The organism is Flavobacterium degerlachei (assembly GCF_900106645.1).
In the GTDB taxonomy this organism is placed as follows: domain Bacteria; phylum Bacteroidota; class Bacteroidia; order Flavobacteriales; family Flavobacteriaceae; genus Flavobacterium; species Flavobacterium degerlachei.
The window spans coordinates 57,672-110,212 of the sequence record NZ_FNMV01000015.1 but is presented as its reverse complement, the minus strand read 5'-3'; the positions used below and the strand labels follow the sequence as shown (position 1 = coordinate 110,212).

35 protein-coding genes (1 of these 35 only partly in view) are annotated in these 52,541 nt (G+C 34.3%); 30 read left to right on the top strand and 5 right to left on the bottom strand.

The genetic code is table 11. The features are described from left to right. Nucleotides 1-123 precede the first annotated feature (123 nt). On the bottom strand, nt 124-948 hold the full coding sequence (locus BLV91_RS14495; RefSeq protein WP_091434537.1) for a universal stress protein: 825 nt from the start codon (nt 946-948) through the stop codon (nt 124-126). Nucleotides 949-1,122: 174 nt separating this feature from the next. Here BLV91_RS14495 and rimP point away from each other — a divergent pair, with 174 nt between their 5' ends. The 4 genes from rimP to BLV91_RS14475 all read left to right on the top strand — a co-directional run bounded on the left by rimP (nt 1,123) and on the right by BLV91_RS14475 (nt 6,928). Further along, entirely contained in the window at nt 1,123-1,587 is a 465-nt protein-coding gene (gene rimP, locus BLV91_RS14490; RefSeq protein ID WP_175514019.1) for a ribosome assembly cofactor RimP, read from the top strand. Nucleotides 1,588-1,600: 13 nt separating this feature from the next. Continuing rightward, complete coding sequence (nusA, locus tag BLV91_RS14485) at nt 1,601-2,854, top strand: transcription termination factor NusA (protein ID WP_091434532.1); 1,254 nt, start codon at nt 1,601-1,603, stop codon at nt 2,852-2,854. A 108-nt stretch (nt 2,855-2,962) separates the two neighbouring features. Then, entirely contained in the window at nt 2,963-5,851 is a 2,889-nt protein-coding gene (infB, locus tag BLV91_RS14480) for a translation initiation factor IF-2 (protein ID WP_091434531.1), read from the top strand. 534 nt (nt 5,852-6,385) lie between these two features. Continuing rightward, complete coding sequence (locus tag BLV91_RS14475) at nt 6,386-6,928, top strand: hypothetical protein (protein ID WP_091434529.1); 543 nt, start codon at nt 6,386-6,388, stop codon at nt 6,926-6,928. Nucleotides 6,929-7,096: 168 nt separating this feature from the next. On the opposite strand, the gene BLV91_RS14470 is transcribed toward BLV91_RS14475, so the two are convergent. Further along, complete coding sequence (locus BLV91_RS14470) at nt 7,097-7,486, bottom strand: SPOR domain-containing protein (RefSeq protein WP_091434527.1); 390 nt, start codon at nt 7,484-7,486, stop codon at nt 7,097-7,099. A 217-nt stretch (nt 7,487-7,703) separates the two neighbouring features. On the opposite strand from BLV91_RS14470, the gene BLV91_RS14465 reads away from it, so the two are divergent. From BLV91_RS14465 to queG, 10 genes are all read left to right on the top strand, one after another. After that, nucleotides 7,704-9,023, top strand: a complete 1,320-nt coding sequence (locus BLV91_RS14465) for a c-type cytochrome (RefSeq protein ID WP_091434525.1) — start codon at nt 7,704-7,706, stop codon at nt 9,021-9,023. Between the two features lie 32 nt (nt 9,024-9,055). Then, nucleotides 9,056-12,106, top strand: a complete 3,051-nt coding sequence (locus BLV91_RS14460; protein WP_091434523.1) for a TAT-variant-translocated molybdopterin oxidoreductase — start codon at nt 9,056-9,058, stop codon at nt 12,104-12,106. Between the two features lie 26 nt (nt 12,107-12,132). Next, nucleotides 12,133-13,536: an NrfD/PsrC family molybdoenzyme membrane anchor subunit gene (gene nrfD / locus BLV91_RS14455; protein ID WP_007137467.1), complete on the top strand. Its 1,404-nt coding sequence runs from the start codon at nt 12,133-12,135 to the stop codon at nt 13,534-13,536. Then, a complete protein-coding gene (locus tag BLV91_RS14450; protein ID WP_091434521.1) occupies nt 13,529-14,053 on the top strand; it encodes a DUF3341 domain-containing protein in 525 nt (174 codons plus the stop codon). The genes nrfD and BLV91_RS14450 overlap by 8 nt, the downstream gene beginning before the upstream one ends. A gap of 7 nt (nt 14,054-14,060) precedes the next feature. After that, nucleotides 14,061-14,606, top strand: a complete 546-nt coding sequence (locus BLV91_RS14445) for a c-type cytochrome (RefSeq protein ID WP_091434519.1) — start codon at nt 14,061-14,063, stop codon at nt 14,604-14,606. Nucleotides 14,607-14,633: 27 nt separating this feature from the next. Beyond that, nucleotides 14,634-16,103 carry a cation-translocating P-type ATPase gene (locus BLV91_RS14440; RefSeq protein ID WP_091434558.1) on the top strand — a complete coding sequence of 490 codons (1,470 nt, stop codon included), beginning with the start codon at nt 14,634-14,636 and terminating at the stop codon, nt 16,101-16,103. 19 nt (nt 16,104-16,122) lie between these two features. Further along, nucleotides 16,123-17,271, top strand: a complete 1,149-nt coding sequence (locus tag BLV91_RS14435) for a cytochrome c oxidase subunit II (RefSeq protein ID WP_091434517.1) — start codon at nt 16,123-16,125, stop codon at nt 17,269-17,271. A 28-nt stretch (nt 17,272-17,299) separates the two neighbouring features. After that, nucleotides 17,300-19,096, top strand: a complete 1,797-nt coding sequence (locus BLV91_RS14430) for a cytochrome c oxidase subunit I (RefSeq protein ID WP_091434515.1) — start codon at nt 17,300-17,302, stop codon at nt 19,094-19,096. 132 nt (nt 19,097-19,228) lie between these two features. Then, the gene (ruvB, locus tag BLV91_RS14425; protein WP_091434513.1) at nt 19,229-20,251 is read left to right on the top strand and encodes a Holliday junction branch migration DNA helicase RuvB; all 1,023 of its coding nucleotides are present in this window, start codon (nt 19,229-19,231) and stop codon (nt 20,249-20,251) included. A 111-nt stretch (nt 20,252-20,362) separates the two neighbouring features. Beyond that, on the top strand, nt 20,363-21,280 hold the full coding sequence (queG, locus tag BLV91_RS14420; protein WP_091434556.1) for a tRNA epoxyqueuosine(34) reductase QueG: 918 nt from the start codon (nt 20,363-20,365) through the stop codon (nt 21,278-21,280). A 41-nt stretch (nt 21,281-21,321) separates the two neighbouring features. Here queG and BLV91_RS14415 read toward each other — a convergent pair whose 3' ends face one another. From BLV91_RS14415 to BLV91_RS14405, 3 genes are all read right to left on the bottom strand, one after another. Then, nucleotides 21,322-22,350 carry a LacI family DNA-binding transcriptional regulator gene (locus BLV91_RS14415; RefSeq protein ID WP_091434511.1) on the bottom strand — a complete coding sequence of 343 codons (1,029 nt, stop codon included), beginning with the start codon at nt 22,348-22,350 and terminating at the stop codon, nt 21,322-21,324. Between the two features lie 286 nt (nt 22,351-22,636). Continuing rightward, entirely contained in the window at nt 22,637-23,656 is a 1,020-nt protein-coding gene (locus BLV91_RS14410; protein WP_091434509.1) for a LacI family DNA-binding transcriptional regulator, read from the bottom strand. Nucleotides 23,657-23,810: 154 nt separating this feature from the next. After that, a complete protein-coding gene (locus BLV91_RS14405) occupies nt 23,811-25,487 on the bottom strand; it encodes a glycoside hydrolase family 13 protein (RefSeq protein WP_091434507.1) in 1,677 nt (558 codons plus the stop codon). A 218-nt stretch (nt 25,488-25,705) separates the two neighbouring features. On the opposite strand from BLV91_RS14405, the gene BLV91_RS14400 reads away from it, so the two are divergent. From BLV91_RS14400 to sov, 16 genes are all read left to right on the top strand, one after another. Then, nucleotides 25,706-27,724, top strand: a complete 2,019-nt coding sequence (locus tag BLV91_RS14400; RefSeq protein WP_245709716.1) for a kojibiose hydrolase — start codon at nt 25,706-25,708, stop codon at nt 27,722-27,724. 495 nt (nt 27,725-28,219) lie between these two features. Beyond that, a complete protein-coding gene (locus tag BLV91_RS14395) occupies nt 28,220-31,228 on the top strand; it encodes a SusC/RagA family TonB-linked outer membrane protein (RefSeq protein WP_245709715.1) in 3,009 nt (1,002 codons plus the stop codon). A gap of 11 nt (nt 31,229-31,239) precedes the next feature. Continuing rightward, a complete protein-coding gene (locus tag BLV91_RS14390) occupies nt 31,240-32,781 on the top strand; it encodes a RagB/SusD family nutrient uptake outer membrane protein (RefSeq protein WP_091434502.1) in 1,542 nt (513 codons plus the stop codon). A 156-nt stretch (nt 32,782-32,937) separates the two neighbouring features. Then, entirely contained in the window at nt 32,938-36,255 is a 3,318-nt protein-coding gene (locus BLV91_RS14385) for a VCBS repeat-containing protein (RefSeq protein ID WP_091434500.1), read from the top strand. Next, nucleotides 36,248-39,505, top strand: coding sequence for a VCBS repeat-containing protein (locus BLV91_RS14380; RefSeq protein ID WP_091434552.1), 3,258 nt, complete (start codon nt 36,248-36,250; stop codon nt 39,503-39,505). Before BLV91_RS14385 ends, BLV91_RS14380 begins: the two co-directional genes overlap by 8 nt. 51 nt (nt 39,506-39,556) lie before the next feature. Then, nucleotides 39,557-40,882, top strand: a complete 1,326-nt coding sequence (locus tag BLV91_RS14375) for a vanadium-dependent haloperoxidase (protein ID WP_091434498.1) — start codon at nt 39,557-39,559, stop codon at nt 40,880-40,882. Beyond that, nucleotides 40,883-41,794, top strand: coding sequence for a GyrI-like domain-containing protein (locus tag BLV91_RS14370; RefSeq protein WP_091434496.1), 912 nt, complete (start codon nt 40,883-40,885; stop codon nt 41,792-41,794). It begins immediately after the preceding gene. Nucleotides 41,795-41,957: 163 nt separating this feature from the next. Continuing rightward, nucleotides 41,958-43,262 (top strand): MFS transporter, encoded by a 1,305-nt coding sequence (locus BLV91_RS14365; RefSeq protein WP_091434494.1) that lies wholly within the window; start codon nt 41,958-41,960, stop codon nt 43,260-43,262. Then, nucleotides 43,255-44,430 (top strand): glycoside hydrolase 100 family protein, encoded by a 1,176-nt coding sequence (locus tag BLV91_RS14360; protein ID WP_091434493.1) that lies wholly within the window; start codon nt 43,255-43,257, stop codon nt 44,428-44,430. Before BLV91_RS14365 ends, BLV91_RS14360 begins: the two co-directional genes overlap by 8 nt. A gap of 1 nt (nt 44,431) precedes the next feature. Then, on the top strand, nt 44,432-45,367 hold the full coding sequence (locus BLV91_RS14355) for a carbohydrate kinase family protein (RefSeq protein WP_091434491.1): 936 nt from the start codon (nt 44,432-44,434) through the stop codon (nt 45,365-45,367). 30 nt (nt 45,368-45,397) lie between these two features. Next, a complete protein-coding gene (locus BLV91_RS14350) occupies nt 45,398-46,609 on the top strand; it encodes an MFS transporter (protein ID WP_091434489.1) in 1,212 nt (403 codons plus the stop codon). After that, on the top strand, nt 46,609-48,474 hold the full coding sequence (locus BLV91_RS14345) for a trehalase family glycosidase (RefSeq protein ID WP_091434488.1): 1,866 nt from the start codon (nt 46,609-46,611) through the stop codon (nt 48,472-48,474). The genes BLV91_RS14350 and BLV91_RS14345 overlap by 1 nt, the downstream gene beginning before the upstream one ends. Before the next feature lie 75 nt (nt 48,475-48,549). After that, the gene (locus BLV91_RS14340; RefSeq protein WP_091434486.1) at nt 48,550-48,984 is read left to right on the top strand and encodes a CBS domain-containing protein; all 435 of its coding nucleotides are present in this window, start codon (nt 48,550-48,552) and stop codon (nt 48,982-48,984) included. A gap of 146 nt (nt 48,985-49,130) precedes the next feature. Next, entirely contained in the window at nt 49,131-51,410 is a 2,280-nt protein-coding gene (locus BLV91_RS14335) for an NADP-dependent malic enzyme (RefSeq protein WP_091434482.1), read from the top strand. A gap of 80 nt (nt 51,411-51,490) precedes the next feature. Continuing rightward, nucleotides 51,491-52,072, top strand: a complete 582-nt coding sequence (gene ruvA, locus BLV91_RS14330) for a Holliday junction branch migration protein RuvA (RefSeq protein WP_091434481.1) — start codon at nt 51,491-51,493, stop codon at nt 52,070-52,072. Nucleotides 52,073-52,096: 24 nt separating this feature from the next. Further along, nucleotides 52,097-52,541: the 5' portion of a T9SS outer membrane translocon Sov/SprA gene (sov, locus tag BLV91_RS14325; protein ID WP_091434479.1), read on the top strand. Its footprint extends 6,713 nt past the window's final position; only the first 445 of its 7,158 coding nucleotides appear in the window; its start codon is at nt 52,097-52,099; its stop codon lies off the right edge, out of view.

Sequence of the window (52,541 nt, the reverse complement as noted above, 5' to 3'; positions counted from 1 at the left end):
TTAGAAAATCAGGAAGCACAAATTTTAAAAGCTCGAATGAATCCATTTATTATTGTTTTGCTCTGCAAATATCTATATTTTTATTAAATCCTCCCGAGGTTTTGTTCCTGATCCAGGTTCTGGTTAAATTTTAAAAGTGATTACCGGTTTAACGGTATGATTTACCAAGTCTTCGCTAATGCTTCCGGTGAAAAAATGTGCTAAACCTGTTCTTCCATGAGTGCATAATCCTATTAGGTCGGCATTAATTGAATTAGAGAAGTTGCGAATTCCTTGCTCAATGTTTACATCATTGTAAATATGGGTGCTGTAGTTTTTAATCTCGAAACTTGCCATGAAGTCGTTTATGATTTGTTCTGAAAGCGCTGTGGGTTTAAAACTATTTGGCGTGCATATCATAACTAAACTAAGTTTAGCGTTAAAAAGTGAGGCGAATTTGATCATCTTTTTAAATGGTTTTTTTATTTCTTTTGAGAAATCTGAAGCGAAAACAAAGTTGGTGGGCTTAAATTCAGTGGTATTTTTTTTAATAACTAGTACTGGAACCTCAGATAAACGCACTATTTTTTCAGTATTTGAGCCAATTAGGACTTCTTCGATACCAGAAACACCATGAGATCCCATAACAATTAAATCTATTTTATTTTTATTGGTAAATTTTAATATTCCTGTAGACGCTTTTTCAAATTCTACAGACTCCGTGACTTGGATCCCGTTTAAAAAGGTTTGGCTTTTTAGTTTAGAAAGGGTTTCTTTAGTTTTCTCTATGAATAAAATAATGTCGGGAAATCCAGTTGCGCCAGTGATAGCGTCGTTCATTTGGTGTGGAATTTCTATCATATGGAGTAAGAATATTTCGCCATTCGTTTTATTTGCAATTTGCGCGGCTACTCTTAATGCATTTTCTGCATGTGCTGAAAAATCTGTTGGAACTAGAATTCGTTTCATAATTTTAAGGATTTAATTATGGTAAAAACCTTTATTTTAATGCTTCAATAAAGATAAGAAATATTTTAACAGCAATCTATCAATTCAATTTATAAAAAAAACACTATATTTGCACCGTTATTTATTAAAATCTAAGTAATGAGGGGACTAAATGTCCCCTCTTTTTATAAAAATATGACATTTAAAGAAAAAGTAAATCTATTGTTGACAGAGGCGCTCTCAGAAAAGGAATCACTTTTTTTGATTGACCTAACGATCACGGACGCTTTTAAAGTTATTATAACTTTAGATGATGACAATGGTGTGGTTTTGCAGGATTGCATTGATATCAGTCGTGAAATTGAAAACAATTTAGACAGAGAAGAACAAGATTTTTCTTTGGAGGTGGCTTCAGCGGGGGTTTCTTCTCCATTAAAGCACATCAGACAATACAAGAAAAACGTAGGTAGGACCTTGATTGTGAAAACTAATACAGAAAATATAGAGGCAGAATTAGTGGAAGCTAATGATGATTTTGTAATTTTGTCGTGGAAAGCAAGAGAGCCCAAAAAGATAGGAAAAGGTAAAGAAACGGTTCAAAAGACCCTTGAAATACCTTATGGAGACATAAAAGAAGCAATTGTTACAGTAACATTTTAATTAAAGAATTCGCATGGAAAACTTAGCATTAATCGATTCATTCTCAGAGTTTAAAGATGATAAACTTATTGATCGTGTAACGCTTATGGCAATTTTGGAAGATGTATTTAGAAATGCATTGAAAAAAAAATACGGTTCAGACGATAATTTCGATATTATCATAAATCCTGATAAAGGAGATATGGAAATCTGGAGAAGAAGAGTAATCGTTGCTGACGAAGACCTAGATTTTGAAAACGAAGAAATTACGTTGACAGAAGCTAGAAAAATCGAACCTGACTTTGAAATTGGGGAAGATGTTTCTGAGGAAGTGAAGTTAATTGATTTGGGAAGAAGAGCGATTTTGGCTTTGCGTCAAAATTTAATTTCTAAAATTCACGAACATGACAACACCAATCTTTACAAGCAATTTAAAGATTTAATTGGTGAAATATACACTGCTGAAGTTCACCATGTGAGACCTAGAGTAGTTATTTTGGTTGATGATGAAGGAAACGAAATCATTTTGCCAAAAGAAAAACAAATACCATCTGATTTCTTCCGTAAAGGAGATAACGTTCGTGGTATTATTGAAAGTGTTGAGCTAAAAGGAAATAAACCTCAAATTATTATGTCTAGAACTTCTGAGAAGTTTTTAGAGAAATTATTTGAACAAGAAATTCCTGAAGTTTTTGACGGATTGATATTGGTTAAAAATGTTGTAAGAATTCCAGGTGAAAAAGCGAAAGTAGCTGTAGATTCTTATGATGACAGAATTGATCCAGTTGGAGCCTGTGTTGGAATGAAAGGATCGCGTATTCACGGAATTGTACGTGAATTAGGAAATGAAAATATCGATGTTATTAATTATACTAGTAACATTCAATTATATATAACAAGAGCATTAAGTCCTGCGAAAATATCTTCTATTAAAATTAATGAAGAGACTAAAAGAGCCGAAGTGTTTTTGAAACTAGAAGAGGTTTCGAAAGCGATTGGTAGAGGTGGTCATAATATTAAATTAGCAGGGTTACTTACTGGTTATGAGTTAGACGTTATTCGCGAAGGTGATGTTGCTGGCGCAACTGCTGATGATGATGATGTTGAGTTAACTGAGTTTTCAGATGAAATTGAAGACTGGGTTATTGAAGAATTTGCTAAAATTGGATTGGATACAGCAAAAAGTATTCTAAAACAAGAAGTAGAGGATTTAGTAAGAAGAACAGACCTAGAAGAGGAAACGATTCTAGATGTAATGAGAATATTGAAAGAAGAATTTGACAGTTAGTCAATGGTTCTTCAACGATAAACATGCCACTTTATAATTTTCTAGGTCGTAAGATTGAGTAATGATTAAAGTGAGGAATAACAAAAAAGGTAATAATAAAAAGGTTTTATGTCTGAAGAGAGAATTATTAGAATAAACAAAGTTTTAAGGGAATTGAATATTTCTTTGGAAAGAGCTGTGGATTATCTAAAAGATAAAGGAATTGCTATTGAAGCAAATCCAAACACAAAAATTTCTGATGATGTATACAATGTCTTGTGCGGTCAGTTTGCAGGTGACAGAGGGAAAAAAGAGGCTTCGAAAGAAGTAGGCGAAGAGAAGAGAAAAGAGAAAGAGGCTTTGCGTGTTGAGAGAGAAAAGGAAATTGAAGATAAGCGCAAGCATGACGAAGAGATCCTTAAGCAACAACAAGAAGTTATAAAAGCGAGAGCTGTTATTGCTGGACCTGTTCAGGTTGGTAAAATAGATCTTGGTCCTAAGAAAACTCCCGCAGCTCCGGCTAAAGCTCCTGTTGAAAAAGCAGAGGCTCCTAAAGCTGAAGCCCCTAAAGCGGAAGTTGTAGCTGAAAAACCAGTTGTTAAAGAAACTGTACAAGATAAAGTTGATTCAGACAAAAAAGAGATAAAACCTATTGTTGGAATTAAGTCTCCTAAAAAGGAGGAGAAAGCTGAAGTTGTTGCTGAAGTAGCTAAAGAGGTAACTCCAGAAGCTAAAGCAGCTCCTAAAACAGGAGAAGCTCCTATTGAAGAGGCTATAACAACTCAATATCAAAAGCTTTCTGGTACTAAGTTAACAGGACAAACTATTGACTTGTCTCAATTTAATAAACCGAAAAAGAAAAAAGAAGAGCCTAAAATTACTCCAAACAAACCGGGAGCACCTGGTAGTGCGGCAAGTAATGCTAATAAAAATAAACGCAAAAGAATAGCGCCAAAACCTGGTACGCCTAGACCTCCTGGAGTTCCTGGTGCACCAAACCCTAACAAAATCACACCAAATGTTGGTGGGGGTGGTTATAACGCCAATAGAAGTGCTAGACCTGGATTCGTAAAAGGAAACAGACCAGCAATTGTTGCGAAAGTAGAGCCAACGGAAGAGGAAGTTAAAAACCAAATTCGTGAGACTTTAGAGAAACTACAAGGTAAAAAAGGTGGTAAATCAAAAGCGGCTAAATACAGAAGAGACAAAAGAGATACGCACCGTCAAAAATCTGATGAAGAGCAAAGAGCAATAGACGAAGGAAGTAAAACTATTAAGGTTACTGAATTTGTTACTGTTGGTGAAATTGCAATAATGATGGATGTGCCAATTACTAAGGTTATTGGAACATGTATGTCTCTTGGAATCATGGTTACCATGAATCAACGTCTTGATGCAGAAACATTGACAATCGTAGCTGATGAATTTGGTTATGAAGTTGAATTTATTACTGTTGATATTGAAGAGAATGTAGAAGTTATAGAAGATAAGGAAGAAGATTTAGTTTTCAGAGCTCCTATCGTAACTGTAATGGGTCACGTCGATCACGGTAAAACATCTTTACTGGATTATGTTCGTAAAGAAAATGTTATTGCAGGGGAATCTGGAGGAATTACACAACATATTGGTGCCTACGGAGTAACTTTGGATAACGGTCAAAAAATAGCTTTCCTTGATACACCAGGTCACGAGGCGTTTACTGCAATGCGTGCACGTGGAGCTCAAGTTACAGATATTGCTATTATTGTGATTGCTGCGGATGATGATATCATGCCACAAACTAAAGAAGCTATTAGCCATGCTCAAGCAGCAGGTGTTCCAATTATATTTGCAATTAATAAAGTGGATAAGCCAAATGCTAATCCGGAGAAAATTAAAGAGAAATTAGCAGGTATGAATTTACTTGTTGAAGACTGGGGTGGAAAATACCAATCTCAAGACATCTCTGCAAAAGTAGGAACTGGAGTAAAAGAATTATTAGAAAAAGTTTTATTGGAAGCGGAAGTTTTAGATTTAAAAGCGAATCCAAACAAAGCGGCTCAAGGAACTGTAGTTGAAGCCTTCCTAGATAAAGGGAAAGGATATGTATCTACAATATTAGTACAACATGGTACACTTAAAGTAGGTGACTATATGTTGGCTGGAAAGCATCATGGTAAGATCAAAGCGATGCATGATGAAAGAGGAAATGTTGTTACTATAGCAGGGCCTTCTACTCCAGTATCTGTTCTAGGTTTAGATGGAGCAGCAACAGCTGGTGATAAGTTCAATATTTTTGAAGACGAAAAAGAAGCAAAACAAATTGCATCAAAACGTTCTCAATTAATGCGTGAACAATCAGTTCGTACACAACGTCATATTACGTTAGATGAAATTGGACGTAGAATTGCATTAGGTCAATTTAAAGAATTGAACGTGATCCTTAAGGGAGATGTTGATGGTTCTGTTGAAGCATTATCTGATTCGTTCTCTAAATTATCTACTGAAGAAATTCAAATTAATATCATACATAAAGGTGTTGGAGCAATTACTGAAACTGACGTTATGTTAGCTTCTGCTTCTGATGCAATCATTATCGGATTTAATGTTCGTCCTGCAGGAAATGCAAGACAGTTAGCAGACAAAGAAGAAATTGATATCCGTTACTATTCTATTATCTACGCAGCTATTGATGACTTGAAAGATGCAATGGAAGGAATGTTAGCTCCTGAAATGAAAGAAGAAATTCTAGGTACTGCTGAAATTAGAGAGATATTCAAAATCTCTAAAGTGGGGTCAATCGCAGGTTGTATGGTTATGGACGGTAAAATCGCCAGAAACTCTAAAATCAGAATTATCCGTGACGGAGTTGTGGTTCATGCAGGTGAGCTAATTGCACTGAAACGTTTCAAAGATGATGTGAAAGAAGTAGCCAAAGGTTATGACTGTGGTATCCAAATTAAAGGTTACAATGATATCGAAGAAAGAGATGTTATTGAAGCGTACCATGAAGTAGCAATCAAAAAGAAATTGAAATAGAATTCAATTACATATATTTTAAAAATCCCGATTCGTCGGGATTTTTTTGTTTATAGTAAATAATGAATTGGAGGGCGTCAAATATTTTCAGTAGCTATTTCCCGCTATTCGTTACAATCTTATTGTTTTTGAAAGAAAACAATAAGGATTTCCACTTCTATCGGGGCTAGGGTTCCTGCAGTGCTAGAAGCTTTGTTTTCATTTGAAGTTAACATTGAATTGGATATTTTCATATTAGATTTGTTTTAAGTAATTACACAGCTAGACTTTTCAGCTAAGGATTGTAACAAGTTGCTATCGCAATAGAATGGAAGTGACAATAAGAATGAGGTATATAGTTAAATAATTGATTACAACACAAATTATAGGTACTGTATTGATTAATTATAATTTATACCTATTGTTGTAAAGCTTATTGATGATATTATAAAAGCTTTTAAAAAATAGTTTATGAATAAATTCAAGTTGTGCTTAATATTATTTGCTTGCATTTTTGTTTTATCCTGCCAAGATAAGTCTGTTAAAGGGTCTAAAATGAAATTTAGCTATTTACAATTCTTAGAAAAATACCCAAAAGGGTTGACGAAACATTTCCCAGAAGAAAAGGAATTGAAATCTGATTATGTGAGTCAATATACTTATTTGTCAAAATATTCAGCTTCGCAATTAATTGTAAAACAGAAAGAATCCAAGGCGAAAATTGACTCGTTGATTTCTGTTTCTAGAAAAATAATATACTCAGATACGTCATATTATATTGTAAATAAATACCTGAGAGATTCCAATATACTAAGCATAACTAATAATTATAAGCAATTTAAAACACAAATAGAGCACCAAGGTGCAGTTCCACTACCTAATTTCTATGACGTAAGTGATTTTGATGAGAATAGCTATAATTTGTTAAATAGATCTTATGTAATATATTTAATTGAAGCGGAGCCTAAACATTGTTGTTCTGAAAAATTTCATCAAGGTGCTTGGCATATGCCTAACGGATGGAAGGATGGATTTAGTAGAGGCTATGCAATCAATTTAAAAGACGATTCGGTTATTTATTGGTTAGTTATTTGGTAATAGCGGAAAATAATTATGAAGCATCTCTACGAAATTTTGATACTTGCTTGCAGCGTGTTTCTATTTAAATTAAAAGGTAGTATTTGCAACGCTGTTAAAAACAGAAAGCCACTTCGTAACGAAGTGGCTTTTTTGCTATGACTATTTAGTGGTTTTATTTCTGTCAGATTATTTCTGCGGTTTTATGATATAAGCAGTCTCATACTTTTTCTTGATTTCAATCAAATTGCGTTCTGCCTCTATTCGAGTTCTGAAATTTCCAATCCAAACCTTGTAATTTGGGGTGTTGAAAACGATGGTTCCGTCAAGGTCAGTGAAATTTTGTTTGCAGTCATTCAATGTCTTTTTGGATTTTTCGGCATCTCCACTAAAGATCTGAATTTTATATCGCTCATTTACAGCTATTGAGGTGTTAATTTTTCTTTTTTCATTCAGCAATTGTTCAAACTTTGAATCTTGAGTTAGGGTGACTTTTCGATCTTGAGCTCTAGAATTGAGGGTGATAATACATAATGCAAAGGAGTAGAAAAGGGCTTTCTGTATGGGTGAAATTCTCATAACGTAATGGTTTTTAGGCAAAAATAGTATTTAAAGGAAGATTGTAAAGCAAATTTATTATTTAGAATAAATATAAATTGAAATTAAGATTATTTTAAGGTTTTGTGAATAGTTCATAAATCGTATTTTTGTCGAAGTTTAAAATAAAGGAACAGTTTTACTATAAGAGTTTATAGAGAAAACTGTGCCAATTTTTAGTAGATAATCATTATACTTTATGAAAAAGGTGGGTAACCATAATTCGACCTCAAGGAAAATGTTTTTCAGTTTAGCTTTAATGCTGACTTTTTCCTTAACTTCAATTGCGCAAGTTGCTGTTCCAGCGCCCGCAGCTGAAGTTCCAGTAGCCACACAAGGTGGTGACCCAGTAAAGGGTAAAGAACTTTTTAATTCAAATTGCGCTGCGTGTCACAAACTTGACGCTAAGTCAACAGGTCCTGCGTTAAGGGGGATTTCTGGAAAACATGACATGCCGTGGCTTTACAAATGGATTCATAATAGCGCAGATTTGATAAAATCTGGAGATGCTGCAGCTGTAAAAGTGTTTGAAGCCAATAACAAGGTTCCAATGACTGCTTTTCCTGCTTTGTCAGAAGGGGATATTGATAATATTATTGCGTATACTTCAGAGCCAAAAGCTGAAGCTCCTGCTGCTGCCGTTGGTGGTACAGTAGCCGGTGCTCCGCAAGAGGGTGGTATTTCTAACGCTGTTATTTTAGGTGCTCTTGCGCTTGTTATGGCGATGTTAGTTGTTATGTTGTTTTTAGTTAATAATGTTTTAAGAAAAGTTGCTAAAGCAAACGGAATTGAAGTTGCTCCGAAAGAGCCAACTATGCCAATATGGAAAGCTTTTGCTAAAAATCAATTTTTGGTTTTGGTGACTACAATATTTTTAATGTTAGCTGGTGCTTATTTTGTGTATGGCTTTTTAATGCAAGTAGGTGTTGATCAAGACTATGAGCCAATACAGCCAATTCATTATTCTCACAAGATTCATGCTGGTGATAATGAGATTAACTGTAAGTATTGTCACTCTGCTGCTAGGGTTAGTAAAAATGCAGGAATTCCTTCTTTGAATGTTTGTATGAACTGTCATAAGAATATTGCTGAAGTTGCTGAGTCAACTGCTACTCCTGAGTACAGCAAAGCATTCTACGATGAGCAAATTCAAAAATTATATACTGCAGTTGGATGGGATAAGTCTACTCAGTCTTATACTGGAAAATCTCAGCCAGTTAAATGGGTACGTATTCATAATTTACCTGATTTCGTTTACTTTAATCACTCTCAACACGTTACTGTTGCTGGAATAGAATGTCAGACTTGTCATGGTCCTGTAGAGACTTATGAAATTCAAAAACAATTTGCTCCTTTAACAATGGGTTGGTGTATTAACTGTCACAGAAAGACCGAAGTTAAAATGAAAGGGAATGAATATTATGATAAAATTCATGAAGAGCTTTCTAAAAAATACGGTGTAGATAAGTTGACTGCTGCTCAAATGGGTGGATTGGAATGCGGAAAATGCCACTATTAATCAAATTATTAAGATTTTAATATTTATATACAATGTCATCAAACAAAAAATACTGGAAAAGTGTTGAAGAACTTGAAAATGGTTCTATTGTTGAGGCGCTTAGAAATAACGAATTTGTTGAAGCAATTCCTACTGAAGAATTCTTGGGAAATAATGACGCAATGTCATCTTCAACATCACGTCGTGATTTTTTAAAGTACGTAGGATTTAGTACTGCAGCAGCAACGCTTGCGGCATGCGAAGGTCCTGTGAACAAGTCGATACCTTATGTATTACAACCAGAACAAATCATTCCTGGAGTTGCAGATTATTATGCTACTTCTGTTTTTGATGGTTTTGATTTCGCGAATCTTCTTGTGAAAACACGTGAAGGGCGTCCTATTAAAATAGATAACAATACTATTGAAGGGGCGAAATTTTCAGCTAATGCTAGAATTCATGCTTCTATATTGTCATTATATGATAATATGCGTTTGAAAGAGCCTAAAGTTGAAGGTAAAGATTCAACATGGTCTGCGGTAGATGCAAAAATTAAATCAAGTCTTTCAGATGCTAAGGCTAATGGAGGTCAAGTAGTTTTATTAACTAATACTTTAGCAAGTCCGTCAACTGAAAAGTTGATAGCTGAATTTATTGCTTTAAATTCAAATGCTAAGCATGTGATTTATGATGCAGTATCTTCTTCTGAGGCATTAGATGCTTTTGAAACTGTATACGGTGAAAGAGCTTTAGTTGATTATGATTTTTCAAAAGCTTCTCTAATTGTATCTGTTGGAGCTGATTTCCTTGGGGATTGGCAAGGTGGTGGATACGATTCAGGGTATACGCAAGGAAGAATTCCTAAAAACGGAAAAATGTCACGTCACATCCAAATGGAAGCGAACATGACTTTATCTGGTGCTGCTGCTGATAAGCGTTTGGCTATGTCAACTGCAAATCAAAAACAAGCATTAGTACATTTATATAATGTTGTGACAGGTTCATCTGTTGCTGTGAATTTGGATGCTAAATTTAAATCTGAAGTAACAAAAGCTGCTCAACAATTAAAAGCTGCTGGATCAAAAGGGCTTTTAGTTTCTGGTATCCAAGATAAAAACGCTCAATTATTAGTTTTGGCTATTAATCAAGTATTGGCTAGTGAAGCTTTTACTACTTCTGGTGCAAGACAAATAAGAAAAGGTTCAAACGAAAAAGTGGCGCAGTTGGTTAAGGATATGAAAGCGGGAAGCGTTCATACTTTAATAATGAGTGGTGTTAACCCAGTTTATACTTTAGCTGATTCTGCAACATTTGTTGAAGGGCTTAAAAAGGTTAAAACTTCTGTTTCTTTAACTTTGAAGGAAGATGAAACTGCATTAGTTAGTACTATTGCTGCTCCAGTTCCTCATTATTTAGAAGCTTGGGGAGATTTAAGTCTTACCAAAGGAACTTATAGTTTGACTCAGCCGACGATTCGTCCTTTATTCGATACAAAACAACTTCAAGATGTTTTAATGTCGTTGAACGGAATGTCTGGTGCTTATTATGACTATTTAAAAGCAAGTTCGTCAGCGTTTGTTTCTGGTACTTCTTGGAATAAAGTATTGCATGATGGTGTTACCGTTGGAGTTTCTCAATCACTATTTGGTGGTTCAGCTGATTATACTTCTGCTGCAAATGCATTAGCACAATCAAAAGCTGCCGCTGGTTTTGAATTAGTATTATATACTAAAACAGGAATGGGTGACGGACAACAAGCTAATAACCCTTGGTTGCAAGAGTTTCCAGACCCTATCACTAGAGTGTCTTGGGATAATTATGTTACCGTTTCGAATGCTGATGCTAAACAATTATCATTATCTAACGAAATCGTTGCTAACGGTGGATTGAATGGAAGTTATGCTACCATTACTACTGCTGACGGTGTGAAATTAGAGAATGTACCAGTTATCGTTCAACCAGGTCAAGCTGTTGGAACAATTGGATTGGCTTTAGGTTATGGTCGTAAAGCGGCTTTAAAAGAAGAAATGCAGGTAGGTTTAAACGCTTATCCTTTATATAAAGGTTTTAATGATGTGCAATCTGTGACATTTGAGAAAGCTGCCGGAGAGCATGAGTTTGCTTGTGTTCAAGGTCAAAAAACATTGATGGGTAGAGGGGATATTATCAAAGAAACTACTTTGGAGATATTCAATACTAAAGATGCTGAAATTTGGAATGAAGTTCCAATGGTATCTTTGAACCATGAAGAAGTAAAAGCAACTTCAGTAGATTTATGGGATTCATTTGATCGTTCAGTAGGACATCATTTCAATCTTTCTATTGATTTGAACGCTTGTACCGGTTGTGGTGCTTGTGTAATTGCTTGTCATGCAGAAAACAATGTTCCTGTAGTAGGTAAATCAGAAGTTAGGAGAAGTCGTGATATGCACTGGTTGCGTATTGATAGATATTATTCTTCTGAAGATACTTTTGAAGGGGATAATGAAAGAAAAGAAAATATAGCTGGTTTGTCTGACTCATTGTCTACGTTTAATGAAATGGAAAAAGCGGGAGATAATCCTCAAGTTTCTTTTCAACCTGTAATGTGTCAACATTGTAATCATGCACCATGTGAAACAGTTTGTCCAGTTGCGGCAACTTCTCATAGCCGTCAAGGTCAAAATCATATGGCATACAACAGATGTGTTGGTACTCGTTATTGTGCAAACAACTGTCCGTATAAAGTGCGTCGTTTTAACTGGTTCTTGTATAACAAAAACAGTGAGTTTGATTACCATATGAATGATGATTTAGGTCGTATGGTCTTGAATCCAGATGTTAATGTTCGTTCTCGTGGAGTTATGGAAAAATGTTCTATGTGTATTCAAATGACACAAGCAACTATTTTAAATGCAAAAAGAGAAGGAAGACTTGTTGTTGATGGAGAATTTCAAACAGCGTGTTCAAATGCTTGTTCTAATGGAGCAATGAAATTTGGGGATGTAAATGATAAAGAATCTGAAGTTACTAAATTGTCAGAGGATGAGAGAATGTATCATCTTTTAGAGCATGTCGGAACAAAACCAAATGTGATTTATCACGTTAAAGTTAGAAATACTTAATAAATATAAAATCAATTTAAAGGATTATGTCTCATATATACGACGCTCCCATTAGAAAACCTTTAGTTATAGGTGATAAAACTTATCACGACGTAACAGTAGATGTAGCTGCGCCTGTTGAAGGTAAAGCAAACAAACATTGGTGGATTGTATTTTCAATCGCATTAGCCGCTTTCCTTTGGGGAATAGGTTGTATCATATACACCGTATCTACAGGAATTGGAACATGGGGATTAAATAAAACAGTTGGTTGGGCATGGGATATCACAAACTTCGTTTGGTGGGTTGGTATTGGTCATGCAGGAACATTAATTTCGGCAGTATTGTTATTATTCCGTCAGAGATGGAGAATGGCAATTAACCGATCTGCAGAAGCAATGACAATTTTCTCAGTTGTGCAAGCAGGTTTGTTCCCAATTATTCACATGGGTCGTCCATGGTTAGCATTTTGGGTACTTCCAATTCCGAATCAATTCGGATCTTTATGGGTGAATTTTAACTCGCCTTTATTATGGGATGTATTTGCAATTTCTACTTATTTGTCAGTTTCATTAGTTTTCTGGTGGACTGGTTTATTACCTGATTTTGCCATGCTAAGAGATAGAGCGATTACTCCTTTTAATAAAAGAGTTTATTCTATATTAAGTTTTGGATGGAGCGGTAGAGCTAAGGATTGGCAACGTTTTGAAGAAGTATCTTTGGTACTTGCAGGATTAGCTACGCCACTTGTACTATCTGTACATACGATTGTATCGATGGATTTTGCTACATCTGTAATACCTGGATGGCATACTACCATTTTCCCTCCATACTTTGTTGCGGGTGCGGTTTTCTCAGGATTTGCTATGGTAAACACATTGCTTATTATCATGAGAAAAGTTTCTAACCTAGAGGCGTACATTACTATCCAGCATATCGAATTAATGAATATTGTAATCATGATTACAGGTTCTATAGTCGGGGTTGCTTATATTACTGAGCTTTTTATGGCTTGGTATTCTGGAGTAGAATATGAACAATACGCTTTCTTAAATAGAGCAACTGGGCCTTACTGGTGGGCATATTGGTCAATGATGACTTGTAATGTATTTTCGCCTCAGTTTATGTGGTTTAAAAAATTAAGAACAAGTATTATGTTTTCTTTTATCATGTCGATCGTTGTAAACATCGGTATGTGGTTTGAAAGATTTGTAATTATTGTTACTTCATTGCACAGAGATTATTTACCATCATCATGGACAATGTTTTCACCTACATTTGTTGATATTGGAATATTCATAGGAACAATAGGGTTCTTCTTTGTTTTGTTTTTATTGTATGCAAGAACTTTCCCAGTGATAGCACAAGCAGAGGTTAAAACAATATTAAAAGCAACAGGAGATAATTATATTAGAGAAAGAGCAGCTAATAAAGATTTACATCATGAGTAATAAAGTAATTTACGCCATTTATAATGACGATGATATATTGATGGATGCGGTTAAAAAAACCAGAGCAGCCCATCATCATATTGAAGAGGTTTTTTCTCCATTCCCGGTACACGGTTTGGATAAAGCGATGGGACTTGCGCCTACTAGATTAGCTATATGTGCATTCTTATACGGTTGTGTAGGGATATCAGTTGCAACAGCTATGATGAATTTTATAATGATCCAGGATTGGCCACAAGATATTGGTGGTAAACCAAGTTTCAGTTATATTGAAAACATGCCTGCATTTGTGCCAATTATGTTTGAAATGACCGTGTTTTTTGCAGCGCATTTAATGGTCGTAACTTTTTACATGAGAAGTAAATTGTGGCCTTTTAAAGAAGCAGAAAATCCCGATGTTAGAACAACAGATGATCATTTCCTTATGGAAGTATCTGTTAACAATAATGAAGAAGAATTAGTTTCTTTTTTAAATACTACGGGAGCTGTAGAAGTTAAAGTAATAGAAAAGCATTAATTTAGATATGAAAAGGGTATATAAAATAACACTATTATTTGGCATCACTATTTTGGTAGCATCTTGTCATAATAATTCAGCACCGAACTACCAGTACTTTCCTAATATGTATGAGTCAGTAGGCTATGAAACATATTCAGAATCTAGTGCTTTTGCCAATGGAAAAGAAGGTCAGCTTCCTGCACATGGAACAATAAATAGAGGTTTTGAACCTTATGATTATGAAAATACGCCAGAAGGATATGAGTTGGCTAAAGCAAACCTTAAATCGCCGCTTGACTCTTTAGATAGAGGTTCTGATAAAGGAAAGGCGCTTTTTGATATTTATTGCATTAGTTGTCACGGTTCGGCTGGAGACGGAAAAGGAAAATTAGTCGAAAGAGAAAAATTCCTTGGTGTCCCTAGTTATAAGGACAGAGTCATCACTGAAGGAAGTGTTTTTCACGTTGTGACTTATGGTTTAAATGCAATGGGCTCTCATGCTAATCAATTAAGTGTCCACGAACGTTGGTTAGTTGCCGACTATGTTCTAAAACTAAAAAGCCAATTATAATTGTTGAACAAACTGATCGTAAAAGATATGTATACATTTTCAAGTAAATTAAAGACTTTCTCAATGATCTTAATGGCCTTAGGTCTATTAGGAATTGGATATGGTTTTTTAACTGCACCAAAAGATATTCACGAAGTCGAGCTTATGCTCGCTTCTGAAAGCCATGGAGGACATGGAGAGGTTAAACATGATGCTTCTGAAGTTGCTGGCGAAAGTCATGCTGCTGCAGAGAGTCATGAAGAAGTAAAACATGAGGTTGCTGAAACTGCTGGCGAAAGTCACGCGGCTATGGAAAGTCATGAAGAAGTTAAACATGAGGTTACTGAAACTGCTGGCGAAAGTCATGTGGCAAAAGAAGGTCATGCTGACGCAAAAGAGGCTTCGGAACATAATGAGCATTTAACGCATGTATTACACCAATTGCAAAACAAGCCTTGGGCTGCATTGTATGTTGCTTGTATTTTCTTTTTGCTTGTTACAATGGGAGTTCTTGCTTTTTATGCAATTCAACAAGTTGCATCAGCAGGTTGGTCTCCAGTATTGTTTAGAGTGATGCAAGGAATTACCGCTTATTTACCATGGGGTTCTGTAATATTTTTCGTTATTTTAGTATTATGTGGATTGCATTTTAACCATCTGTTTATTTGGTTAGATCCTGAAGTAGTTGCTCATGATAAGCTTATTGCTGGTAAGTCAGGTTACTTAAACTTTCCTTTTTGGATCGTTAGAGCTGGTATATTTTTAATAGGATGGAATGTCTACAGATACTATGCTGCTAAAAACTGTTTAGCACAGGATGAATCTAATGACGATAGTTTCTACAAAAAGAATTTCAACATATCAGCAATGTTTTTGGTTTTCTTTATCGTTTCAGAGTCTATTATGTCTTGGGATTGGATTTTATCTATTGACCCACACTGGTTTAGTACTTTATTTGGATGGTATGTATTTGCAAGTTTCTTTGTAAGTGGTATTACAACAATATGTATGGTTACTTTGTATTTGAAATCAAAAGGATACCTAGAATATGTTAATACAAGTCATATACACGATTTAGCCAAATTCATGTTCGGATTTAGTGTTTTCTGGACTTACCTTTGGTTCTCACAGTTCATGTTAGTTTGGTATGCAAATATTCCTGAAGAGATCACGTATTTCATTACAAGAATTCAGTTGTATAACTTACCGTTCTTTGGAGCAGTTGTTATGAACTTCCTTTTCCCAATTTTGATATTAATCAATACAGATTTCAAAAGAATCTCTTGGGTACTTGTTATGGCAGGTACAGTAATATTAGCTGGTCATTATATTGATTTCTTCAATATGATTATGCCGGGAACAGTTGGAGACAGATGGTTTATCGGAGTTTCAGAAATTGCATCAGTTCTTTTCTTTCTAGGATTATTTATTTTTACTGTGTTCACAGCATTAACTAAAGCTCCTTTGTTACCAAAAAGAAATCCTTTTATAGAAGAGAGTAAACATTTTCATTATTAATATTTAAAGAAGTAAACAGATGACAAGTTTGTTGGTAATTATAGTTTTAGTTTTATTAGCTGTTGCTTTATGGCAATTGACTAAAATATTCGACCTTACTCAGGTAGGTTCAGATACGGATAGTTCGCAGATAGCTTCCGATAATGATAATAATGTACAAGGATATTTAATGTTTGGCTTTTTAGCCTTTATCTATATTTTTACAATTTATGGATTATTTAAATGGGGACCTTTAGTTCTTCATACGCCAGCTTCAGCTCATGGAGGTCAGGTAGATAATCTAATGAATATTACTTGGATTCTTATTTTTATTGTTCAAGCGATTACTCAAGTGTTATTGCATTATTTTGCTTTCAAATACAGAGGTAAAAAAGATCAAAAAGCATTATATTTTGCTGATAACAATAAGTTAGAGGCAATTTGGAGTGTGATTCCAGCAGTAGTTTTGGCAGGTTTGATACTATATGGTTTGTATGCTTGGACAAATATCATGTTTATTGATGATGAAGAGGATACAGTAGTTGTAGAGCTTTATGCTCAACAATTTAAATGGACCGCTAGGGTTGCTGGAGCTGACAATGTTCTTGGAAAAGCAAACGTTAGATATATTGAGGGTGTTAATACACTTGGTGTAGATATGGGAGATGCATATGCACAAGATGATATCGTTGTTTCTGAATTGCATATTCCAAAAGGTAAAAAGATTCACTTTAAAATGAGATCGCAAGATGTTTTGCACTCAGCTTACATGCCTTATTTTAGAGCGCAAATGAACTGTGTTCCTGGAATGGTTACTGAATTTGCTTTCGAGCCAATTTATACTACAGCAGAATATAGAGAGTTGCCTTATATGATTGAAAAAGTTGCTAATATCAATTCGTTAAGATCTAAGAAAAGTTTAGCTTTAGTAGCTAAAGGAGATGTGGCTCTTGATCCATACGCATTTGATTATTTACTTCTTTGTAATAAAATTTGTGGTTCTTCTCATTATAACATGCAAATGAAAATTGTAGTGGATACACCAGAAGATTATAAGAAATGGTTGTCTGAGCAAGTAAGCTTAGCGCAACAACTGAAAGAAGCAAGTGCTCCTGCAGCTGTTGAAGGAGCTGAGACTCCTTTAAAATCAAATGATACGGTAGCTGTTTCTAAAATAGCGATGAAATAATTATTAAGAAAATTTAAAGTAAACATATATGTCAGCAGAAGGTCACGATCACGGACACGATCACGAACACGAACACCATCATAAAGATACTTTCATTACTAAATATATCTTTAGTATTGATCATAAAATGATTGCTAAGCAATATCTTCTTACGGGTATTGTAATGGGGATTATTGGTGTTGGAATGTCTATGCTTTTTAGAATGCAATTGGCATGGCCAGAAGAGTCTTTTAGGATATTTAATATTTTATTAGGAGACAAATGGGCACCTAATGGTGTTATGAGTAATGATATATACTTGTCGTTAGTTACAATTCACGGTACTATTATGGTATTTTTTGTACTTACCGCGGCATTGAGTGGAACTTTTAGTAATTTATTGATTCCACTTCAAATTGGAGCGCGAGATATGGCCTCCGGATTCATGAATATGATTTCCTATTGGTTATTCTTTTTATCAAGTGTAATCATGATATGCTCTTTATTTGTTGAATCAGGACCAGCAAATTCAGGTTGGACTATATATCCTCCTTTAAGTGCATTGCCACAAGCAATTTCTGGTTCAGGAATGGGTATGACTTTGTGGCTGACTTCTATGGCAATCTTTATTGCATCATCTTTGATGGGTTCATTGAATTATATTGTTACGGTAATTAATCTAAGAACAAAAGGAATGTCTATGACTAGATTGCCTCTAACAATTTGGGCTTTCTTTGTAACTGCTATTATTGGGGTCGTTTCGTTTCCAGTTCTTTTATCAGCATGTTTATTATTAATTTTTGATAGAAGTTTTGGTACTTCTTTCTTTTTGTCTGATATTTATATTGCGGGAGAAGTTTTGCATTACCAAGGTGGTTCTCCAGTTCTTTTTGAACACTTATTCTGGTTCTTAGGTCACCCTGAAGTTTACATTGTAATCTTACCAGCATTAGGAATAACTTCTGAAATTATTGCAACTAACTCACGTAAGCCAATTTTTGGATACAGAGCGATGATCATGTCAATTATAGCAATTGCGTTTTTATCAACGATTGTTTGGGGTCACCATATGTTTATCTCAGGGATGAATCCATTCCTAGGTTCTGTGTTTACCTTTACGACATTATTGATTGCGATTCCTTCAGCAGTAAAAGCATTTAATTATATTACAACTCTTTGGAAAGGTAATTTGCAATTAAATCCAGCGATGTTGTTTTCAATTGGATTAGTTTCTACCTTTATTACAGGCGGTTTAACTGGAATTATTCTTGGAGATAGTACATTAGATATAAATGTTCACGATACTTATTTTGTTGTAGCTCACTTTCACTTGGTAATGGGTATATCTGCTCTTTACGGAATGTTTGCTGGTATCTACCACTGGTTTCCAAAAATGTTCGGTAGAATGCTTAATAAAAATTTAGGATATGTTCATTTTTGGGTAACTGCAATCTGTGCTTATGGAGTATTTTTCCCAATGCACTTTATTGGATTAGCTGGATTACCAAGACGTTATTACACAAACACGAACTTTCCATTATTTGATGATTTACAAAATGTAAATGTTTTGATAACGACTTTCGCCTTAATTGGTGGTGTTTTTCAATTAGTGTTTTTATATAACTTCTTTAGTAGTATTTTCTACGGTAAGAAAGCAGTACAAAATCCTTGGAAATCAAATACATTAGAGTGGACTACTCCAGTAGAACATATTCATGGTAACTGGCCAGGTGAAATTCCAGAAGTACACAGATGGCCTTATGATTATAGTAATCCAGGTCATGATGAAGATTTCGTTCCTCAAACAGTACCTATGAAACCCGGTGAAGAAGTTTTACACCATTAAAAAAAATATAAAGCCTCTACGTAAGTAGGGGCTTTTTTTTCGCTATACTATTTATAGTAGTTCCCACTTTTAATTTTCTTGTAATTATAATTTATAAATTATAATTCAAAATTCCTTTGCTATCTTTGTTACATGAATGAAAATCTAGATCCAACAACAAACGGTTATAATTCGGAAGAATTTGATCTTGAAAAAAAATTAAGACCATTATCATTTGATGATTTTGCGGGTCAAGATCAGATATTAGAGAACCTGAAAGTTTTTGTTGAAGCAGCGAATCAAAGGAATGAAGCCTTAGATCATACTCTTTTTCATGGCCCTCCAGGTTTGGGAAAAACTACTTTGGCAAACATTTTGGCTAATGAGTTACAAGTTGGGATTAAAATCACTTCAGGTCCCGTTTTAGACAAGCCTGGTGATTTAGCAGGTCTTCTGACTAATCTTGAGGAAAGAGACGTATTATTTATAGATGAAATCCATCGTTTAAGTCCAATTGTTGAAGAGTATCTGTATTCAGCAATGGAAGACTTCAAGATAGATATTATGATTGAATCAGGGCCAAATGCACGTACTGTTCAGATCAATTTAAATCCATTCACGCTAATTGGAGCAACAACTCGTTCTGGTTTGCTTACGGCTCCTATGAGGGCTCGTTTTGGAATATCATCAAGACTACAATATTATACTGCTGAACTACTGACTACAATAGTGGAACGTAGTGCATCTATTTTAAAAATGCCCATTTCTATGGAAGCTGCAATCGAAATTGCGGGTAGAAGTAGAGGAACACCTCGTATCGCCAATGCTTTGTTGCGTCGTGTGCGTGATTTTGCTCAAATAAAAGGGAATGGGACAATTGATATTGAAATAGCAAGATATGCTTTAAAAGCCTTAAATGTTGATGCTCATGGACTGGATGAAATGGACAATAAAATTCTGACAACCATTATTGATAAATTCAAAGGTGGTCCGGTAGGATTGTCTACATTGGCAACTGCCGTATCTGAAAGTAGTGAAACTATTGAAGAAGTATATGAACCTTTCTTGATTCAAGAAGGTTTTATAATGAGAACACCAAGGGGTAGGGAAGTGACTGATAAAGCCTATAAACACTTAGGTAGAGTTAAAACGAATGTACAAGGCGGATTATTTTAATTTCAGGAGCTTTTTCCTGCTATTCGCTTCAATCTTGTGGGGCATAGATGCCCGCCCCACAAGGATTTACGCTACTATCAGGGCTATTGTAAACCCGTTAATAATTACGTTATTTCAAAAACGAAACATACTGAATATATAAAATCCGAAGCTAAACGTCTCGGATTTTTGGCTTGTGGTATTTCTAAGGCTGGATTTCTAGAACAAGATGCGCCACGGCTTGAAGATTGGTTGAAGAACAATAGCCATGGTCAGATGTCGTATATGGAAAATAATTTTGATAAACGACTGAATCCAACATTGCTTGTCGATGATGCTAAAAGCGTCGTTTCTCTTTTACTGAACTACTACCCTGAACAATGTCAAAATCTGGATTCGTATAAAATTTCCAAGTACGCCTATGGCCAAGATTATCACTCGGTTATAAAAGACAAGCTAAAGGAATTTCTTTTTTCTATTCAAAGTACAATTGGCGAAGTTTCTGGTCGTGCTTTTGTTGATTCGGCACCAGTTTTAGATAAGGCTTGGGCCGCTAAAAGCGGTTTAGGCTGGATTGGTAAAAACAGTAATTTATTGACGCAGAAAGTAGGTTCCTTTTACTTTATAGCGGAGCTCATAATTGACTTAGAATTGGATTATGACCATGCTACAACAGATCATTGCGGGAGCTGTACCGCCTGTTTGGACGCCTGTCCTACAGAAGCTATAGTGGCTCCTTATGTGGTGGACGGTAGTAAATGCATTTCCTATTTTACAATTGAGCTAAAAGAGAATATACCCCAAGAAATGAAGGGTAAATTTGATGATTGGGCTTTTGGCTGTGATATTTGTCAGGACGTTTGTCCTTGGAACAAATTTTCAAAACCAAACAATGAACCTCTATTTAATCCTAATCCCGATTTATTAGCAATGTCGAAAAAAGATTGGGAGGAAATTACTGAAGAAACGTTTAAAGCAGTATTTAAAAACTCGCCTTTAAAAAGATCAAAATTTCTAGGGATAAAAAGAAATATTGACTTTTTAAAATAGTTTTCTAAAAACTTAATTTTGAAGAAAAGAGTGAATTTTTTTTAGCGAATTCTCATAGAGGATTCCCTAATAATTGTATTAGTTTCTAGCTCGATGGTTCTTGGGGTGAACGTAGTTCCTTCTTTATGGCAATGCATTTCTTCTAGCAGTAAGTTAAAAGCTTCTACACCCATTAAATGACTTGGTTGATCAACAGTACTCAGTTTGGGAGTCAATACTTGTGACATAAACCAGTTGCTAAAACCTATTACAGCCACTTGTTCAGGTATTTTTATATTGTTATCGTTAAAATGCGATAAAACCCCTACTGCAACTAAATCAGTAATAGCAAATATGCCGTCTACATCAGGATGTTCCTCTATAATTTGTTTTGCAAAATCAACACCTTCCTGAAAAGTAACGTTTTCACAAGTATAGACAAGCTTTGAATCAAAAGGGATGTTATTTTTTTCTAATGCTTTTTTATATCCAATGAAACGGTCAATCGCATTTTGAGGATTTAAGGGGCCACGTATATGAGCTATTTTTTTGCAACCACTATCAATTAAATGCTGGACGGCATTGAAAGCTGCTTTTTGATCATTGATAATTACCTTAGAACATTTTGAAAGTTTTGAGATTTTGTCAAACATTACAAAGGGTATATTGCGCTCAATTATTTCCTTTATATGGTCGTCGTTATTTGATTCATTGGAAAGTGACATTAAAATTCCATCAACTCTCTTGTTTATCAATAATTCTACTTGCTTTTTTTCGAGTGCTAAGGTCTCATTTGACTGTAAAATAATTACTAAATACTCGTTTTTTTCTGCTTCATCAATAATTGCGTTGATGATATTCGAAAAAAAGTGATGCATTACTTCTGGGATTATTAACCCTATAGTTTTTGACTCTTTTGTTCTTAAGTTAACGGCAAAACTATTTGGGGTATAATGTAACTTTTGGGCAAGTTCAACTACCGCTTTTTTAGTTTTCTCACTAACATCGGGATAATTTTTTAATGCTTTAGAAACGGTTGTTATTGAAATACCCAGTTTAGAGGCAATTTCTTTAAGAGTGATATCTTTCATGAACTAAATTTCTAATATTTTAAGGTGTAAAGCATATTTCATTATAATTATTCGATAGCTTTAATTTCTGATTATGGTGTAAAATTCTTTCAAGTATGAATTTTTATTCTCATTTTCATTACCAAGGTATTAATTTTAATCGAAGGTTTCTGTTAAATTGATTAATTAAATTTGGTACAGGTTAAAGTACTTTGAGTTTTATCCTTTATTTTAATTTTGTTACTTTTTAAAGAGATGTAATAAGAAGTGTCTAGTTTGAGATGCTAGAATAATGAATAATCGGATGTTAAGCAGATCCTCGTTCGATTATACTTGTTTCTAGTTCTATTGATTGAAAAATTACAGGTTTATCTTTCCTTTCTAAATCAATCTCATCAAATAGAATAGCAGCAGCTCTATTGCCTATTTCGAACCCAGGTTGGTCTATAGTGGTAAGCTTGGGAGTTATAATTTCAGACATAAATGAATTACAAAAACCAAAAACGGCTATTTGTTCTGGCATTTTTATGTTTATATCATTTAAGTATTTAATAATGCCCACAGCAACTAAGTCTGTTACAGCAAAGATCGCATCTAAATCAGGATGTTCAGCTACAGCATTTTCAGCATTTTTATAACCGTCTTCAAAATCAGTATTGTTGTCGCAAACGTATACTAAGGAGGGATTATAGATAATGTTGTTATCTTCTAGTGCTTTTTTATATCCTAGAAAACGATCTATAGAATTTTGAGGCATATAAGATCCTCTAAAATGAGCAATTTTTTTATGTCCCTTTTTAATAAGGTAGTTTACTGCATCATAGGAAGCTTTACGGTCATTGATAGTCACCTTTGAGCAGTTTATTAATTTTGCAATTTTGTCAAAAAGTACAAGTGGTGTTTTGTTATTGATTATATTTTTTATGTGACCGAAGTCCCCAGTTTCATTTGAGAGTGATATTAAAATTCCATCTACTCGTTTATTGAGCAAAAGTTCAATTTGCTTTTTTTCTATATCTAGTTTTTCATTGGAGCGTAATATAATAACTAGGTATTTTCTTTTTTGAGCCTCGGCCAAAATACCTTCTAATACTTTGGAAAAAAAATTGTAATCAATAGTTGGGACAATAACACCTATAGTTGTAGACTCTTTTGTTCTTAAGTTAACAGCAAAGCTATTTGGAGTGTAATTTAGTTTTTTAGCTAAATCAACGATTGTCTTCTTTGTTTTTGCACTAACATCTGGATAATTTTTTAGCGCCTTTGATACAGTTGTTATAGAAACTCCTAATTGGGTTGCAATTTGTTTAAGCGTTGCGTCTTTCATTTATGTATCCTTGGATTTTTTTAAAAAAAATAACAGATTGTTTAAAACAAACTTACAATTTTATTCATTGTAATTCATTTTAAATAATCTGTTTAGGTTTAACGTTGAAGTTAAATGGTCAAGAAATAAACATTAAATATTTTTCGTAAAAGCATTAGTATGCTATGATTATTGCTTCATAGGGACGTAGCTGGCAATTTTCAACTTTCTCAAAATCATTATAATTGTCCAATAGTACTTCATGTTTTCCCAATTTGAAGTTTAAATTATAGGTAGCAGTTTGATCAGTGAAATTTAATAGTACCAATATTTTTTTGTCATTTAGCCTTCTAGTGTAGGCATAAACGTTTGGGTTTTCTCTGTCTAGCAACGTATAAGTTCCGTAAACGAGGGTAAGATTTTCTTTGCGTAACTGGACTAATTTTCTAAAATAGTTTAATACTGAATTTTGATTCTTCTCTTGTATTTCGGCATTTATAGTTTCAAAATTAGGATTCAGTTTCAACCATGGTTTTCCGGAAGTAAATCCCGAGTTTTTAGTAGAATTCCATTGAAAGGGTGTTCGGCTGTTTTCTCTTGAAGTTTGTTTTTGCGCCTCTAGAAAAGCTTGTAAATCTCCTCCTTTATTTTTTATACTAATATACTTGTTACGGGTGTCTATATCTTGGTACTCATTTATCGAATCAAATCGTGGATTTACCATTCCAAGTTCGTCACCTTGATAATAAAAAGGGGTTCCTCTCATAGTTAATATAAAGGTTGAAAGCATTTTTGATGAAATTTCTCTGAACTCAGGAGAATCATTGCCAAATTTACTCACCATCCTAGGCTGATCATGATTAGCCAGAAATATAGCTAGCCAGCCTTTGTCTTTGAATTCAGTATCATATCTTGAAAATATGTCTTTGTATTTTACAAGACCAAAATCAGCAATATGATTTCCTATTTCTACGCTTTCAAAATGATAAGCAATGTCTAGTTCTTTTCGGTCTGGATCAACGAATTTCATGGCCTCAGAAGGTGAGCTTCCAGCTCCCTCAGCAACCGTCATAATATTGTATTTACTCAGAACCTCCCTATTCATCTCTTGAATATAGTCATGTAAATGAGGGCCATCGCCATAATATTTCATGATTTCTATAGGTTCATTTAGTATTTCTGTTGGTAATTCGGGAAAGTTATTGTCTTTGGATATAAATTGGAAAGCATCCATTCTAAAGCCATCGATTCCTTTGTCAAGCCAAAACTTCATTATATCGTAAACTTCATTTCTTAACGTAGGATTTTCCCAATTCAAATCAGGCTGTTTTTCTGAAAAATAGTGTAGATAATAGGAATCTGTTGTTGCGTCGTACTTCCAGGCATTACTATCTACGTCAAACCAACTCCATCGGTATGGGGGAGTCCCTTTTTCAGCTGGCCACCAATGGTAATAATTTCGATATGGATTGTCTCTGGAACTTCGAGATTGTTTAAACCACTCATGCTCATCGCTACTGTGATTAACTACTAAATCCATGATTAATTTAATGCCTCGTTTGTGCATTTCCTGTAATAGAAGATCGAAATCTTCCATGGTGCCAAAATCTGACATGATTTCCCGATAATTACTGATGTCGTATCCATTGTCATCATTTGGCGAAGCATAAATAGGGTTAAGCCAAACTGCATCTACTCCCAGACTTTTTACATAATCCAGTTTAGATATAATCCCTTTCAGGTCTCCTACGCCATCGCCGTCACTATCTTTAAAACTTCTTGGATATATTTGGTAAACAACGGCTTCTTTCCACCACTTTGCGCTGTTTGTTGGAATTATGTCGAATTTCATAATTATAGGGTTTATTTTATATGGAATTATGGTGAAATTTATATTTCATCTAAGCTGATTTAAATTTACACTGATGAATTTGCATCTTTATTTTTACTTTTTAAGTTTTTTTTAAATCGATAACGTTTTCGAAAGAGCGAAAACGTTATCGGTTTTACTTTTTAAGAAATAGATTGACTATTATGTAATAATTTATATAAGTTTGATACTTATTAAAAATGAAAAATACTATGATTTCAAGTGTAAAAAGTTTTTTATTGTTGATTTTAGTGAGTCCAGTTGTTTTTGGACAAGCAAAATCAGACGAATGGCATTTATCGGCTAATTCAAGAGAAAATTATTATGGCGTAGCAATGGCAAACGGCCAAATAGGAATTGTTACAGATGACACTCCGCTAAAAACCAAAGAGATAATTCTTAATGGTGTTTATGAAGCCAGTCCTGAAAACGGTATCAGTAGAATAGTTAGAGGAATTGAATTTTTGAACCTTCATCTATCGATAAACAATCAAGAGATTAAATCTGACAACATTGATAATTGGAAGCAAGTGGTTTCGATGAAGGAGGGAACGAGTACTACTTCGTTTACTTTTAAAGATTTGGTTGCCGTAGACTATACTATTTTGGCAAATAGGGCAATTCCCTATTCGGCTATGGCTATTGTAGAGATTACACCAAAAAAAGATATTGAAATAGTTGCAAATAACTATATGATTGTACCAGATCAATTGAAGGACGCAAAAAGTCAATTTAGAGTTTTAAAAGACAATCAATATATGATGCCAGTTTTTGGGACAACTGCAAAGACATTATTTGGCAAACATACCGTTTCGGCTTCAACGACCTTTCTTTTTGATGGGAAAAGCGAAACCTTGAAACAAACGGGAGACGAAGTTGGTTTTTCTAAAAAGTTATTAAAAGGAAAGAAATACAGGTTTGCTATTGCAGGTGGTATTTGTACCTCTAAAGATTTTACGGACCCGTTAAACGAATCCGAAAGACAACCTATTTATGCTTTGCAAGAAGGGATTGATAAATTATTGGACAAACACAAACAAGCATGGGCTGAACTTTGGAAAACTGGAGATATTCAAATTGAAGGAGATTTAGATGCGCAACAACGTGTTCGATTTGCTTTGTATAATTTGTATTCTTATATACGTCCTGAAACTAGGCAGAGTATTGCTCCAATGGGTCTTTCATCGCAAGGATATAATGGACATATTTTTTGGGATTCTGAGTTGTGGATGTATCCTACACTTTTAGCCTTACAGCCTGATATGGCTAAGTCAACATTAGATTATAGATCCGATCGTTTGCAGAAAGCGAAGCAAAAAGCGACTGTTTATGGGTATAAAGGAGCAATGTTCCCTTGGGAGTCAGATGATACTGGTGAAGAAGCTACGCCTACTTGGGCCTTGACAGGAATTTTTGAGCAACACATTACGGCAGATGTTTCGATTGCTTTTTGGAACTACTATGCTTATACACAAGATAAAAATTGGTTAAGAAAAGAATGGAATGTGTTGAAAGAGACTGCTGATTTCTGGGTAAGTAGAGTGCTTAAAAATAAAGACGGTAGTTATTCCATATTAAATGTGGTTGGAGCAGATGAATATGCACAGCATGTAGATGATAATGCATTTACAAATGCATCAGCTATTGAATCTTTAAAGAATACAATCAAAGCGGCAACAATTCTAGGAGAGCCAATTGATACTAAGTGGGTAGATGTATCAGATAATTTAGTTATCCATGTTAAAAACGGTATTACCCAAAATTATAAAGGATATGAAGGTCAAATGATCAAGCAAGCAGATGTGAATTTGTTGGCATATCCTTTAAATGTAATAACGGATAAAAAACAAATTGAAAAAGATTTAGAATATTATGCTGCAAAGATTGATCCTAAAGATGGTCCGGCAATGGCGTCTGGAGTGCTATCAGTTCTATATGCGCGTTTGGGTGATAAGGATAAAGCCTATAGCTATTTTGTGAAATCGTATATGCCCAACAGTCGACCGCCTTTTGGTGTGTTTTCTGAATCAGCAAATAGTAATAATCCTTATTTTGCTACAGGAGCGGGAGCCATGCTTCAAGCCGTTATATACGGTTTTGGTGGAGTCGAACAAACTGATATGGGGTTGAAATATAATAAAGGACTTTTACCCAAAGAGTGGAAATCTCTAAAAATCATTGGACTAGGTGTTGATAATAAAACAATCACCGTAGAATAGTAAACTGTTTCCACTATTGCACAATTTATTGCCTTAAGTATCTGTATTATGAAAATTAATAATACGGTTACTTAAGGCTTTTTTGTTTTCAATTGTTAGATCTATTCAGAATAATAGTTTTTAAAATTATTATTAGTAAATAGGATGGTGGTCATACTGATAGTTATTGATGAATAATCAGTAAAAAGAAAGAAACAATAAGTAATTAGCAACGATTTTCGCTTCGAGGGTCTTTTTTTAATAAAAACGCAATCTGTTTTGCTCTAAAAATGCAATAAAATAGCAAAATGGGTAAAATTTTATACTTTTTTTATACTTTATATAATAATAGTATTAAATTTTTAGCATTTTAATTTTAAAATCGAAAACGTTTTCGGTACTCCGAAAACGTTATAGTTGGTATGTTTCTTAAAATTTTCATAAAATTTTGACTAAGTTTGAAATGAATTAAACAAAACCAATTAAACAAATTATTAACCAACTTATTTATTACGTATGAAAAATAGTCTACTAAAGGGCTTGATGGTGTTTCTAACGGTACTTTGTACAAGTATGGCCTATTCGCAAGATGTGTCCGGTACAGTATCTGACGCCAGTGGTCCACTTCCGGGGGCTTCGATATTAGTTAAAGGAACGTCAATTGGAGCGCAAACGGATTTCGATGGAAAGTTTACCATCAGAAACGTAGGTGCTAATGCAGTATTAGTTTTCACTTACATTGGTCTTAAACAACAAGAAGTAAATGTAGCTGGAAAAACTACAGTGAATATTATCTTAAAAGAAGATTCTGCTGAGTTAAGAGAAGTAGTTGTAATCGGTTACGGTACAGTTAGAAAAAAAGACGCAACTGGTGCTGTTGATCAAATTGGAGCTAAAGATTTTGATAATGTAGCGGCACCTTCGCCGGCACAGTTATTAAGAGGTAAAGTTGCAGGTGTACAAGTTACACAATCTAGTGGGGAACCAGGAGGAGGAATTTCAGTGAGAGTTCGTGGAAACTCTTCTATTCGTTCTGGAAATGGACCGCTATATGTTATTGATGGGGTACCGTTGGATGGTGGGAATGTATCAGCAGGTGGTGGACTTACGTCTAACAGTGGAGCGCAAGATTTAGGGTCTTCTTCTGCTAGAAACCCGTTGAACTTTATCAATCAAAATGATATTGAAAGTATAAGTGTATTGAAAGATGCTTCTTCTACAGCGATTTATGGTTCTCGTGGTGCTAATGGGGTAATTGTAATTACTACTAAAAAAGGAAAATCTGCCGAACCACAATTATCATACAGTAGTTCTGTAACTTTTAGTAAAAAAGCTGGGAACTTTGGTGTGATGAGTGCTGATCAGTTTGCTGCTGCTGGTGGTGACGATCAAGGGGCAAGGTCTTATAACTGGGAAGATGCAGTTTTGAGAAACGGGTTTTCTATGAACCACGATTTGTCATTTAGTAAAACAGGTGAAAATTCAAATACGAGATTGTCATTTGGTGCGTCTAATACGGATGGTATTGTAAAAAACACTGGTTTAGATAAATATTCAGCTTCGTTTTACAATTCGAATGAATTCTTTGGAGGAGCTCTTAAAGTAGAATCAAGAGTTATCTATACTTCTTTGAAAGATGAAACTACATTATTGTCTAATAATGCAGGTTATATTGGTAACTTAATTGGAACAGCTTTGTATTGGAATCCAACTTTGCCAATTTATAATACTGATGGTAGTTATAATGTTATTAGTACTTCCTATTTGAATCCAGTTCAACTGTTGGATGCTTATAAAGATTATACTAATACCAATAAATTATTAGGAAGTATTAATACTACTTGGAAAATCAATAGTCACTTAAAATATCAATTTTTATTTGGTATAGAAAGTTCAACATCGACTAGAAAAACACAGTTATTGCCTTCTATACAAATTTTGAATACTGCACAGGCTGTGGTGCCTAAAGCTAGTGATTCAGACCCAACAATTACTAAATACGGTCAGGCTGCTATTGCCAATCAAAATAAATTCAATAAAACATTTGAACATACATTGAATTACAATAATGATATTAGTGACAACTTTAATTTAGATGCCTTAGTTGGATATTCTTACTATGACTATACTGCAGATGGGAATCAATCATCTGGTATTGGGTATGATGCTTCACAAACTAATTTGATTGATAATATTGAAGGTGGTCTTCAAAATGAATTTAGAGTTTCTTCATATAGAAACAGAGTTGAGTTGCAATCTTATTTTGGAAGAGTTAACGCTACTTTGTTCAAAAAATTAATTGTTACGGGAACTATACGTGCTGATGGGTCTACTAAACTGGGAGTAAATAATAAATACGATTATTTTCCTTCTGTTGGTGTAGCTTATAAAGTGGTTGATAATGCTGAAGGTTTAGTTAATGACTTTAAACTTAGAGGAAACTACGGTATCACAGGTAATCAAGAATTTGCACCAAACTCTGCAATTGCAAGAGCGTCTTACGGTAATAATGGTTCTTTAAATTTAGATAGTAATTCAAATGCTGATTTAAGATGGGAGACTACTAAATCATATGGTGTTGGAGCTGACTTTGAATTGATTAATAATAGGTTAACAGGATCGTTAGATTATTTCCAAAGAGATACTAAAGATTTAATTTTCCCTGTACCAGCAGCGGCAACGCAACCGGGACCTCCGTCTCCACGTTTCAAGAATTTGCCTGGTAACTTAATCAATAAAGGGGTTGAGGTAGCTTTAAGTTATAAAATTATAGATAGTGAAAATCTTTCTTGGGATATTTCTGGGAATGCATCCTTCTTAAAAAATGAAATGACAAATTTTGCGGGATTCATTTCTACAGGTGGATTGAATGGTCAAGGTTTATCAGGTGCATATGCACAAGTAATTACTAATGACAAACCAATCTATTCTTATTATATGTACGAATGGAGAGGGTATGATTCAGCAGGGAACTCTATTTATGCTGATGCGGCAGGTAACGATACAGGTTTAGGAACTGCAGCAAAAAAATTATTAGACAAACAACCTTTGCCAAAAATCAATGTTGGTTTCTCAACAGGTTTAAACTTCAAAGGATTTGATGCTAGTGCTTCTTTCTATGGTGCTTTTGGACATTATATATATAACAATACCACTAATGCTTATTTCTTCAAAGGAGCTTTCACTGGTGGTAGAAACGTAACTGAGGAAGCGGCAACATCTGCTCAAGCAGCAGGAGATCCAAACTCACCGTCTACAAAATTTCTTGAAAAAGGAGATTTCTTAAGAATGGGTAACCTTACTCTTGGTTATACGGTAAAAGGAAATTCATTGGATAGATTTAAAATTAAATCAGCTAGATTTTATGTGAATGCTTCTAATTTATTTATAATTACAAGCTATTCAGGAACTGATCCAGAGGTTGATACTGACAAACAGTTGAATGGAGTACCTTCAGCTGGTATAGAGTATTTATCTTATCCAAGAGACAAAAGTGTATCTGTCGGTCTTAATGTAACATTTTAATTAAAAAAACGATGAAAAGAATAAATATAATAAAAGGCATCTTATTAACCAGTACAATTGTACTGGGAGTAAGTTGTACAAATCTAGACGAAGAAGTATTAGATGGAGTAGTTGTTTCTTCCACAGGAGGAGGAACGGTAAATACCTCTTCATTATTAACTAGTTCTTATGAAGGTTTACGAGGTTTTGAGACCCAGGGGCAAATGTTTGCCTTGGATGAAATGTCAACGGATGCTTTAGTGGGACCTACAAGAGGTGGTGACTGGGATGATAATGCAACATGGAGACAAATTCACGTGCATACATGGGCTCCAGATCATGTTGAGGTAAGAAATGCATGGAATGCTTTGTTGTCTCAAGTGTATAACTGTAACTTAGTTATAGAAAACGGCTCGGGTGCCGAAGTGGCTCAAGCTCGTTTTTTAAGAGCATTTTACTACTATAATGTAATTGATTTATTTGGTCAAGTGCCTTATAGAGAAGCTGGTTCTTCACTAGAAGCTGATCCAAAAGTATGGACAAGAATAGAAGCGACTGATTTCGTGATAAGCGAATTAGAAGCTGTTGTTGGTTCTTTGCCTGCAAGAACGCTTGGTAATACGAGTGTTGCGAATGCAGATGCAGCTCATTTTTTATTAGCAAAATTGTATTTAAATAAAGGCGTTTTTAAAGCGGCAGATGCTGCTGGTCCTTATACTTTTGATGCAGCCGATATGACTAAGGTAGTAACTAATGTAGATGCTATAAATAGTACATTAGCAGTTGATTATTGGGATAACTTTAAGCCTGGTAACAATACTTCTAATGAGATACTCTTCTCTTCTGTAAACGTTAGAGGTGGTGCTGGAGGTGGAATTCAATTCCATTGGAGAATGGGTATGCATTACAACCAAACTCCTGATGGATGGAATGGTTTCGCTACAGTAGCAGAGTACTATGATAAATTTAATCCAAACGATAGACGTATTAAAAATGCCGATGCTGATATTATTACAGCATTTGGTAATCCGGTAGGGTTTCAAATAGGACAAATTTATAAGCCAGGAGGAACTGTAAAAGTTTTGGATAGAATAAAAAGTGATGCAAATCCAGACGGGCAACCTCTTGTTTTTACTAAAGCATTGACGCTAATTACCAGCGGTGCTACACTTGAATCTGCAGGTGTTAGAGGTCAAAAATACATTCCGGATTCTCAAAATTTAGGAGCTCCAGACAATGATTATGTATTTATGAGATATTCTGATGCTTTAATGATGAAAGCAGAAGCAATTGCCAGAGGTGGTGCAGGTACTAATGATGTGGTAAAATTGGCAGCAATTGTATCAAGATCTGGGCAGCCAGCAGCTTTCCCTACAACCCTTGATGGAATTTATCTTGAAAGAGGTAAAGAATTATGGTGGGAAGGATGGAGAAGAAATGATATGATTCGTTTTGGAAAATTCTTGCAAGCTAGAGAATTGAAACCTTATGTTTCTGATAATAAATATGCTTTGTTTCCTATTCCAGCAGATGCTTTATTCAATGCTAATTTGAAACAAAATCCAGGTTACTAAGAGTTATTTTCAATTGTTATTTTTTGAGTTAGTTATAGAGAGGGTATTTATTACCCTCTTTATTTATTAACACAATTCCTTATTTTATTCAATGAATATTATATAAATTAGACAACTCTATTTATTGGGTTTTTCTAATCAAATACTACGCATAATATGCTTAATCGTTACTTATTTTTTCCAATTCTTATTCTACTTTTTTCCAATTGCTCCAAAGAAAATACAGAAAACAAAAACGTATTATTTTCCAAACTCGATGCTTCACAAACAGGAATTAACTTTGTTAATGAAGTGAAGAATGGAGAAGATATGAATGTATTTAAATATAGAAATTTTTATAATGGAGGCGGTGTTGCAATAGGAGATATCAATAATGACGGACTTTCCGATATTTATTTCACTTCTAATCTTGGTACAAATAAATTATATTTAAATAAAGGGAATTTCAAATTTGAAGATATTTCTAAAAAAGCAGGAGTTGAAGGTTCTAAATCCTGGTCAACCGGTGTCGTGATGGTCGATCTCAATGGAGATGGATTATTGGATATTTATGTTTGTAATGCAGGAAACATAAAAGGAGACAATCAAAAAAATGAACTTTTCATCAATAATGGTAATGCGACTTTTACTGAAAAAGCAGATGACTACAATCTTGCCGATACTGGAATAACAACTCATGCCGCATTTTTTGACTTTGATAAAGATGGAGATTTAGATGTTTATATTTTAAATAATAGTTTTATACCAGTGAGTAGTCTTAATTATTCTAATAAAAGAGAGTTAAGAGATAAAGATTGGGATGTTGCTGATATTCTAAAAGGAGGAGGAGATAGATTACTTCGTAATGATAACGGAAAGTTTGTTGATGTCAGCAAAGAATCTGGTATATACGGAAGTCTTATAGGTTTTGGTTTAGGGGTTACTGTAGGAGATGTAAATGGAGATTTATATCCAGATATTTATATATCTAATGATTTTTACGAAAAGGATTATTTATACATAAACAATAAAAACGGAACCTTTACCGAACAAATACAAGGCTGGGCATCTCACATTAGTCAATCTTCGATGGGTGCTGATATGGCCGATGTGAACAATGATGGTAAGGCTGATATATTTGTAACGGATATGTTACCTGAATCAGACGAACGTTTAAAAAACACGACCAATTTTGAAAATTATGATTTGTTTCTTCGAAAGATAAATCTGGATTTTTTCAATCAATACATGCAAAACACATTGCAAATTAATAATGGGAATAACCAATTTATGGAAATTGCTAATTATGCTGGTGTGGCCAAAACAGATTGGAGCTGGGGCGCTTTACTGTTTGACATGGATAATGACGGTTACAAAGATATCTATGTGTGCAACGGAATTTACCATGATTTGACCAATCAAGATTTTGTTGATTTCTTTGCCAATGAGTTCATGCAAAAAATGGTGGTAACGGGAAAGAAAGAAGAAATAAAAGAAATTATAAACAAAATGCCAAGTACGGCAATCCCAAACTACGCTTATAAAAATAATAAGAATTTAACCTTTACAAATGAAGCTAATAATTGGGGATTAGGAACGCCTAGTTTTTCAAATGGAGCTGCATACGGTGATTTAGACAATGACGGTGATTTAGATTTGATTGTCAACAATGTAAATATGGAGGCTTTTGTGTTTCAAAATAATTCTGATAAAAATAAAAAGAATCATTTTATAAAAGTAAAACTTAAAGGAGAAAACCAAAACAAATTTGCGGTAGGAAGTGTTGTTGAACTGTTTTCTGAGGATGAAATTATCAGACAGGAATTAATCCCTTCCAGAGGTTTTCAGTCTTCCATAGATTATGTGATGACATTTGGTATTGGAACCAAAAAAATTGACTCTTTAAGAGTGATTTGGCCAAACAGTAAATTTCAAATTATTAAAAAAATCACTACTAACTCAACACTTAATTTGAATATTGAAGATGCCAAATTAATTTATGTACCAAAGAGTGATAAGCCAAAACCATTATTTACAGAAAAACAGAATTCCTTTTTAGCAAGTAAAGAAAATAATTATATCGATTTTGACCATGAAGGATTAATTTCAAAAGAATTATCACAAGAAGGCCCAGCATTAGCAGTTGCGGATATTAATGGAGATGGAAAGGAAGATATTTTCATAGGTGGAGCAAAAGGCACTTCTGGAAAAATTTATTTAAATAACGGGAATGATAATTTTGCAATTACAAATCAAACGGATTTAAATTTAGATGCGAGTTTTGAAGATACTGCAGCTAGCTTTTTTGATGCTGATAATGATGGAGATATTGATTTATTAGTAGGCTCTGGCGGTAATGAAAAAGCAGATCAGGCCAATTATAAAAATCGCTTGTATTTGAATAATGGACAAGGAATTTTTACAAAAAGTAAAAGTAATATTCCCACAACTAATAATAATGTTTCAGTAATAGCGCCATATGATTTTGATAATGATGGTGATATAGACGTTTTTATTGGTAGTAGAAGCGTGCCAGGTGTTTATGGTATTACCCCAAAACAATTGTTACTGGAAAATGATGGAAAAGGAAACTTTATAAACAGTATTGAAAAAGTGGCGTTCAAACTAAATGAGGTAGGAATGGTTACTGATGCGGTATGGGAAGATATTGATAATGATTCCAAAAAAGATTTAATAGTTGTGGGTGACTGGATGGCACCACAAATATTTAAAAATACAGGTCGAAGATTAGCCGTATTCAAATCTAACATAACGGATTATCCAGGGTTTTGGAATGCGGTTAGTTGCGTGGACTTGAATAATGACGGGAAAAAAGATTTAATCTTGGGTAATAAAGGGACAAATACAACCTACAAAGCCTCAGCTGCTAATCCATTAAAATTATTTGTAAATGATTTTGATAATAATGGAACAATTGAACAAATTGCGACCCGTTCCATAAGCGGTAGAGATATGCCTTTGAATTTAAAGCAAGACGTAGCCAGGCAAATTCCATTGATCAAAAAGAAGAATTTGAGTTATGCCGACTATGCTAAAAAGTCTTTTCAGGAATTATTTGCTAAGGAAGTTGTTGATAATACGATTCAAAGGGAAGCAACAATTCAGGAAAGTGTAATTGCAATTAATAAAGGGAATGGCCAATTTGAAATTAAAGTGTTACCCAAGGAAGTTCAATTCTCTTCTGTAAATGCGATTTGTACAACGGATCTCAATAATGATGGAATCCTAGATATAATATTGGGAGGAAACGAATATGAATTTAAACCTCAGTTTTCAAGACTGGATACTAATTATGGAAGTGTGCTTTTAGGAAATAAAAATGGCACATACTCATGGACTCCATACAATAAATCTGGTTTCTTCATGAAAGGGGAAGTGAAACATCTGCAGGCAATTAAAAGCAAGAATAATTCAGTTTCAATAATTGCAGTGATTAATGATAACAGTCCTAAAATATTTAAAAGCAATGAATAATTTTTTTCGAATAATACTCGTTTCACTGCTAGTTGTAAGTTGCTCTAAAAAGCAAAATCATTTATTTGAAAAATTAGCATCCAATAAAAGTAACATTACGTTCAACAACAAATTAATAGAGTCGAAAAACATCTCTATTCTAGATTATCTCTATTATTACAATGGAGGTGGAGTGTCATTAGGGGATATTAATAATGATGGATTAGTTGATATTTATTTCACCTCCAATCAAGGAAAAAATAAATTATACCTTAACAAAGGCGGAAATAAATTTGAAGATATTTCAGATAAAGCTGGAGTGGAAGGTCAAAGTGATTGGAACGCTGGAACCGTAATGGCAGATGTAAATGGTGACGGTTATTTAGATATCTACGTTTGTGCAGTGGTAGGAATCAATGGCTTTGAAGGGCATAATGAGTTATTCATTAATAATAAAAACAATACGTTTACAGAAAGTGCTGCTGAATATGGGTTAGATCTTGATAATTACAGTTCTTCGGCTGCTTTTTTTGATTATGATTTAGACGGAGATTTAGACATGTACTTGTTAAATCATGCAGTGCATTCTGAAGAATCCTTTGGTAATGCTGACGTCAGAAATAAAAGAAGCTACGAATGCGGGGATAAATTGTTTCGAAATGACAATGGCAAATTTGTTGACGTAAGTGAACAAGCAGGAATTTTTGGCGGTGCCAATGGGTACGGACTAGGACTAGCTGTTTCTGATTTTAATTTAGATGGTTATCCCGATATCTATGTTGGAAATGATTTTCATGAAGATGATTATTATTACTTAAATAATGGAGATGGAACCTTCACTGAAAGCTTGAAAAAGCATTTTGGGCATACTAGTAAGTTTTCAATGGGAGTAGATGTGGCTGATATCAATCATGATGGATTCCCAGATATTCTAACGCTTGACATGCTTCCTGAAAATGAAAAGGTGTTGAAAACTTCATTAGGAGATGACAATGCACAAATGCTTAAAATGAGAACTGAAAAATTGGGCTATCATTTTCAGTTTTCCAGAAATATGTTACAATTGAATAATGCAGGGAAAAATTTCACCGAAACAGCATTGCTAAATGGTGTTGCAGCTACGGATTGGAGTTGGAGTGCCTTATTTGCCGATTATGATCAAGATGGAGAACAAGATATTTTTGTAGGTAATGGAATCCCAAAACGTCCCAATGATTTGGATTACGTTAAATATTATTCTAATGATAAGATAAAAAGTAAAATAACATCAACAAAATTATTGGATAAAGAGGCTTTGTTGAAAATGCCAAGCGGACATATTACGAACTACTTTTTTAAGGGTTCGGCAAGTTTAGAATTCAAAAACAAATCAAAAGATTGGATTGAGAATGATTCCATAATTTCAAATGGGAGCGGTTATGCAGATCTTGATAACGATGGGGATCTGGATGTTATTACCAATAATTTAAACAGTATTGCATCACTATATATAAACAGAACGGATACAGCTTCTAATTATTTAAAAATAAAGCTGCAATTTGTAGGTAAAAATACTTTTGGTATAGGAGCTAAAGTAATTTCATATTCTAAAGGGAAAAGGCAGTTTAAGGAACTACAAACAACAAGAGGCTTTCAATCTTCCTCAGAACCAATTATTCATTTTGGTTATGGAAAGGCACCCTCAATTGATTCTTTAGTGGTAATCTGGCCAGATAAAACCTATCAAACAATTAAAAACATAAAAACAAATCAGACGTTGATTGTTAAGGCGTCTAAGAACAGAAAAGTTTTTGATTATCGAAAATTACAGCCATCGAGTTCTATTGTTTTTAATAAGGTTGAAGGTAATCTTGGAATCGATTTTACACATCAGGAAAATGATTATATTGATTTTTTAGCACAAAAATTAATTCCTTATCAACGTTCTGATCGCGGTCCAGCTACAGCAATTGGAGATCTCAATGGGGATGGGAAAGAGGATCTTTTCTTTGGCGGAGCCAAAAATAAGAAAGCAGCAATTTACATTCAAAGTACAAAAGGTTTTTCAAAAAAGTCCTATAGTGAAGTCGAAGGAGATTCTATTTATGAAGATGCTTCTGCCGTAATTGGGGATTTCAATAATGATAAAGTAAACGATTTATTTGTGGCTTCAGGAGGTGGTGAAAACGCATCTAATTTACAGGATCGTTTGTTTGTTTCCTTGAATAAGGAATTGTCTAAATCAAGCTTGATGGAGCTATCTCAGAATGCCTCATTTGTAAAAACATTTGATTACGACAATGATGGAGATTTAGATATTTTTATTGGGAATAATTCTATAAACAATAGATTTGGAAGTATGCCTGATTGTTATTTATTGAATAATAATAAAGGGGTATTTACAAAGGTCGAAGGTAAAACTTTTTCTAAAATAGGAATGGTTACAGATGCTGTGTTTACTGATTTCAATAGAGACGGAAAAATAGATTTGATTGTTATAGGAGAGTGGATGAAACCAACTTTTTTCGCAAATACTAATGGTAAGTTTGTCGATGTAACTAAAACCGTTTTTCCAGAAAATAACAATGGATTATGGCAGGCAATCATAGCTTTTGACATCGATAATGATGGAGATTTGGATTACTTGGTTGGAAATTGGGGTCTGAATTCTAAATTCAAAGCTTCTCAAGAATTTCCTATGAAAATGTTTTATGATGATTTTGATGCCAATGGTTCTTTTGAAACAATAGTTGCCACAGAAAAAGCAGGTAGTTATTATCCAATTTCAGGAATGGATGATCTTGCAGAACAGTTCAGTGGCATGATCAAAAAGAAATTTCATTCCTATAAATTGTTCGCGGGAAAAACCGTGGAAGAAGTGTTTAGTCCTCAAATGCTTTCAAAAGCAAAATTGTTTGAAGTGCACAATCTAAAATCGGGCTATTTGAAAAATCAGAACGGTAAATTTACTTTTGTTCCATTTTCGAATGCCTTGCAAGTGGCGCCAATCAACTGTTTTGTCAAATCTAATTTTGATTCCGAAAAGCAGGAATCTGTTTTTGCTGCTGGAAATTATTTTGGGGTTTCTCCATATCACAGTAGATTTGACGGGTTTTCTGGAGCTTTAATAAAAAGCCAAAAGGCAATAGTCTTGGGTAGTAAGATAGGAATTGATTTGACTGGAAAAGCAGTAAGACACTTGGATATTATAAATTTCAACGGAAAAAAATACCTATTGGTGAGCGTCAATAATGGTAAAGCTGAGGTATATGAAATGCCAGCGGATAAATAAAAAATGATATAATCAGAATAGATTTTACCCTCAAATTAAATACAGAATAAAATGAAAACTAATTTTTTTATTATTGCAGCAGTTTGCCTTCTTTTCATTTCATGTAAAAAAGACAAATCGATTGTAGTAAGCCCAGATGAGTATCATGCAGCAATAGAGAACGTGACCCAAATTATGATTCACGACATATTTTCACCTCCAGTTGCAAGTAGGATATTTGTATACCCAAACATTGCGGCTTATGAAATAGTTGCGCAAAATAGTAAAACATATAAGAGCCTTGAAAATCAATTGAAGGGACTTGGGCCAATTCCTAAATTAGATCCAAAGGCAGGTGTTAATATTGAAGTGGCCGCCTTGGTTGCGCACATGGATGTTAGTAAACAACTTGTTTTTTCAGAAGAAATGGTAGAGACATTTAGAGACAGTCTTTACCAAAAATGGGGTGAAGAGAATGAAAAAGAGTTCCTGGTTTCTAAAGAGTATGGTCTTAAAGTAGCGGACCATATAAAAAAATGGATGGATAAAGACAATTACAAGGAAACTCGTACGATGTCAAAATTTTCTGTCTATGCAGACCAACCAGGAAGATGGCAGCCAACGCCACCATCTTATATGGATGGAATTGAGCCTCATTGGAGTGAAATCAGAACATTAGTACTGGACTCTGCTTCTCAATTTAAGCCAGTACCAGCACTACCTTTTTCATTAGATAAGAAATCGGCCTTTTTTAAAGAAGTTCAGGAAGTGTATGATATTAGTTTAAAAATGAAAGAAAAAGGAGATGACTGTGAAGAGGTAAAAATGGCGCAATTTTGGGACTGTAATCCTTTCGTTTCAGTGACTCAAGGTCATATGATGTTTGCTAAAAAGAAGATTTCTCCAGGAGCACATTGGATGGGAATCGTGAAAATTGCATGTAAAAAATCGGATGCTAATTTCGAGAAAATGGTTTATGCCTATACCGAAACATCAATCGGAATGTTTGAAGCTTTTATCAGCTGTTGGGATGAAAAATACAGAAGCAATGTCATTCGACCTGAAACAGTAATCAATCAGCATATTGATGAAAACTGGAAACCAGCGTTACAAACGCCACCATTTCCTGAATATACAAGTGGGCACTCTGTAGTTTCGACTGTTTCTGCTAATATCCTGACGGCAATTTTTGGAGATAACTTCTCTTATGTTGATGATTCAGAATTGCAATTTGGTTTGCCAAATAGGTCATTTAAATCTTTTAATGAAGCTTCAAAAGAGGCTGCTATGAGTCGATTTTATGGTGGAATACATTATAGAGCAGCAATCGAAAATGGAATTGTACAAGGGAAAGAAATAGGTGATTTTGTAGTGAACAAATTGAAAATGACTAAATAAATGAAAACAAAGAAAATTATAATTGTTAGTCTTGTTTTTGTTTCTTCTCTTTTCTTGGTCTGGTATCTTTTTGTGAAAGAAAGTGATTATTGTATTTCATTTAAAGTAAAAACTTCTACAGGGACTGTTTTTCAGGGAATTAATGAATGGTCTACATCTCGCTTAAGTAGTAATAATGAAAATTATGTCATTCTTGAAAAAAAGAATTTCAACTATATAAAGCAGGAAATGAAGAATGGTAAAATTACAATGGAATATACATGGGATATTAATTCTATAAATGATTCTGTTACTAATGTCAATGTTGGAGTAAAGGATATTAGCAATAGTATTTACAACAGGTTAACGGCCCCTTTTTTTAGCACTAGTTTTAAAAAGTTGCAAATACATAAGATAACTGATTTTAGGAATGGATTAAATAAACATGCTGAAAATTTTAAAATTAAGATAGATGGCGAAGGAACTTCAGAGGAAGTCTTTGTTGCTTATCTCAGTTTAAAAAGCGTATTACAAGAAAAAGCGCAAACAATGATTAGGAACGATGCCATTATTACAGGCTTCTTACAGCAAAATAATATTAAAATCGTTGGAAAGCCTTATGTAGAAATCCAAGACTGGAATCTAGATAAAGAAACTCTAGATTTTAATTATTGTTTTCCCATTGATAAGAATACCGATTTGATAGAAAATGATATCGTAAAATTCAAAACTATACCAGCTGTTAAAGGTTTGCAAGCAAGCTATTTTGGGAATTTTAGGACATCTGATAGAGCATGGTTTGCTTTATTGGACTATGCCAAAAGGAATGATATTAAATTAACGAACAAACCACTCGAACACTTTTTGGCAAATCCTTTTAATGGAGGTGATGAACTTACTTGGGAAACTAAAATAGTCATGCCTTTTGAATGATGGAATAACTGATAAATTAAGATTATTTTAAGAATTCGAAAACGTTTTCGGTACTTCCGAAAACGTTTTTGTTTTTATAATGCAATAAATTATCAATATTAAAATTAATTTTATTTAAAATAATCATAAATATTACGAAATAATTAATTTATAGAGGAATCCAATGAAATTAAAGCTTAGTTTTTGGCAGATAATTAATATGAATGTTGGTTTTTTTGGAATTCAATATAGTTTTGGATTACAACAGAGTGCTGTTAATCCAATTTATGATTTTCTTGGTGCCAGTCCAGACCAGTTGCCTATATTAAATCTTGCAGGTCCATTGACCGGATTGTTGATTCAGCCCATTATTGGTGCAATGAGTGATAAAACTTGGTTGCCAAAATTTGGCGGTCGACGAAAGCCTTATTTTTTTATTGGTGCAATTCTTTGCAGCATCGCTTTATTTCTTTTTCCTTTCAGTAGTTCGTTATGGATGGCGGCAGGTCTTCTTTGGGTACTCGATGCAGGAAACAATACTGCGATGGAGCCTTATAGAGCGTTCATTGCAGATACACTAGAACCAGCTCAACAACCGACAGGATTTCAGGCTCAAAGTTTCTTCACAGGATTTGGACAAACGTTAGCCAATGTTTCACTATTTATCTTTCCGCTAATTTTTGTCGGGACAACTGGAAGACTACCTACCTGGGTTTTCGCCTCATTCTTCCTTGGAGCTGTTTGTTCCATAGGGTCTGTTTGGTGGAGCTCACATACTACTAAAGAAATCCCACCTACTGAAGAAGAACTGAGAAAAATAAAAGAAGAGCCACTAGGTATTTTCACACCGTTTACCGATATATTTTCGGCAATAAAGGATATGCCAAAAGTAATGTGGCAACTGGCATTAGTTTATTTATTTCAATGGTATGCGCTGTTTTGTTACTGGCAAAATTCATCAAAAAGTATCGCGTTGTCAGTTTGGAACACAACTCCTCAAAAAGACATGAAGTTATATGCTGAAGCTGTAAGTTGGACTGGCTTAGTCAACGGTTGGTATAATATAGTAACATTTTTATGCGCCTTCGGATTGGTTTATTTTGCAAGGAAATATTCGCCAAAAATGGTTCACTTTAGCTGTCTATTGTTAGCGGCAATTGGTTTTTTAATATTTCCGCATATTGAAAATAAATACCTATTATTTCCTGCAATTACTGGTTTTGGAATTGGATGGGCAAGTATGATGGGGATTCCCTATTTAATGGTTATTAACAACATACCAAAAGAACGTTATGGGGTTTATATGGGAATAATCAATATGATGATTGTAATTCCTATGTTTATTCAAACCATCACCTTTGGATACATACTCAAGAACTTTTTAAACAACGACCCTCGATTAGCAATTAGTTTTGCCGGTGTTTTATTGATTATTAGCGCAGTGTGTACCTTATTTATTAAAACAAAAAAAGCAGAAGCAAGTGAATGATTTAAATTATAGAAAAGCGATTGAATTACTGCAAAGAGCATCTTCTTCTGAAGGTTTTTTAGCAAGTGCTCAAGACATTTCAAATTACAAAAGAGTTTGGGCTCGTGATGGCGTAATCTGTGGATTGGCGGCATTAGCGTCAGGCGATGAGGAATTGATTACTACTTTCAGACTTACATTAGAGACATTAGCAAATAATCAGCATGAAAATGGAACTATTCCGTCAAATGTTATGACAAACGGAGATGTTGTTGAAGTTAGTTATGGTGGATTAGCAGGTAGAGTAGATGCCGTAACTTGGTTTATTATTGGGATTTGTCAATATGCTTTTTATATAAAAGATCCCTCCTTTGTGAAAGAACACCAAGGAAATATTCAAAAATGCCTACAACTTTTAGAAGCTTGGGAATTCAACAATAAAGGACTTTTATATGTACCATTATCAGGAAACTGGGCTGATGAATATATTACTGATGGCTATGTTTTATATGATCAGTTACTGCGTGTTTGGGCTTTAAAAAGTTATAACCATTTTGTTAATGACAAATCAATCTCAATTAAAATTGAAAAAGTTACTGAGCAAATTGAAATTAATTTCACTCCGAATTCCGTAGGTGAAAAGTACCATGAAAGAGCGTATAAAGAAATAAGCATGGATAATTTTATGCCTTGCTCTTTTTCTCCGGCTGGTTACAAAACCCAGTTTGATGCATTTGCTAATTCATTGGCTTTGTATTTGAATATTGGTTCGGCAGAATTTCAAAATGCAATTGTGCACTATTCAATTGCACTTAAAAACGAACGACCATTACGTTTGCTACCTGCATTTTGGCCACCAATTGAGGAAACTGATATCGATTGGAACTTACTTAAAAATAATTGCAAATACGAGTTCAGGAACTATCCGAATGAATTTCATAACGGTGGAAGTTGGTCTATGGTCAACGGTTTTTATGGATTGGGATTGTTGTCAAAAGATAGAAGACAAGAAGCATCAGAAGTTTTAGAATCAATAAATGAGGCAAACGCAGTTGAGAATTATAGTTTTTATGAAAACTTCAATAGCCAAACCAAGCAGCCAAACGGAGTGCCTTTTTGTGCATGGAGTGCAGCAGCTGCGATAATGTTGCATCAAAGTATAAACAGTAACTTTAAATTTTTAGTATAAAGTGGAAAAAGCAATAGATATTATTTGTGCAGGAGAAGTGTTAATTGATTTTATAGGGCACGAAGTCAACACTTCGATAACAAGAACGAAAGATTACCATCGCTTCCTAGGAGGTTCCCCTACAAATGTTGCCGTAAATGCCGCAAGATTAGGATTGAAATCGGCACTAGTGGCTACTTGTGGTCAGGACGGTTTGGGAGACTATATTGTCCGAAAATTAAATAAAAATGATGTGATTACTTCGTATGTAAGGAAATCAGACATGGAGCCCACTTCTATAATATTAGTATCAAAATCAACAAGTACACCTGATTTTATAGCCTTTAGAGAGGCAGATTGTCAAATTGAACAAAGTCAAATTCCGGAAGAATTATTGGAAAAATCTAAAATTTTTCACACTACCTGTTTTGCCTTGAGCAAAAATCCGGCTAGAACGACGATCTTGGATAGTGCCAAAAAAGCGAAAGCATTAGGATTACAAACAAGTATCGATATTAATTTTTCGGAAAGGATTTGGCCAAATAGGGAAGAAGCTAAAGAGGTGTTGAAAGATTATTTATCAACAGATCCATTTGTTAAACTTAGTGAAGATGACTGCTATAGGCTTTTTGCGGAAGCAAAAACAGAAGATTTTATTTTCGAATACTTTCATGGACTGGGTGCCTCAACAATATGTTTGACAAAAGGAAAAGACGGTGTGGTTTTGTCAAGTTTAGAGTATGGAATGTTTCATCAAAAGGCAATGCATGTTGATGATATAAAGGATACTACTGGTGCTGGTGATGCATTTTGGACTGGTTTTTTATATGCCCAATTGTTAAATAAAAATTTAGAGGAAACAATTACAATCGCCCAAAAATTAGCAGTATTAAAACTGCGAAATGTGGGTAGGTTACCTGAGGATATTAATTTTCAGGAATATTTAAATATTGATTAATAAGTCATTAAAAGCAAACACCAATAAGAAATGAAGAAAAACACTGTCAAATTAGCAATGTATCTGAATTATTTTGTCTTTGCAATTCTGCTTAATAGCGTTGGAATTGTAATACTAAAATCCCAGAAAAATTACGGGGTTGATGAATTGCAAGCCAGTATTTTAGAGGCTTTCAAGGACTTGCCAATTGCGATTGTGTCTTTTCTAATCGCATCTTTTTTGCCAAGAATAGGCTATAAACGAGCAATGCTTATAGGGCTAGGTTTGGTCTCAGTTGCTTGTATTAGTATGTATTTTGGAAATTCATTTGACACAGCAAAATTACTTTTTGCTACGGTTGGAGTTTCGTTTGCATTGATTAAGGTATCTGTTTATTCTCTTATTGGGACCGTAACAGAAAATCAAAAAGAACACAATAGTTTGATGAGTAGTATAGAAGGGGTGTTCATGATTGGTATCGCTTTGGCTTACTTTTTATTTCCAGCCTTTAATTCAGAAACTGATCCTGATGCATGGTTAAACGTATATTGGCTCTTAGCCGGAATTTCATTACTATCATTTGGATTCCTGTTTTTTACTAAGTTTGAAAATCAAACGGAAATTCCTGGGATAGATTTAGTGGATGATTTTAAGCAAATGTTCAAACTATTTGCTAAACTATTGACGATTGTTTTTGTGATTAGTGCGTTTCTATTTGTAATGATCGAACAGGGGATTATGACTTGGTTGCCTACTTTTAATGACAAGGTGTTGCATTTGCCAGAGAATATCAGCATTATGATGGCGAGTATTCTGGCAATTTCGTTAGCTGTTGGGAGGCTTCTTGCCGGTGTGATTACTAAAACAATAAATTGGATATGGGTACTGAGTTTTTGTATTATTATGGCAATGTTACTAGTGATTTTTGTACTTCCTAAAACTGTTGGTCTAGATGTCAAGGAAATTAATTCACTAGGCGATATTCCTTTAATAGGGTTTGCATTTCCATTAGTTGGATTGTTTATAGCGCCAATATATCCTCTCTTAAATTCGGTGGTGTTAAGTGCCTTGCCTAAAAAATTACACAGCTCGATGACGGGTTTAATTGTCGTTTTTTCTGCTCTTGGTGGGACAATAGGGTCGAGAGTTATAGGGTATCTGTTTAAAAACGAAGGGCCTGAAAATGCGTTTTATTACACGTTGATTCCCATGTCCTTATTACTTGTTTCTTTCTTTATATTAAAAAAACTAACTTCAAAATAATGAAAATATTAGTAAACATAAACAAAGTATTTCGCGAACTTTTACTTCAAGAAGATACGGATCAAGACAAGAAAATTACTAAGGATGATAATGGTCCTAAGAGATTTGTTTTGGTGGATGAAAAAACTAAAGCCGAAAATATAATTGAAGGAACCTATCATTTAGCTAATTTGCTACAAGAATTAGCCTTGCTTAAAGAGAGTAATAAGGAGCTGGGTGAAGTTGATTTAAGTCGTATAAATGAGGAGCCGGTTGAACGAATTTCAAGAAAGATCAGAGAAGATTATTGGAATGAGCTTACCAGAACAATTGATAAAAAGGGTTTGATGCAAATTCTCGAGGATGAAAAAACTTCAAATGAGATTCCGACGCTTTATGTTTCCGCTAAGGATAAACAAGGAGTGAAGTATTTTCAGGATTTGGAAAACGAATTGCAAAATTTTAAAGTTGGAATTTTGCCAGAACATTATTCTGATGAATATATCGAAACTTTAAATACTAAACCGGGTATTTTAGCTTTGGCACTCGAACAAAAATTATACAGTTTACAAGGTGTTCCTTTTGTGGTTCCTGGCGGAAGATTTAATGAAATGTACGGCTGGGACAGCTATTTCATTGGCGTTGGACTGATTATCGATAAACAGTTGGACAAAGCTAAGGCTATAGCAGAGAACTTTAAGTATCAAATTATTCATTACGGAAAAATACTAAATGCTAATAGGAGTTACTACTTGACCAGGACACAACCACCGTTGTACTCATCCTTGTTAATCGAAATTGTTAAACAAGAAACTCCTAATATAGATTGGTTGAAAAGCCATTTAGAAACGGTTATTTTGGAATACAATAGCGTTTGGATGGTGAAAGGAAAACGATTGACTACTACGGGTTTAAATCGTTATAAGTCAGATGGTGTGGGAATGCCTTTTGAGGTAGAGCCCGGACATTTTGATGATGTTTTAGGACCGTATGCGGAAAAGTACAACTTACCTATAAGAGAATTTGAAAAGCAATATCTGAATAGGACCTTAGTTGACCCAGAACTTGATGAATATTTCGTTCACGATAGAAGCTTACGCGAAAGTGGACATGATACTACAAATAGATTGATAAATACCTGCGCAAATCTGAATTCTGTTGATGTAAATAGTTTTCTGTATAAATATGAAAAAGACATTGCTTATCTTATCAAGGAATATTTCAATAATAGTTTCCAATCGGCTGATTTTCTTTATACTTCCGAAGATTGGGATCAGAAAGCAAATTTCAGAAAGCAAAAGATGAATGAGTTGTGTTGGAATGAAGAGTCAAGCATGTATTTTGACTATGACTATGTAAATGAAAAACAATTTCCATTTGAGGCTGCTACTACATTTTTTCCTTTATGGGCTGGAATCTGTAGTGAACATCAGGCAAAAAAATTAGTGGAGATTGCGCTTCCTCAATTTATTAAATCTGGTGGGATTACGGGAAGTACAAAAGCGAGTAATGCTAATTTTCCTGAAGATGCACCACAAAGACAATGGGATTATCCTTTTGGCTGGGCTCCTCATCAAATGCTTTTGTGGGAAGGTTTGCTCAAGTATGGATATATTGAAAAAGCGCAAGAAATGATTTATAGATGGCTTTGGTTAATTACAAAGAATGCGGTTGATTACAATGGAACTATTCCCGAGAAATTCGACCTCGAAACTAGCTCTCATAAAGTTTTTGCTGAGTACGGAAATGTGGGGACTGAATTTGATTATATTTCTAAGGAGGGATTTGGTTGGGTAAATGCATCCTATCAATATGGATTAGAGGTCTTAAATGATAATTTAAAGCAGGAAATCAATAAGTTGACTCCTCCAGAAGATTTGTTTTGACCGTTATTTTTTTAATGATATTTGTAGTTTCTATGATATTTTTTTTAACTTTATAGTCAACCTAATTTATTAAAGATGACTGTAAATCAAATATTAAGCTCAAAAGGGAACGAAGTATATTCAATAGTTTCAACGATCACGGTATATGACGCCATAAAAGTGATGGGCGAAAAAAATATTGGTGCAGTCTTGGTAATTGAAGATTCAGCATTGAAAGGTGTTTTATCTGAAAGAGATTATGCTAGGAAAATTGTTTTAAAAGACAAATCTTCAAAAGAAACTTTGGTGCATGAGATTATGGCGACTAATATAATCACTGTCAAACCAACTGATAACTTAGAGTATTGTATGGAATTAATGACTACAAAGAGAGTTAGACATTTACCAGTTGTAGAAAATAATGTTGTTATCGGTATTATTTCGATAGGTGATGTCGTTATATCGATTATAGAGGTACAAAAAGATACCATAAAGCATCTAGATTCATACATTAGTGGAACGAAATCGTAATTAAAAATATAGACATGTGTATAAATAGCTGCCAATTAGTGCAGCTATTTTTTTTGTATAAGAGGTTTTTTTGTAAAAGAATAGTATAAAAGCCTACTTTTTAAACCAAGTCTTATATCTTTGTAGGCTAGACAAAATCCAAATAAATGAACAAGAATAGCAAGAGAAGAGAAGCGTTATTATATCATGCAAAACCAACTCCAGGAAAGATACAAGTTGTTCCTACTAAGAAATATGCAACACAAAGAGACCTGTCTTTGGCATACACTCCAGGCGTAGCTGAGCCTTGTTTGGAAATCGCAAAAGATGTAAATAATGTTTATAAATATACTGCTAAAGGGAATTTAGTAGCTGTTATAACTAACGGAACAGCAGTTTTAGGACTAGGAGATATAGGTCCTGAAGCATCAAAACCTGTAATGGAAGGGAAAGCACTGTTGTTTAAAATTTTCGCAGACATTGATGTTTTTGATATTGAAATAGACCTTAAGGATATTGACAAATTTATTGATACTGTAAAAGCGATTGCCCCAACATTTGGAGGTATAAATTTAGAAGATATCAAAGCTCCAGAATCATTTGAAATTGAAAGAAGGTTGGTTGAGGAGTTAGATATTCCTGTGATGCATGATGATCAACATGGAACCGCTATCATTTCATCAGCAGCTTTGTTAAACGCACTTGAATTAGCTGATAAAGAAATTCAAAATGCGAAAGTAATTGTTTCAGGGGCAGGTTCTGCTGCATTGGCTTGTGCCAATTTGTATGTTTTATTAGGAGTTAACCCTGCTAATATAACAATGTTTGATAAAGACGGCGTTCTTTCAGAAGATAGAACTGATTTATCTGCACTACAACAAAGATATTCCATTGGTAAAAAAGAGACTACATTAGGAGAAGCTATAATAAATGCTGATGTTTTTCTAGGACTTTCTGCCGGAAATGTTCTTTCTGCTGAAATGCTGCTTTCAATGGCTGATAATCCTATTGTTTTTGCAATGGCGAATCCAGTTCCAGAAATTGATTATCATTTAGCAATAGCTACGAGAGATGATATTATTATGGCTACAGGAAGGTCAGATTATCCTAATCAAGTCAACAATGTTCTTGGGTTTCCATATATATTTCGTGGTGCATTAGATGTTCGTGCTACCAAAATTAACGAGGCTATGAAAATGGCTGCTGTTCGTGCTCTTGCAGCTTTAGCTAAAGAACACGTGCCGGAACAAGTAAATATCGCTTATGGTGCTACCAAACTTATCTTTGGTCGCGACTATATTATTCCTTCTCCATTCGACCCTAGGTTGATTACCGTCGTTGCACCTGCAGTAGCAAAAGCAGCCATGGATTCTGGAGTGGCATTAAATCCTATTACAGATTGGAATAAATATGAAGAGGAACTTTATGACCGATTAGGGAACGATAATAAAATGGTTCGTTTGGTTACCAACAGAGCCAAAATGGATCCGAAAAGAATCATTTTTGCAGAAGCAGATCATTTAGATGTGCTAAAAGCAGCTCAAATTGTTCTTGAAGAAGGTACTTGTTTACCAATATTACTTGGGAACATGGAAATTATTTTGGAATTGAAAAAAGAGCTTGGGTTTGAGACCGAAGTTCCAATTATTGATACCAAAATTGACGAAGAAAACGACAGAAGAAATAGGTTTGCAAATATATACTGGGAAGCCAGAAAGAGACGCGGAATATCGTTGTTAGATGCTCAGAAGTTAATGCGAGAAAGAAATTATTTCGCGGCAATGATGGTCAATGAAGGAGAAGCAGATGGATTAGTTACTGGGTACAGCAGGAGTTACTCTTCTGTAGTGAAGCCTATGTTACAGCTTATTCCTAAAGCTCCTGGGGCTTCGATAGTAGCTACTACAAATATGATGATGACTGCAAGAGGACCAATGTTTTTGTCTGATACAGCCATTAACATTAACCCTACAGCTCTTGAATTAGCCAAAATAGCCATTATGACTGCTAAAACAGCTAGAATGTTTGGTGTGGAGCCTGTGATAGCCATGGTATCATTTTCTAATTTTGGTTCCTCGACGGATGAAAATGCTTCTAAAGTGAGAGAAGCAGTTGCTTATTTGCATGAGCATCATCCAGATATGATTATAGATGGGGAAGTTCAGGCTGATTTTGCTTTGAACCAAGAGATGTTGAAGGAAAAATTTCCGTTCTCTAAATTAGCAGGTAAAAAAGTGAATACTTTAATTTTTCCTAATCTTGATTCGGCTAACATAACTTATAAGTTGTTAAAAGAATTAAATAAGGTAGATTCAATTGGACCAATTATGTTAGGAATGGGGAAACCTGTCCATATATTCCAGTTAGGAGCTAGTGTAGAAGAAATGGTTAATATGGCAACTATTGCTGTTATTGATGCTCAAGAAAAACAGAAGAAAAAAAGATAAATTGAATTTAAAAAAAGTTCTTTGCATTTGCAAAGAACTTTTTTTTATTTTTATTGCAAAACGAGATATACAGTAAATATATGATTGCACATTTACAAGGAAAATTAGTTGAAAAAACACCAACAGAGGTCATTATTGATTGTGGAGGTGTGGGATATCATGTAAATATTTCCTTACATACCTATTCATTGCTTCCTAATGCTGATTTTATTAAACTATTTACCCATCTTCAAATCAAAGAAGATGCACACACGTTATTTGGGTTTGTAGAGAAATCAGAAAGGGAGATTTTTAAATTGTTGTTGTCAGTTTCAGGAATTGGTGCTAATATCGCCAGAACAATGTTGTCTTCATTAGATCCTAAACAAATTACAAATGCGATTGCATCTGGAGACGTGGTTACTATACAATCGATAAAGGGAATCGGAAGTAAAACGGCACAAAGAGTAATACTTGATTTGAAGGAGAAAGTGCTTAAATTGTACGATTTAGATGAAGTTTCGATGTCACAAAACAATACTAATAGAGATGAAGCGTTATCTGCATTGGAGGTCTTAGGTTTTGTTAGAAAAACTTCAGAAAAACTTGTCGAAAAAATCGTGAAAGAAGACCCAGAAGCTTCCGTAGAAGCAATTATTAAAAAAGCTTTAAAAAACTTATAAAATAAACTTAGAAGCACGAATTGTATGCGTAAAATTTGTATTTTATTGTTGGTTTTATTTTGTGGTTTTGTATCGTATGCACAGGTAAATGAAGAGCCCCAAGATACAGTAAAAACAGGTTTTTCTTTAGGAAAAGTCAAAATAAAGGACCCTCAAAGTATCCTCTCGGCTTATAGCTATGATCCTGTTACGGATAGGTATATTTATACCAATTCTGTTGATGGATTTTCGATTAATTACCCTATTATCCTGACTCCAAAAGAGTATGAAAGCTTAGTTTTGAAAGAATCCATGAGAGATTATTTCAAGAAGAAAAGCGACGCTATTGATGGAAAAAAAGAAGGTAGTGAAGAAGCAAAAAAAGATTTACTGCCTAAATACTATATAAATTCAAATCTTTTTGAATCCATTTTTGGTAGCAATACCATAGATGTTAAGCCTACTGGATCTGTAGAAATGGATTTGGGAC

Excerpts from the sequence above, each read along its gene's own strand:
- BLV91_RS14435 (WP_091434517.1), top strand. The coding sequence starts at position 16,123 with ATGACAAGTTTGTTGGTAATTATAGTTTTAGTTTTATTAGCTGTTGCT.
- nusA (WP_091434532.1), top strand. The coding sequence starts at position 1,601 with ATGGAAAACTTAGCATTAATCGATTCATTCTCAGAGTTTAAAGATGAT.
- rimP (WP_175514019.1), top strand. The coding sequence starts at position 1,123 with ATGACATTTAAAGAAAAAGTAAATCTATTGTTGACAGAGGCGCTCTCA.
- BLV91_RS14450 (WP_091434521.1), top strand. The coding sequence starts at position 13,529 with ATGAGTAATAAAGTAATTTACGCCATTTATAATGACGATGATATATTG.
- BLV91_RS14345 (WP_091434488.1), top strand. The coding sequence starts at position 46,609 with ATGAAAATATTAGTAAACATAAACAAAGTATTTCGCGAACTTTTACTT.
- BLV91_RS14475 (WP_091434529.1), top strand. The coding sequence starts at position 6,386 with ATGAAATTTAGCTATTTACAATTCTTAGAAAAATACCCAAAAGGGTTG.
- BLV91_RS14350 (WP_091434489.1), top strand. The coding sequence starts at position 45,398 with ATGAAGAAAAACACTGTCAAATTAGCAATGTATCTGAATTATTTTGTC.
- BLV91_RS14470 (WP_091434527.1), bottom strand. The coding sequence starts at position 7,486 with ATGAGAATTTCACCCATACAGAAAGCCCTTTTCTACTCCTTTGCATTA.
- BLV91_RS14415 (WP_091434511.1), bottom strand. The coding sequence starts at position 22,350 with ATGAAAGATATCACTCTTAAAGAAATTGCCTCTAAACTGGGTATTTCA.
- BLV91_RS14380 (WP_091434552.1), top strand. The coding sequence starts at position 36,248 with ATGAATAATTTTTTTCGAATAATACTCGTTTCACTGCTAGTTGTAAGT.
- BLV91_RS14370 (WP_091434496.1), top strand. The coding sequence starts at position 40,883 with ATGAAAACAAAGAAAATTATAATTGTTAGTCTTGTTTTTGTTTCTTCT.
- BLV91_RS14405 (WP_091434507.1), bottom strand. The coding sequence starts at position 25,487 with ATGAAATTCGACATAATTCCAACAAACAGCGCAAAGTGGTGGAAAGAA.
- BLV91_RS14390 (WP_091434502.1), top strand. The coding sequence starts at position 31,240 with ATGAAAAGAATAAATATAATAAAAGGCATCTTATTAACCAGTACAATT.
- BLV91_RS14495 (WP_091434537.1), bottom strand. The coding sequence starts at position 948 with ATGAAACGAATTCTAGTTCCAACAGATTTTTCAGCACATGCAGAAAAT.
- BLV91_RS14395 (WP_245709715.1), top strand. The coding sequence starts at position 28,220 with ATGAAAAATAGTCTACTAAAGGGCTTGATGGTGTTTCTAACGGTACTT.
- nrfD (WP_007137467.1), top strand. The coding sequence starts at position 12,133 with ATGTCTCATATATACGACGCTCCCATTAGAAAACCTTTAGTTATAGGT.
- ruvB (WP_091434513.1), top strand. The coding sequence starts at position 19,229 with ATGAATGAAAATCTAGATCCAACAACAAACGGTTATAATTCGGAAGAA.
- infB (WP_091434531.1), top strand. The coding sequence starts at position 2,963 with ATGTCTGAAGAGAGAATTATTAGAATAAACAAAGTTTTAAGGGAATTG.
- BLV91_RS14335 (WP_091434482.1), top strand. The coding sequence starts at position 49,131 with ATGAACAAGAATAGCAAGAGAAGAGAAGCGTTATTATATCATGCAAAA.
- BLV91_RS14430 (WP_091434515.1), top strand. The coding sequence starts at position 17,300 with ATGTCAGCAGAAGGTCACGATCACGGACACGATCACGAACACGAACAC.
- ruvA (WP_091434481.1), top strand. The coding sequence starts at position 51,491 with ATGATTGCACATTTACAAGGAAAATTAGTTGAAAAAACACCAACAGAG.
- BLV91_RS14400 (WP_245709716.1), top strand. The coding sequence starts at position 25,706 with ATGAAAAATACTATGATTTCAAGTGTAAAAAGTTTTTTATTGTTGATT.
- BLV91_RS14365 (WP_091434494.1), top strand. The coding sequence starts at position 41,958 with ATGAAATTAAAGCTTAGTTTTTGGCAGATAATTAATATGAATGTTGGT.
- BLV91_RS14340 (WP_091434486.1), top strand. The coding sequence starts at position 48,550 with ATGACTGTAAATCAAATATTAAGCTCAAAAGGGAACGAAGTATATTCA.
- BLV91_RS14440 (WP_091434558.1), top strand. The coding sequence starts at position 14,634 with ATGTATACATTTTCAAGTAAATTAAAGACTTTCTCAATGATCTTAATG.
- BLV91_RS14445 (WP_091434519.1), top strand. The coding sequence starts at position 14,061 with ATGAAAAGGGTATATAAAATAACACTATTATTTGGCATCACTATTTTG.
- BLV91_RS14410 (WP_091434509.1), bottom strand. The coding sequence starts at position 23,656 with ATGAAAGACGCAACGCTTAAACAAATTGCAACCCAATTAGGAGTTTCT.
- BLV91_RS14460 (WP_091434523.1), top strand. The coding sequence starts at position 9,056 with ATGTCATCAAACAAAAAATACTGGAAAAGTGTTGAAGAACTTGAAAAT.
- BLV91_RS14375 (WP_091434498.1), top strand. The coding sequence starts at position 39,557 with ATGAAAACTAATTTTTTTATTATTGCAGCAGTTTGCCTTCTTTTCATT.
- BLV91_RS14465 (WP_091434525.1), top strand. The coding sequence starts at position 7,704 with ATGAAAAAGGTGGGTAACCATAATTCGACCTCAAGGAAAATGTTTTTC.
- BLV91_RS14385 (WP_091434500.1), top strand. The coding sequence starts at position 32,938 with ATGCTTAATCGTTACTTATTTTTTCCAATTCTTATTCTACTTTTTTCC.